Annotated in this window: 39 protein-coding genes and 5 tRNA genes (2 of these 44 cut by a window edge); 22 read left to right on the top strand and 22 right to left on the bottom strand. The window is 66.4% G+C overall.

The genetic code is table 11. The features are described from left to right. The 4 genes from V5F26_RS10795 to V5F26_RS10810 all read left to right on the top strand — a co-directional run. Window positions 1-142, top strand: partial view of an alpha-2-macroglobulin gene (locus V5F26_RS10795; protein WP_394945911.1) — the final stretch only. It extends 5201 nt beyond the left edge of the window; 142 of the gene's 5343 nt are visible here — the last part of the coding sequence; its start codon lies off the left edge, out of view; the stop codon is at window positions 140-142. Further along, window positions 139-2259 carry a penicillin-binding protein 1C gene (pbpC, locus tag V5F26_RS10800; protein ID WP_394945912.1) on the top strand — a complete coding sequence of 707 codons (2121 nt, stop codon included), beginning with the start codon at window positions 139-141 and terminating at the stop codon, window positions 2257-2259. Before V5F26_RS10795 ends, pbpC begins: the two co-directional genes overlap by 4 nt. 48 nt (window positions 2260-2307) lie before the next feature. Continuing rightward, window positions 2308-2664: a hypothetical protein gene (locus tag V5F26_RS10805; RefSeq protein ID WP_394945913.1), complete on the top strand. Its 357-nt coding sequence runs from the start codon at window positions 2308-2310 to the stop codon at window positions 2662-2664. Window positions 2665-2861: 197 nt separating this feature from the next. Then, window positions 2862-2935, top strand: a tRNA-Gln gene (locus tag V5F26_RS10810). Window positions 2936-3429: 494 nt separating this feature from the next. Here V5F26_RS10810 and V5F26_RS10815 read toward each other — a convergent pair. Both V5F26_RS10815 and V5F26_RS10820 read right to left on the bottom strand, forming a co-directional pair. Then, window positions 3430-5544: an ATP-binding protein gene (locus V5F26_RS10815; protein WP_394945914.1), complete on the bottom strand. Its 2115-nt coding sequence runs from the start codon at window positions 5542-5544 to the stop codon at window positions 3430-3432. Then, a complete protein-coding gene (locus V5F26_RS10820) occupies window positions 5531-5911 on the bottom strand; it encodes a response regulator (protein WP_234052015.1) in 381 nt (126 codons plus the stop codon). Before V5F26_RS10820 ends, V5F26_RS10815 begins: the two co-directional genes overlap by 14 nt. Before the next feature lie 570 nt (window positions 5912-6481). Between V5F26_RS10820 and V5F26_RS10825 the strand changes: the two genes are divergently transcribed. From V5F26_RS10825 to V5F26_RS10835, 3 genes are all read left to right on the top strand, one after another. Then, window positions 6482-7744, top strand: coding sequence for an EAL domain-containing response regulator (locus tag V5F26_RS10825; protein ID WP_394057517.1), 1263 nt, complete (start codon window positions 6482-6484; stop codon window positions 7742-7744). Next, window positions 7698-8489, top strand: coding sequence for a response regulator (locus tag V5F26_RS10830; RefSeq protein ID WP_234056060.1), 792 nt, complete (start codon window positions 7698-7700; stop codon window positions 8487-8489). Before V5F26_RS10825 ends, V5F26_RS10830 begins: the two co-directional genes overlap by 47 nt. Window positions 8490-8963: 474 nt before the next feature. Further along, entirely contained in the window at window positions 8964-10760 is a 1797-nt protein-coding gene (locus V5F26_RS10835) for a hypothetical protein (protein ID WP_509210500.1), read from the top strand. A gap of 578 nt (window positions 10761-11338) precedes the next feature. Here the strand turns inward: V5F26_RS10835 and V5F26_RS10840 are convergent. The 6 genes from V5F26_RS10840 to V5F26_RS10865 all read right to left on the bottom strand — a co-directional run bounded on the left by V5F26_RS10840 (window position 11339) and on the right by V5F26_RS10865 (window position 20584). Further along, window positions 11339-11947, bottom strand: coding sequence for a hypothetical protein (locus tag V5F26_RS10840; protein WP_234052011.1), 609 nt, complete (start codon window positions 11945-11947; stop codon window positions 11339-11341). A gap of 349 nt (window positions 11948-12296) precedes the next feature. Next, window positions 12297-13052, bottom strand: coding sequence for a LuxR C-terminal-related transcriptional regulator (locus tag V5F26_RS10845; protein ID WP_394945918.1), 756 nt, complete (start codon window positions 13050-13052; stop codon window positions 12297-12299). Window positions 13053-13488: 436 nt separating this feature from the next. Continuing rightward, the gene (locus V5F26_RS10850; RefSeq protein WP_394057524.1) at window positions 13489-14853 is read right to left on the bottom strand and encodes an HlyD family type I secretion periplasmic adaptor subunit; all 1365 of its coding nucleotides are present in this window, start codon (window positions 14851-14853) and stop codon (window positions 13489-13491) included. A 198-nt stretch (window positions 14854-15051) separates the two neighbouring features. Continuing rightward, on the bottom strand, window positions 15052-16812 hold the full coding sequence (locus V5F26_RS10855; RefSeq protein ID WP_394057526.1) for a type I secretion system permease/ATPase: 1761 nt from the start codon (window positions 16810-16812) through the stop codon (window positions 15052-15054). Window positions 16813-16847: 35 nt separating this feature from the next. Then, a complete protein-coding gene (locus V5F26_RS10860; RefSeq protein ID WP_394945920.1) occupies window positions 16848-19820 on the bottom strand; it encodes a beta strand repeat-containing protein in 2973 nt (990 codons plus the stop codon). 455 nt (window positions 19821-20275) lie between these two features. Further along, window positions 20276-20584: a hypothetical protein gene (locus tag V5F26_RS10865; protein WP_394057529.1), complete on the bottom strand. Its 309-nt coding sequence runs from the start codon at window positions 20582-20584 to the stop codon at window positions 20276-20278. 592 nt (window positions 20585-21176) lie between these two features. Here V5F26_RS10865 and V5F26_RS10870 point away from each other — a divergent pair. Further along, complete coding sequence (locus V5F26_RS10870; protein WP_394945921.1) at window positions 21177-21902, top strand: hypothetical protein; 726 nt, start codon at window positions 21177-21179, stop codon at window positions 21900-21902. Window positions 21903-22765: 863 nt separating this feature from the next. Here the strand turns inward: V5F26_RS10870 and V5F26_RS10875 are convergent. The 3 genes from V5F26_RS10875 to V5F26_RS10885 form a co-directional block, all read right to left on the bottom strand. Then, a tRNA-Glu gene (locus V5F26_RS10875) sits at window positions 22766-22840 on the bottom strand. A gap of 179 nt (window positions 22841-23019) precedes the next feature. Further along, window positions 23020-24435, bottom strand: coding sequence for a type I glutamate--ammonia ligase (gene glnA, locus V5F26_RS10880; protein ID WP_394057551.1), 1416 nt, complete (start codon window positions 24433-24435; stop codon window positions 23020-23022). A gap of 50 nt (window positions 24436-24485) precedes the next feature. Further along, the gene (locus V5F26_RS10885; RefSeq protein WP_234051970.1) at window positions 24486-24824 is read right to left on the bottom strand and encodes a P-II family nitrogen regulator; all 339 of its coding nucleotides are present in this window, start codon (window positions 24822-24824) and stop codon (window positions 24486-24488) included. A gap of 225 nt (window positions 24825-25049) precedes the next feature. Here V5F26_RS10885 and V5F26_RS10890 point away from each other — a divergent pair, with 225 nt between their 5' ends. Next, entirely contained in the window at window positions 25050-26540 is a 1491-nt protein-coding gene (locus V5F26_RS10890) for an NAD(P)H-hydrate dehydratase (protein WP_394945922.1), read from the top strand. A gap of 505 nt (window positions 26541-27045) precedes the next feature. Here V5F26_RS10890 and V5F26_RS10895 read toward each other — a convergent pair. Further along, window positions 27046-28275, bottom strand: coding sequence for a multicopper oxidase family protein (locus tag V5F26_RS10895; RefSeq protein ID WP_394945923.1), 1230 nt, complete (start codon window positions 28273-28275; stop codon window positions 27046-27048). A 413-nt stretch (window positions 28276-28688) separates the two neighbouring features. Here V5F26_RS10895 and V5F26_RS10900 point away from each other — a divergent pair. The 9 genes from V5F26_RS10900 to V5F26_RS10940 all read left to right on the top strand — a co-directional run bounded on the left by V5F26_RS10900 (window position 28689) and on the right by V5F26_RS10940 (window position 38434). Continuing rightward, window positions 28689-28773 (top strand) — tRNA-Leu (locus V5F26_RS10900). Window positions 28774-28985: 212 nt separating this feature from the next. After that, complete coding sequence (gene tig / locus V5F26_RS10905; protein WP_234051968.1) at window positions 28986-30338, top strand: trigger factor; 1353 nt, start codon at window positions 28986-28988, stop codon at window positions 30336-30338. Window positions 30339-30490: 152 nt separating this feature from the next. After that, window positions 30491-31126, top strand: a complete 636-nt coding sequence (locus V5F26_RS10910) for an ATP-dependent Clp protease proteolytic subunit (RefSeq protein ID WP_234051967.1) — start codon at window positions 30491-30493, stop codon at window positions 31124-31126. A 459-nt stretch (window positions 31127-31585) separates the two neighbouring features. Further along, window positions 31586-32854, top strand: a complete 1269-nt coding sequence (gene clpX, locus V5F26_RS10915; RefSeq protein ID WP_234051966.1) for an ATP-dependent Clp protease ATP-binding subunit ClpX — start codon at window positions 31586-31588, stop codon at window positions 32852-32854. 291 nt (window positions 32855-33145) lie between these two features. Continuing rightward, the gene (gene lon, locus V5F26_RS10920) at window positions 33146-35563 is read left to right on the top strand and encodes an endopeptidase La (protein ID WP_394057558.1); all 2418 of its coding nucleotides are present in this window, start codon (window positions 33146-33148) and stop codon (window positions 35561-35563) included. A 315-nt stretch (window positions 35564-35878) separates the two neighbouring features. After that, entirely contained in the window at window positions 35879-36157 is a 279-nt protein-coding gene (locus V5F26_RS10925; protein WP_234052210.1) for an HU family DNA-binding protein, read from the top strand. 675 nt (window positions 36158-36832) lie between these two features. Continuing rightward, window positions 36833-36908, top strand: a tRNA-Val gene (locus V5F26_RS10930). 531 nt (window positions 36909-37439) lie between these two features. Next, window positions 37440-37516, top strand: a tRNA-Asp gene (locus tag V5F26_RS10935). A 45-nt stretch (window positions 37517-37561) separates the two neighbouring features. Then, the gene (locus V5F26_RS10940; protein ID WP_394945924.1) at window positions 37562-38434 is read left to right on the top strand and encodes an SGNH/GDSL hydrolase family protein; all 873 of its coding nucleotides are present in this window, start codon (window positions 37562-37564) and stop codon (window positions 38432-38434) included. A gap of 530 nt (window positions 38435-38964) precedes the next feature. Here the strand turns inward: V5F26_RS10940 and V5F26_RS10945 are convergent. After that, entirely contained in the window at window positions 38965-40581 is a 1617-nt protein-coding gene (locus V5F26_RS10945; protein WP_394057561.1) for a methyl-accepting chemotaxis protein, read from the bottom strand. 323 nt (window positions 40582-40904) lie between these two features. On the opposite strand from V5F26_RS10945, the gene V5F26_RS10950 reads away from it, so the two are divergent. The 4 genes from V5F26_RS10950 to V5F26_RS10965 all read left to right on the top strand — a co-directional run bounded on the left by V5F26_RS10950 (window position 40905) and on the right by V5F26_RS10965 (window position 47036). Then, the gene (locus tag V5F26_RS10950; protein WP_394057563.1) at window positions 40905-41984 is read left to right on the top strand and encodes an endonuclease domain-containing protein; all 1080 of its coding nucleotides are present in this window, start codon (window positions 40905-40907) and stop codon (window positions 41982-41984) included. 1 nt (window position 41985) lies between these two features. Beyond that, entirely contained in the window at window positions 41986-42927 is a 942-nt protein-coding gene (locus tag V5F26_RS10955) for a hypothetical protein (RefSeq protein ID WP_394945925.1), read from the top strand. Then, window positions 42924-46364 (top strand): ATP-binding protein, encoded by a 3441-nt coding sequence (locus V5F26_RS10960; protein ID WP_394945926.1) that lies wholly within the window; start codon window positions 42924-42926, stop codon window positions 46362-46364. Before V5F26_RS10955 ends, V5F26_RS10960 begins: the two co-directional genes overlap by 4 nt. A gap of 162 nt (window positions 46365-46526) precedes the next feature. Then, the gene (locus tag V5F26_RS10965; protein WP_394945927.1) at window positions 46527-47036 is read left to right on the top strand and encodes a peptide deformylase; all 510 of its coding nucleotides are present in this window, start codon (window positions 46527-46529) and stop codon (window positions 47034-47036) included. Between the two features lie 455 nt (window positions 47037-47491). On the opposite strand, the gene V5F26_RS10970 is transcribed toward V5F26_RS10965, so the two are convergent. The 9 genes from V5F26_RS10970 to V5F26_RS11010 form a co-directional block, all read right to left on the bottom strand. Then, complete coding sequence (locus tag V5F26_RS10970; protein ID WP_394057571.1) at window positions 47492-48646, bottom strand: iron-containing alcohol dehydrogenase; 1155 nt, start codon at window positions 48644-48646, stop codon at window positions 47492-47494. Between the two features lie 44 nt (window positions 48647-48690). Further along, on the bottom strand, window positions 48691-50157 hold the full coding sequence (locus V5F26_RS10975) for an NAD-dependent succinate-semialdehyde dehydrogenase (RefSeq protein WP_394945928.1): 1467 nt from the start codon (window positions 50155-50157) through the stop codon (window positions 48691-48693). A gap of 332 nt (window positions 50158-50489) precedes the next feature. Next, window positions 50490-51647, bottom strand: coding sequence for an iron-containing alcohol dehydrogenase (locus tag V5F26_RS10980; protein WP_394945929.1), 1158 nt, complete (start codon window positions 51645-51647; stop codon window positions 50490-50492). A 34-nt stretch (window positions 51648-51681) separates the two neighbouring features. Then, a complete protein-coding gene (locus V5F26_RS10985) occupies window positions 51682-52326 on the bottom strand; it encodes a branched-chain amino acid ABC transporter ATP-binding protein (protein WP_234051955.1) in 645 nt (214 codons plus the stop codon). Continuing rightward, on the bottom strand, window positions 52323-53123 hold the full coding sequence (locus V5F26_RS10990; protein ID WP_394057577.1) for an ABC transporter ATP-binding protein: 801 nt from the start codon (window positions 53121-53123) through the stop codon (window positions 52323-52325). Before V5F26_RS10990 ends, V5F26_RS10985 begins: the two co-directional genes overlap by 4 nt. Continuing rightward, on the bottom strand, window positions 53120-54121 hold the full coding sequence (locus V5F26_RS10995) for a branched-chain amino acid ABC transporter permease (protein ID WP_234051953.1): 1002 nt from the start codon (window positions 54119-54121) through the stop codon (window positions 53120-53122). The genes V5F26_RS10990 and V5F26_RS10995 overlap by 4 nt, the downstream gene beginning before the upstream one ends. A 3-nt stretch (window positions 54122-54124) precedes the next feature. Continuing rightward, window positions 54125-55024, bottom strand: coding sequence for a branched-chain amino acid ABC transporter permease (locus V5F26_RS11000; protein WP_234051952.1), 900 nt, complete (start codon window positions 55022-55024; stop codon window positions 54125-54127). Between the two features lie 160 nt (window positions 55025-55184). Then, window positions 55185-56516, bottom strand: coding sequence for an ABC transporter substrate-binding protein (locus tag V5F26_RS11005; protein ID WP_394057582.1), 1332 nt, complete (start codon window positions 56514-56516; stop codon window positions 55185-55187). 28 nt (window positions 56517-56544) lie between these two features. Further along, window positions 56545-57671, bottom strand: partial view of an ABC transporter substrate-binding protein gene (locus V5F26_RS11010; RefSeq protein WP_394945930.1) — the 3' portion only. The gene runs 229 nt beyond the window's last position; only the last 1127 of its 1356 coding nucleotides appear in the window; its start codon lies off the right edge, out of view; the stop codon is at window positions 56545-56547.

Genomic DNA, 57671 nt, shown 5'->3' on the forward strand with positions numbered 1-57671 from the left:
CCCGTTCGTGGTGGCGTATGTGGTGCGCGCGGTCTCGCCCGGCCGCTATGCCCATCCGCCGGCGGTGGTGGAGGACATGTATCGCCCCGACCGCTTCGCCCGCACCGGCACCGGAACCGTGGAGGTGGCCCCCGCCAAATGAGCCCGCTCCACCCCGAGAGCCGGAAGGGCGTGCCCGGCGCATCGCGCTTTCCATTGGCGGCGCGGCTGGCGGCGGTGACTGCCCTTGCCGCGGCGCTCATCGGTGGCGGCGCGGTGGCGGGGCTCGCGGGCCTGCGCGCGGCGGCCCCACCGGCGCCCCATCCGGCCGTCTCGCGGGAGGTGGTGGATCGGGAGGGGCGCCTGCTGCGCCCCTTCGCGCTGCCCGATGGCCGCTGGCGCCTCGCGGCCACGGTGGACGATGTGGACCCGCGCTTCATCGCCCTCATCGAAGCTTATGAGGACAAGCGCTTCTCCGCCCATGGCGGCATCGATCCGGCGGCCCTGGCGCGGGCGGCCTGGCAGGGGCTGACCTCCGGCCGGGTGGTGTCCGGCGGCTCCACCCTCACCATGCAGGTGGCGCGGCTTCTGGAGCCGCCGCGCCCGCGCACCCTCTCCGCCAAGCTGGCCCAGATGCGCGGGGCGCTGGAGCTGGAAGCTCGGCTCTCCAAGGCGGAGATCCTCTCGCTCTATCTCACGCTCGCGCCCTATGGCGGCAATATCGAGGGGGTGCGGGCGGCCTCGCTCGCTTATTTCGGCAAGGAGCCGCGCCGGCTGACCCTTGGCGAGATGGCGCTGCTGGTGGCGCTGCCCCAGTCTCCGGAAGCCCGCCGCCCCGACCGCGCCCTGGAACGGGCCCGTGCCGCCCGCGCCCGCGTGCTCGACCGGCTTTTGAATGACGGCGTGATTTCCGCCGACGAGGCGCGCGTGGCGAAGGCGGAGCCCATGCCTCGCGGGCGCCGGCCCATGCCGCGCCTCGCGCCCCATCTGGCTGAGGACATGGTGGCCGAGCGGCCGGCCCTGTCCCGCCATCTCCTCACCCTGGACGCCCCCTTGCAGGAGCGTCTGGAAGCCCTGCTGCGCGAGCGCACCGAGGCGCTCGGCCGTGGCCTTTCCGCGGCCCTGGTGGTGGTGGACAATGACGGCGCGGAGGTGCGCGCCTATGTGGGCTCCGCCGATTTCGCCGATCGCGCGCGCGCCGGCGAGGTGGACCTTGCCCGCGCGGTGCGCTCCCCCGGCTCCACCTTGAAGCCTTTCATCTATGCGCTGGCGTTCGATGATGGCATCGCTCATCCGGAAACATTGATCGAGGACCGGCCCGTGCGCTTCGGTGCCTGGCGGCCGGAAAATTTCGATCGAGGATTTCAGGGCACGCTGTCCGTGCGCAAGGCGCTGCAGATGTCGCTCAACGTGCCGGCGGTGCGCCTTCTGGATGCGGTGGGCCCGCAGCGCCTCGCCAGTCGCCTGAAGGATGCGGGCGCGCGGCTGGAATTGCCCGCCGGCGCGGCGCCGGCCTTGCCCATGGGGCTGGGCGGCGTGGGGATCCGCCTGACCGACCTCGCCATGCTCTATTCCGCCCTGGCGCGGGGCGGGGAGGCGCAGCCCCTGGTGTATCGGCGTGCCGACGGTGCGGTCACGACGCCGCGGCCGGCCCACCTCGTGGGAGTGGTGGCGGCCTGGTATGTGGGCCAGTGCCTGCTGGGGACCCCCGCGCCGGAAAATGCTCTGGGCGGGCGCATCGCCTTCAAGACCGGGACGTCTTACGGCTACCGCGATTCGTGGGCGGTGGGCTTCGATGGCCGGCGCACGGTGGCGGTGTGGGTGGGGCGGCCCGACGGGCAGCCGGTGGCTGATCTGACGGGGCGCGCCGCGGCAGCTCCCCTGCTGTTCGACGCCTTTGCCCGCATCGTGCGTCGCCCGGCCTCCCTGGGCGCTGCGCCCCGTGGCGCTCTGGTGGCGGGCAATGGGCGCCTGCCGCCGCCCCAACGGCATTTCGGCGGGGCGCTCGACGGCGCGGCCATGCAGGTCGTCTATCCGCCGGACGGGGCCCGTGTGGTCCGGGACGACAACGGCCTGACGCCCGATGCCGAGGCCTCACCATTCGCGGTGAAGGTGGAAGGGGGCCTTCTTCCGTTGACCTTGCTGGTGGACGGGCAGCCGGTGAGCCATGCGCAGGATCGGCGCGTGCTGTTCTGGAACCCGGCCGGGCGCGGCTTCGCGCGCATCACGGTCATCGATGCGGCCGGCCGGGCCGATAGCGTCACCGTGCGGGTGGAATAGAGCGCTTTCAGGAAACGCGGAAACGCTCGAGCTCCGGGCGGGATTGCGATGCTTGAGCGCAAGACAAGAAAAATCCCGCACATCATGGATGTGCGGGATAAGTCTTGGGAGGAAACGAAACTCGGGAGGAAACGAAACTTCAGAGCCGGCCGGGCCAGCTGGAACTCAGTGGCGGGGATGAAGAACCGCGTGGGGCTCGTCCTCACGGCTCAAACCCATGCGCTCTGCCTCGCTATTGGCAAGGTGGGTGGGGTTTTCGAACCGATCCGCCATGCGGCGCGCATCAGCGACAGACGCGAAGAACTCGGACATCGCGGCGCCCACCCGAGCGATGAAACCATGCCCCTCATGGGCATTCGCGTGAACCGTAGCCATCTTCAACTCCATAAGCTGACGCAGAGATAAGCGGATCCGGTGCATCGCAACAGGTGGCCTGCTGCATGGCACCAATGCGTCGCCTGAATGCGTCTCAGCCTGTGGATTATTCAAAAGGGGGCTGGACCGCCCTCCGCGAATTGCGTAATAAGCGCCCCTGCCTTCGGGCACACACCTCGAACCACCGCTCTTCCAGCCCTCGGGCCTGGCGGCGGCAGGCGAGATGGTGGGGGATAGTTCAACGGTAGAACCGCGGACTCTGACTCCGTTAATCCTGGTTCGAATCCAGGTCCCCCAGCCACTCTCTTCCAAAATTCAATGCCGTGATATGGGTCGCCTCCCAGGCGCCCCTTACGCGCGCGTCGCAGCCGGGCGGCGCTCGCCGTGCAGTGACGCGGACCAGATCCGCCTTGCGCTGTGGCGTTCGGCGTGCCCGGCAGGCTGACGGCGCTTTCAATCCGGGCTCTTCGATTGCGGCGGCCGGCGGGCTGGTGGCTGGGCGGCTGGCGTCTTGGCGCCGAGAGGTGGCTTCACTCGCGAAGGCGACGATGGCCGTGATGGGCCATATTCCCAGTTTCCGATCTCGGCATCGTCCGGGCCGGGCTTCTGGCCCATTGGGGGCGGGTTGGCTTTCACGGTCCGGGATTATCGCAACAGGCCGCGCCCGATCACGCCTTCAGCTGAAGCCGCGGCTGTGAGGTGGCGGCCATGCCGAACCGCCGCGGCGCCGGCTCGGCCTCCGTGAGGCCTCCGAGAAGGCTGCTCTTTTGCCTGTCGCGTGGGGGCGGCAAGGGGCTAGCCCTCCGCCCCCACCTCCTCCTCGGTCGGGGGGCTGTCCGCAGGGCGCCCGGCGAGGGTGGGCAGGGTGATGGTGAAGATCGCCCCGTCTGGCCCGTTGCGCACGCTCAGATTGCCGCCATGATTGCGGATGATGCCGAAGCTCACGGAGAGGCCGAGGCCCGTGCCCTTGCCCGGCGGCTTGGTGGTGAAGAACGGCTGGAAAACGCGCTCCAGGATCGCGGCGGGAATGCCCCCGGCCGTATCGGAAACCTCGATGCGCACCTCCTTGGCCGTGGCGGGCTCGAGATCCCAAGACACATTGATGGTGATCTGCAGCAGCGCGCCCGGCTCGCGCCCCGCACTGCTGTCCAGCAGCGCGTCACGGGCGTTCTGGAGCAGGTTGATGAGCACCTGCTCAAGCTGGTCCTGCCGGCACAGAACCTTGGGCGCGTCCGGCGCGATGTGGGTTTCCATGCGGATGTTGTCGAGCCGGATCTGCGCGCCCACCACCTGCAGCGCGCCAGCCACCGCATCGGCCGGGCTGCAGGGCTGAAGCGCGTCATCGCTCTTGCGGCCGAAGATGCGCATATGGTCGATGATGCGGCTCATCCGCTCGGTCTGCAGGATGATGCGATCCAGCTTGGCGGTGACATAGTCGAGCTTGACCCCCTGCTTCATCGCCGTCAGCGCATTGCTGGCGGCAAGGCGGATGACGCCAAGGGGCTGGTTGATCTCGTGTGCGAGGCCGGTGGCGACCTCGCCCAGGGAGGCGAGCTTCGACATCTGGTAGAGCTTGTTTTCCTCCATCCGGCGGCGGGTCTGATCTACGGCGAAGACGACCACCTCGCGCTTGTCGGGGCTTGTGCGCTCGGTGGTCAGGGTCTTGATGGGCGCCACCACCATCTCCAGTTCCCAATCGCGGGTGCCGTCATTGAGGTGCTCGTTGCGCATCAGGGGCGCCCTGAGGCCCGCGACCAGGGTCCGGAAGCGGCCGCTGCCGGCAAACTTGCGCACGGCGGTGGCCAGGGCTGTGGTGGGCACGGCGCTGACTTCGCTGGGGCCGGTTTCATCCACATGCAGAACGCTGATGCCCGGCACGCGGCTGATGGCGCCGAGCACGTCGGCCTCGCGCTGCCGGGCCTGGGCCTCCAGCTCGCGGGCGTTGAGCCGCTTCTGCATGCTCATGTAGCGATTGGCGAGCAGGACCAGGATCAACAGGGCCGCGGCCAGCCCCACAGCCGTTCCCCAGATGGCGGTTCGGAAATCCCGGGTCTGCTGCTGCACGAAATCGGTCGAATAGGCGACGACCACAGATATGGGGTAACGCTGCGAGTGGATGACGGCGCCGATGCGCTCTACCCCGTCGATCCGGCTCGTGAATTCATAAATTGTCTCCTTCGCGCCCATGATGCTCCGGAAGGCGGGGCTGTTGGAAACGTCTTCACCAAAGCTCGTCTCCTTGGCCGCACGGGCGCGAATGATGCCATCGTCGCCCACGAGCGCGATCAGCATATTGTCCTCAAGCCGTAACTGCTTGAAATATTCGATGAAGTCGGAGATCGCATAGGAAGCGACGACGACACCGCCAAAGCCGCCATTTCCATCATTCAGCGGCCGCGTCAGCTGCACCGTCCACAGGTTCGACACGCGTCCCAGGACAGGCTTGCTGATAAAGAGCTCTCCATGGGCCGAATTGCGCTGCATGTGGACGCGAATATGCTCGCGGTCCTTCAGGTCGACGGGCTTTCCACTGGGCTCGGCGAGGTTGCTGGCAATCAGTATTCCATCCTTGTCCACCACTGCGAGCTGCACAATGGAGGTGGGCAGCTTGACTTCCTTCAGCGCCTCGTATGCTTGAAGTGGAGTCCAGTTGGCGTCGAATGTATTGGCGAAATTCTGAAGCAGGGCATCGATGGGCTCAATGGAGCGTTCGAAGCTGTGCAGCAGAAGCTTGGCCATCTTGGCCGCGCTGTCCGTCGCCCGGTGAACCTCCGTCTGGCTGTGGAGGCTGTAAAGGGTCACTGCGGCTGCGAACGGCAGACAGCCGACCAGGATCAGCAGCGCCGCGAGCAGCAGCGTGACCGGGTTCAGAAAGCCCCGCAGCGGCGGGCTGTCATCACGACCGTCCATCGCGGCCCCCCAGCTTCACGAGCACCTCGCAGAACGGTTCGAGCGCGAACGGCTTGGGGAAGCAGGCGGCGGCCCCGGCGGCCTCGGCGCGGCGAATGTCCTCCTCCGAGGCATGCCCCGTCATCACCACGAATTTCATGTGCCGGTCGGGAAAGGCGATCTTTAGCGCCTCGATCAGGGAGACGCCGTCCATGTCCGGCATGCGGATGTCGGTGATGACGATTGAAATGTCGCGATTGGCGCCAACGGCTTCGACGGCGTCCGCGGCCCGCCGCACGCAGACCGTGGGAAGTCCCCGCAAGGCAAGGGATTCCGCCAGTTCCTCGAGAAAATCGGGCTCGTCGTCCACGACCAGTAGATGGCTCATCGTCTCGACTGCGTCCTGACACGCGGGCGGATTTCATCAGCGCGTATGGAAGAACTGTGCTCGCCGCAGGGTCAACGAGGATTCACTCCGGGAATGAAATGAAAAAATCTGACCGGTCCGGATCTGTGGCGGCGGGTGGTATTATTTTGCATCAATGGGGGCGAATGGTATCGGCGGGACCTTGGCATTCCCTATGATGGTACTTATTTTTGATTGTAGAGCTTGTGCTCTCCTCGCATTGGGCGAAAATCCGGTTCGACAAAAAACAGTGCGGAGAATCCCGTATTTGACTTTTAAGGGGTGGGGATCGAACAGTTTTCCTTCTTGGGGGCGTGGCAATCCATCACAAACCGAAAGTAAGCCTCACCTCGCCTCAAGAGGTTCGGCTCCTCTGGTCAGGAGTTTGTAGAACCCGGCCTAGCATTAGGCTCGGGTCTGCGGCTTTCGCGGGCCAATGGGCGGAGCAGAACCACGCGAGCGTAAGTGGAGGCTCCGATCTGTCGTCCCGATCCGCCGCCCTTGGCTCGATGCAATCCCCTCGCGCCGAAGACAGGAAAGAACACCAAGACCATGAAGAAGCGGGTCCTCATTCTTGATGACGACGAGGCGTTCCGTGAGGATCTCGGTGAGTTGCTGGACATGGCGGGTCATGATGTGGAGGCCATCGGCAGCGTTGCCTCGCTCACTCCGGAAAGGCTTGGGCGATGTGATGTGCTGTTGCTTGATCTTTCCTTGCCGGGCCTTGATGGCACTGAGGCCCTGCGTCGGCTGTCCCGGTTTCCGCGACAGCCCGGGATCGTGCTGATCAGCGGCAGTTGCGAAGATATCATCTGCGCTGTGGCGGATGCGGCGCGGCTGCGGGGCACGCCGATCCTCGGCACCTTCAAGAAGCCGTTCGCGCCGGAGGATCTGCTGCGCCTCATAAATGCGGTTCCCGATCAAGCGGGAAGGTCGCCACGACGTGCGCTTGAGGCCAGCCAGGCGGATATTGCCGAAGCCCTTTCCTGCGCGATCACCCGCGGTGACCTGCCGGTGATGTTCCAGCCGAAGGTGGATGCGCGAACCCTCGCCTTCCATGGCGCGGAACTGTTGCTGGGCGATCACCTGCCGGGCATCGGGCACCTTCCGGTGCTGGAGGTGGTCGCCGCGGCGGCCAGCGTGCCGGGCCTCATGAAACGGCTGTCTCATTACACCCTCGACGCGGGGGCGCGGGGGTGCGCGCGGTGGCGGGCGCTGGGGTGTGAAGGGCCGGTCAGCGTCAATCTGCCAATGGACGTGCTGCTGGCCGCGGATGCGGCGGGGGAGCTCGCCGCGGTTGTGCGGGCGGCGGGCCTGGCGCCCGCGCAGGTGATCTGCGAGCTGACCGAGGATGCGCTTTATGACAGCTCCAGCGAGTGCCTGATGGCGCTGGCGCAGCTCCGGCTTGCGTGCTTCGGCCTTGCCCTCGACGATGTCGGCCAGCGGCAGAGCGGGCTGCTGCAGCTGGCGCGGTTGCCGGTGACGGAGCTGAAGATCGACATGGATCTTCTCCACCGTGCGCGTAGCTCGGCCAAAGCGGGGGAAATCTTCGCTTCGCTCGTGGGGCTTGGACGCCGGCTCGGCATGAGCGTGGTTGCGGAAGGCGTCGAGACGATGGAGGATCTCGCCAGGGTACGTGCCAATAAGGTTGACCTCATCCAGGGCTATCTCGTTGCTCGGAAGATGCCGATCGATGATTTGCTGGCGTGGTTGATGTCGAATCGACAAGATCTGAATGTTCAAGACAATCTCGTCGGGGGGGATGCTCATGAATGCACAGACGCCACAAAATCCTTCCATATTGCTGGTGGATGACGACGCGGACAATTTGAGCGAGCTGCATGAAGGTCTGGAAATGCTTGGCATTCCGACCCTGACGGCCACAAGTGCGTCCGAAGCACTGGATCTGGTGGAGGTACATCCGCATCTTCAGGTCGTGGTGACGGATCTGGAGATGCCGCGCATCGACGGCATCGAGCTCCTTCAGAAGCTTTCCGCACGCCGACGCCGGGCGCCGCTGGCGGCCATCGTGGTCACGGGCCACGCCTCGCTGGACCGCGCGGTGGGGGCGCTGCGGCTGCGCGCGGTTGATTTCCTGCAGAAGCCGGTGACCGCCGACGAGGTGGCCGGCGCCATTGCGCGGGCGTTGGCGCTGGTGGGCGGCGAGACGGCGCGGCCGCGCCCTCCGGCTCCGGCCACGCCGGGGGGCGTCGACTGGGCTGAATATCTGCGTGTGATGCTGGCCGCGCAGGCCGATCGCGCCGCGATCTTCGAGCCCAACCTCTTCGGCGACCCGGCTTGGGAAATGATGCTGGACCTGATGATGTCCGAGGCACACCGACGGGAAATCTCGGTGACGAGCCTGTGCCTGGCCTCAGGCGTTCCGACGACGACCGCCCTGCGCCGCATCGACGAGCTGATGGAGGCCGGGTTCGTCTCCAAGCATCCCGATCCTCATGACCGCCGGCGCATCATGGTGCGGCTGACGCCCCTGGGGCGGGAGCGCATGGAGGCGTTCGTGTTGCGCCAGTCCAAGCGGCTGGGCCTCGAACTCGACTGATGGAAGACCAAAGGCCCGGAGCGGGTTTCGGGGCCTTTCGTCAAACCCACGCGCACCTGAGTTCAAATTATGCTCCTCGCTTCGTCTTGATCTGAAAGTCAAGACGAAGAAGAGGTCGTTGTCTTTCTGCTGGCGTCCGCCTTCCGGCGGCGACGCGTTCGGCGGTGGGCCCATACGCCCCGCCCCATTCGATGCACCTGCAGAAGCATTAGGTCCCTGCCATCGGCACAAGCACCCTTTGCTGCGTTCAGCGCGGCGGGCGGCAGCGCTATGAATATCCCACGACGTCTCATGCAAATGGGTGTCATGATGGAACAGGACCCTGTAACGCACGCGGAGTACGATGACGCGCTTGATTCACCGTTCGGTCTGGATCTTGCTCTCGGAAGCGAATTTGGCGACGTCATCAGTATTTCTTCGATTGAACGCCTCCTGGAAAGCCTCTCATTCATACAGAATCCTAACGACACCGGCATGGTGGTTGGTGTTTCCGCTACAGCCGATGCGGTGGGGACGGATACTTTTACATCCCTGGACCTGTTGGTTCAGTTGCAGAGCTATTCCTGGGGTGCTGTGGCCGTGGGCTACGCGTCATTGGAAGCTTTGGCGACGGGGTGCGAAGGTGATGCCGTGCTGGCGCAGACGGATTGTGCCGTCGACTTCTACGGCGCCGATCTCATCGTGATCATTGACCGTTCGCAATACGGAAGCGGGTTGGCCGATGGCACCGTTTGGACGGCTTCGACCACTGACGTCTTGTTCCTGGCCATCGATATCGCGGGCTACACGCCGGCCAATGGTCCGGTGACACTCGAACTGGATTTCGATTCCGAATTCTGCCAGTTGCCATCACTCATCTCGGGCAACCTTGCGCTCTACAACATTGAAAACGTCGCCGAGGGCGATGATGGGGCCGTGACGGCCGATGTCTCGGTGCTGACCGTGGAAGACCTGCTCTCCAGCTCCTCGGCCACCCTGACGGCCGCAGTGGATTATCAGGACGATTGCGGCTGCGGGGGAGACCCCGGCACTGATCCTGGGACCGATCCCGGGACTGATCCTGGGACCGATCCTGGGACGGATCCTGGGACTGATCCTGGGACCGATCCCGGGACTGATCCTGGGACCGATCCTGGCACTGATCCCGGGACGGATCCTGGGACGGATCCTGGGACTGATCCTGGGACTGATCCCGGCACCGATCCCGGGACGGATCCTGGGACTGATCCTGGGACTGATCCCGGCACCGATCCCGGGACTGATCCCGGCACGGATCCCGGCACTGATCCTGGGACCGATCCCGGGACTGATCCTGGGACCGATCCCGGCACGGATCCTGGCACCGATCCCGGCACCGATCCTGGGACTGATCCCGGGACTGATCCCGGGACCGATCCCGGCACCGATCCTGGGACCGATCCTGGGACCGATCCCGGGACTGATCCCGGGACTGATCCCGGGACCGATCCTGGGACCGATCCCGGGACGGATCCTGGCACTGATCCCGGGACGGATCCTGGCACTGATCCCGGGACGGATCCTGGCACTGATCCCGGGACCGATCCTGGGACTGATCCCGGCACTGATCCCGGCACCGATCCTGGGACCGATCCCGGGACGGATCCTGGCACTGATCCCGGGACCGATCCTGGGACTGATCCCGGCACTGATCCTGGGACTGATCCTGGCACTGATCCCGGCACCGATCCTGGGACTGATCCCGGCACCGATCCCGGGACTGATCCCGGGACCGATCCTGGGACTGATCCCGGCACTGATCCCGGGACGGATCCCGGCACCGATCCTGGGACCGATCCCGGGACTGATCCTGGTACTGATCCCGGGACCGATCCCGGGACTGACCCTGGGACTGATCCTGGGACTGACCCTGGGACCGATCCCGGGACGGATCCTGGGACTGATCCCGGGACCGATCCCGGGACTGACCCTGGGACGGATCCTGGGACTGACCCTGGGACGGATCCTGGGACGGATCCTGGCACGGATCCTGGGACCGATCCCGGGACCGACCCTGGCACCGATCCCGGGACCGACCCCGGGACTGACCCTGGCACTGATCCTGATCCCGAAACGGGAGGTGGCTTTCCGAGTTGTTGGGCTGCGTGCGGGGCGCTTGTGGCAACGTTCCTGGGCGTTTTCTGTGGCTCCGCCGCGGTCGCGCATGGAGTTCCCGCGGACCAAGTGGATGGGCCCTTCGGCTGGACCCCGCAGGGCGGACATGTGGACTTCAACCCCTTCCACTTTTGGTAATTGACGCCGGGCGGAAGACTCGGGCGTCGGGGGGGTGAGGCGCTGCCGCTTGATGGTGGCGCCTCACCGCTTCCCAGGGTTCCGCAAAGGGCCTCCTTCGCCCGCGCGGCAGAAGCGTGGCGGCGGCAGGCGCCGGACGCGCCACAGATCGGCTTCGGTCTGCTTCTTCAGCCTCACGCCTTGGCGCGTGCCGCCGCGGTCGTCGGGCGGCCCTGTTCCAGCCAGCCCCCCTCCAACCCTCCCTCCCAAACTCCTGCCTCCGGGCTGCCTTTCCTTCGTGCCGCGAATGCAATGCGAGGGATCCGTGGGCGTGCCAGCCGCGCCCATGGCGGCACAGGCGAGGCGGGCTTACCCCCCCCTTTGGGCCGGAGTGATGTGCGCGCCCCGAGAGGCCCTTGGGCAGGCGCCGCCGTGGCCGCGCGCTCTCCTCGGGCTCGGGGTTCCGTTGTCATAGATGGGGTACGGCATCGCGGGAGCGCGAACATGCGCGCGCGGAGGGAGGGCAGGGGCGCCGGGCTCACCTTTGGGCTGTCCATGGCGTTCGCCCCGTTGCTGCGAGCGGGGCGCGGCGGTGCGCATCAGCGCAGGAGGGACAGGCGCCGTGGCTTCTGCATGAAGCGCTGGAGGGCACGAAGGCGCATTTCGGCGCCGGGCCAGCGGAGCTTTCCGGCGTGCCAGCCCACGCAGTGCAGGCCGGGCAGGCCGCGGCTCTCTGTGGAGCCTTTCCCGCGGCCGCGTCGGCGGCCGAACAGGCGGCCCGAGAGGCCCGGGCGTGGGGTGCGGGCGATCAGCGCACCGGGCGGGAAAAACGTGCCGCCGCCCATGATGAACGACAGGGCGTTCATGGCGATCTCTGGAGCGATGCCGGTGTGAATGAAGCCCTGGGCGCCCATGCGCAGCGCGCTGACGGCTTCCTCGTCTTCGCTGCGGTCGGAGATGATCACGAGCGGCGCGCCGGCGTAGTGGGAGAGCAGGCCCCCGATCCACCCCGACACGGTGCGATCATTGATCGACTGACCGCCGAGATTGAGGATGCACAAGGCCCAGGCCTGGCTGGGCTCAGGGGTGAATTCCGGGTTCGCCAGCTCCGATGGATCGAAGGGGCGAAGGGCCACGCCATGGGCTTCGGCCCATTCGTGTAAAAGGCGCTGGGTGCCCTCCCGCCTGAGGCAGAGGATATCTGCCACGAGGACCGACCTGGGCTCCGCTGAGACGAGAATGGACAAGGCGGCACCTGAGCATTGGATCCTCCTCGCAACGGCCTCGAACATCACGCCGGACAGACGGTCTATCGGATCGCACTCTCAAGGCCGAAGAGAGTTATTCAAATCATAGTGAAAGCGAATATATCCAACAATTTGTCCTGATGAATGACTCACCTTATCGGTGTAGTTGGTCCCCATTTTCAGCCAATTATAGAGTATTGCTGCGATGTTCTCCCTTCGGGCTTCGCGGCCTCTGATCTTGGCGCGCCATCCCGTCACGGCTGCCCCGCGCGCCGCCGCACACGGGACGAGCCGCATCGAGGTCGCGGGCCTAGAGCAGCAGCGGGGAAGAGACGGTTTCGGCTGCAAGGCTTGTGCGCGGGGCGGCCTCGCTCGCCGTTCCCTGCTCGATGCCGCAGAGCGCGGCCTGGGTGCGGTTAGAGGCGCCCAGCTTTCGCATGATCTGGCGGACATGCACCTTCACGGTGGACTCGCACATGGCGAGCTCCCGCGCGATGTGCTTGTTGGAGTACCCCTTTTGAAGCAGGCGCAGCACCGAGTTTTGCCGCGCGGTAAGGTTGGAGCAGTAACTGGCATCCTTGCCCCCGCGGGATCGGGACCAGTCGTCGCTCCGGTCCGCTTCATTGGCGCGCAACAACGCATTGGCGGGAAAGTAGACGCCTCCGCCCATGATGAAGCGCAGGGCCTGAAATACCACCGCCGGAGCGATGCGGGAGCAGATGAAGCCGCTTGCGCCCGCCTTGAGCACCTCCACCACCTCGCTCACTTCGTCATTGTCGCAGATGATCACGAGCGGCACCCGCGGCAAGTCCTGGCGCAGCGCTTCCACCCGCGTGCGCAGGCCGGGGCTTGAAAGGGACGCCCCGCCGATGTTGAACACGATGAGTTGTGTGTCGGTTTCTACGATCTCGATCTGGCTGTTCTCCGGCTCGATGGTGTCGAGCTGAAGTTCATCTTCTCCTGCCCAATCCTCCAGAAGCCGCCTGATGCTGGCGCGCCGAAGCGGCAAGTCATCGATCAGCATCAAACACAACCGCCCCTGGGACTTTTCGATACCCGTGTGCATGACGACCTCCGTCTCATTGCTCGCGGATGGTGAAAGGTTGGCGGGGTGCGAACCCGCTCCTGCCACCTGCCCACCCTGTCTTCGTTTGAAAGACCACGCGCGGGACTCCCAAAGTCGCCTCAGGATTTGGAGAGGGGATTACGCATCTCTCCGCTACAAAACTAAAACCCTCAGCTATTCCCGCGTGGCACCAATACTGTTTAGACGCTCTGCAGTCATTGGAAGTAAATCAATGCCGGATGATGCCATTCGAAGGAGGTATCGTTACCCAAGTACGCCGCATACCTCTGGCATCTAACGAATTACGTTTCGGCAGATAAGCCATATGTGACGCACTTTGCGACGAAATACAACCCGAATTTATGTCATCCGGCAAATGGAAGGAATGCTTATATATCTATAGTTTATGGGTATTTGTGGTGAAGTAGAATTATTGTCATACCTCCCTGAAGCTTCGTCTCATGGAATCCCGGATCGGCTCCAAGAGATAGTCAACGAATGTCCGTTCTTGGGTAACGATCAAGACCTCCGCCGGCATGCCCGGCAAAAGCTCGACTACATTCTTAAGTCGCTCTAGTTCGCTTCTATCAACCTGGACGCGTGCCAGGAAGTAGGCCTGGCCGGTGCCTTGGTCGACGAGCCGGTCGGCCGACACGGACTTCACGGTGCCGTCGATGCGCGGCAGGGCGCGTTTGGAAAAGGCGGTGAGGTGGACCTGCGCGGGCAGGCCCTGGTGCACCACATCAATGTCCACCGGCGAAACCCGGGCCTCGATGAGAAGCGGTTCGTCGTCGGGCACGATGTCGAGGATGGCTTCGCCCGGACGGATCACGCCGCTCAGGGTCTTGAAGTGGAGGTTCACGATGGTGCCGCTGATGGGCGCCGTCACCACGGTGCGGGCCAGCACGTCCCGGCTCGCCTGAAGCTGCTGCGTCAGGCTGGCGAGTTCCACGCGCACCTTGTCCATCTGCTCGGAGATGTCGTCGCTGCGCTCGGCCTCGAGGGAAAGGAGTTGGACCTGCGTCTCCCCGATCTCCTGCTTGGCGCGGGCAATCATGCCGAGATATTCGCCCCTGCGGCCTTCAATATCCGCGCGCGTGCGTTCCAGGGCCAGCATTTCGGGCTTGCGAATAAGGGCCTTGGCCAGCAGCACGCGCTTGCCCTCCAGCTCCTCGGCGATCAGTTGCAACTGCACCTGCGCGGCCGCCGCCTGGGCTTCCAGGGCCTTGATCTGCTGCAGGGATTGTTCGATCCGCTGTTGCAGGATCTCGCGCCGGCGTTGCAGCGACACGCGCCGGGTCTCGAATACCACGCGCTGACCGCGAACCACCGATACCAGCTCCTTGCTGGCTCTCGGCCCCACGAGCTCGGGCGGGAACTGAATGTCCGGCAGGTCCGCGAGTTCGGCGCGCAGCCGCGCCTGGGTGGCAAGCAGGGTATAGTATTGCCCGAGCTGGGCATTCATGGTGGATTCCGCCTGCACCCGCTCCAGAACGACCAGGGGCTGTCCGGCCTCCACGCGGTCGCCGTCGCGCACCTTCAGCTCGGAGATGATGCCGCCTTCCAGGTGCTGGATGGTGCGGCGGCTGCCGTCGGGGCTGATGACGCCCGATGCCACAGCGCCGCCGGCAAGGGGGGCCGTGAGACCCCACAGCAGGAAGCCGCCGAGAAAGAAGAAAATCAACAGCACGCCGAGGATGGTGGGGGCGTGCAGCGCATGGTGCAGGGCGCCGTCGGCGCCGGGTGGGGGCGAGGATTTCCCGCGCTTTGGCTCGTCGAGCACGGTCAGGGACTGGGCCATTGGATGTCTCCCTTGGGCCACTTCGAGCGAGGCGCATGTCGGCTCGCCTGAAGGGAATGGATGTGCACAAATCATCGGAACGGCGGGCGCGGGTCCGGCTTCCGGCGTCACGATGGGGTGGCGTCGGGGGCGTTGCGGCTGTCGTTCACTGCTTGCGCGGGGCGCGTGCCGGGTCGCGGCCGGGCACGCGTCCGGATCTCAGGATGCCGGGGTCGCTGCGGCGGCTCCGTCCGCCGGGGCGATGCGTTCGGAGGGGGCCGGGCCGGAGGCCACGAACCGGAGGCGCTTCAGCACCTCGTCGCGGGGCCCGAAGGCCTCCACGCGCCCGTCCCGCAGCAGCAGGATCTTGTCCGCCTGCACGATGGTGGAGGGGCGGTGGCCGACGATGAGCAAAGTGGAGCCGCGCCGCTTCATTTCCTCGATGGCGGCCGAGAGCGCGGCCTCGCCCTGCTGGTCGAGGTTGGCATTCGGCTCGTCGAGCACGATGAGCGGCGGCACGCCGTAGACCGCGCGGGCCAGGCCGATGCGCTGACGCTGGCCGCCGGAGAGCCGATGCCCGCCATCGCCCACCGCCGTGTCATAGCCGTTAGGCAGGCGCTGGATCATCTCATGGGCATGGGCCAGCATGGCCGCCTCGATGACGGTATGCTCGTCGCCACCCTTCATGCGGGCGATGTTCTCGCGCACGGTGCCGGGGAACAGCTCGGTGTCCTGCGGCAGGTAGCCGAGGTGGCGGCCCAGCTGCTCGGGGTCCCAATGGGCGAGGTCGGAGCCGTCGAGGCGCACCTCGCCGCTGGATGGCCGCGCCACGCCCACCAGGAGCCGGCACAGGGTGCTCTTGCCGCTGGCGGAAGGCCCGATGATGGCGATCGCCTCGCCGGGCTTGGCCTGGAAGGACACCTGGTGCAGCACCGGGCGCCCGCCCGGCGGTGTGTAGGTGACGGCATTGGCCGAGATGATGCCCGTGGGCGTGGGCAGCGCGAGCCGCCGGCGCTCATGGGGGGCCACCTGGAGGCGGCTCTTCAGGCGGTGGTACGCCACGCGGGCGACCGTGAAGTTCCGCCAGGTGCTCATGGCCAGCTCGACCGGCGCCAGCGCCCGGCCCAGCAGGATGGAGCAGGCGATCATGGCGCCGCCGGAGAGCTCGCCCTTCAGCACCAGATAGGCGCCGAGGCCGAGCGCGGCGGACTGCATGAACAGCCGCGCGAACTTGGTGATGCCGATGATGAGGCCGGCCCGCTCGCCCGCCGCCTGGGCGGCGCTGACGCTGGCATCATTGGCGGCGCGCCAGCGCTCGATCAGGTCCGGTAGCATGCCCATGGCGCGCACCACCTCGGCATTGCGGATCACCGTTTCCGCCTGGAGGGTGGCGCTGATCTGCGCCTGGCTCGCCGCCGCCGTGGCGCCGCGGGTGGTGGCTTCGTTCAGCAGGCCGAGGGCCAGCAGGATGAAGGCCGACGACACCGCCAGGATGCCCAGGGCCGGATGCAGGATCCAGATGAGCCCCAGGAACACCGGCGACCAGGGCGCATCGAAGAACACGCTCAGGCCCGGAGAGGCGACGAAGGACTGGATCTGGGCGATATCCCGCAGCGGCTGCGCGCCCGAGGCGTCGCCCAGCAGGCGTGCGCGGACGCAGTGGGCAAGGTAGACCGGCCCCAGACGATCGGAGAGCCAGGAGCTCATGCGTACCGCGAGCACGGCCCGCAGGGCATCGAGCAGCCCCAGCAGCAGCATCGCCGCCGCCGTCATGATGGTCAGCAGCACCAAGGTGTTGATGCTGCCGGTGACCATCACGCGGTCGTAGATCTGCAGCATGTAGATGGGCGAGGCCAGCATCAGCAGATTGATGGCCAGGCTGAAGAGCAGGAGGGTGCCGGCTGAGCGCCGGCACTGCTCCATGGCGAAGTCGAGCTCCGTCCCGCGCCCACCGGGCGCCTTGCGATCCCGTCGCGACATGACCCCTCTCCTCCCTCGTGCGCGCGTTGCCGGTGTCAGGCGATCAGGTTCGCGTCCACGAACAGGTCGTGCTGGATGAAGTAGGTGGCCGCCGCCTGCGCGGAGGCGACATCGGCGGTCGTGCCCACCACCACGTAGGTGGTATGGGTGGAGCCCACGAGCGACACCGCCACCAGCGATCCCGAGACCACCGTCAGGCCTGGCGACTGGGTGAGGCTGTTCACGTAGACATCCTCGCCCGTCTGGTAATCGACGATGAGGTTGGTTCCACCCAGGATCTTGAAGGTATCGACGCCGGCGGTGCCGCCGTCGGAGATGCCGTCTCCATAGATGGTGTTGGAGCCGGTGCCGGTGGCCACCATCACGTCCGCGCCGGAGCCGCCGCGCATATTGTCGTTGCCCGAGCCGGAAACGATGGTGTTGCTCGCGGTGCTGCCGTAGAGCGTGTCGGAATAATTGGAGCCGATGATGTTCTCGATGGTGTTGAGCACATCACCCGCCGCATCGCCGCCACTGCCGGTGGTCGCCGCCGCCGGGTTGGCCGTGAGCTGAAGGGCCACGGCCGCCGAGGAGGTGGAATAATCCACCGTGTCGATGCCATCGCCGCCAATCAAGGTGTCGGCTCCGGCGCCGCCGCGCAGCAGGTCGTTGCCCGCCCCGCCATCCAGCCGGTTCACGCCATCGCTGCCGATCAGCGTGTCATTGTAGGAAGAGCCCGTCAGGTTCTCGATGCCGGTGAGCTGGTCGCCCTGGGCATCGTTGCCGGTGCCCACCGTGGTGCCGGTGGAGCTGAGCGCCACATAGACGCCGCCAGCGGAGGTGGAATAGCTCGCCGTGTCGATGCCGTCGCCGCCGATGAGCACGTCGGCGCCCGCCCCGCCGCGCAGGGTGTCGTTGCCGGCGCCGCCCTCCAGGCGGTTGTTCTCCGTGCTGCCCACGAGGGTATCGTTGTAGGCGGAGCCGATGAGGTTCTCGATCTGGCTGAGCTGGTCGCCCTGGGCATCGCCGCCGGCGCCGGTGGTGACGATGTTGGGGTCGTCGCTGGCAAAGAGCGCGACGCCCACGGCGCTGGACGAGGTGGAATAATCCGCCGTATCGATGCCATCGCCGCCGATGAGCCGGTCGGCATCGGCCCCGCCGCGCAACAGGTCGTCACCCGCGCCGCCCTCGAGCCGGTTGGCGCCGGCCCCGCCGACGAGCACGTCGCCATAGGCCGAGCCGATGAGGTTCTCGATGCCCGTGAGCTGGTCGCCCTCCGCATCGCCGCCGATGCCGATGGTGGTGGCGAGGGCATCGAGGGTCACAGTGACCCCGGCGCTGGAGGAGGAGTATTCCGCGGTATCGCTGCCGGCATTGCCGATGAGGATGTCAGCCCCCGCGCCACCCATGAAGGTGTCGGCGCCCTCGCTGCCGATGAAGGTGTCATCGAAGGCGCTGCCGATCAGCCGCTCGATGAGAATGAGGACGTCACCCTCGGCATCGCCGCCAAGGCCGGTGCCCGCTGCGGTGGGGTCGGCCGCAGTGGCGTTGAGCTGGATGGTGACGGCGGCATCGGAGGTGGAATAGTCCGCCGTGTCGAACCCGCTCTGGCCCACCAGGGTGTCCGCGCCCTTGCCGCCGGTGAGGGTGTTGTTGTTGGAGTCACCCACCAGCACGTCGTCGGACGCCGAGCCGATGATGTTCTCGATGGAATTGAAGGTGTCGCCGGCGGCCGCGCCGGACGTGGCGTTGGCGCCCAGATCGACGCCGACGGCGCCGCCCGCCGAGTAATCGGCGGTGTCGTTGCCGTCGCCGCCATCCAGCAGGTCCGCTCCCACGCCGCCGTCGAGCTTGTCGTCTCCCGCGCCGCCGTGGAGTTCATCGTCGCCGGCGCCGGCGAGCAGGTAGTCGTTGCCGTCGTCGCCGTTGAGCACGTCGTTGCCGTCGCCGCCGTTCAGGTCATCGTCACCGTCGCCGCCGGAGAGGATGTCGTCTCCGCTCGAGGCGTTCAGCATGTCGTTGCCGGCGCCGCCAATCAGCGTGTCGTTGCCGAAGCCCGCGAGCAACTGGTCGTCGCCATCGCCACCATCCAGCAGGTCGTCGCCGTCACCGCTGCTGAGCAGGTCCGCGCCCATGCCGCCATAGAGCTTGTCGTTGCCGAAGCCGCCGAGCAGCGTGTCGTTACCGCCGCCGCCATAGATCTGGTCGTCGCCGAAGCCGCCGTCGATGGTGTCGTTGCCGCCCTCGGCGGTAGTGTTCACGCCATCGGGGATGCCATCGCCGTCATCGTCATCGGGCACGCCGTTGCCGTCCGCGTCGACGATGGCGTCGCCGATGAGGATGTCGTTGCCGTCATTGCCGCGCAGCACGTCGTTGCCCTGCAGGCCGATGAGCGTGTTGTCGAGGCTGTTGCCCGAGAGAATGTCGTTATAGGCGGAGCCGATGACGTTCTCGACGCGGATGATGGTATCGCCGGTCGCATCTCCGCCGACGCCGCGCGCGCTCTTGGTGGGATCGAGGCTGAGCGTGATGCTGACGTAGGAGGCGGAGGTGGAGTAATCCACCGTATCGATGCCATCGCCACCGTCGAGGGTATCGCTGCCGGCACCACCCCGGAGCAGGTCGTTGCCGGCCCCGCCATAGAGCTTGTCGGTGCCCGCGCCGCCGTCGAGGATATCATCGGTCGCGGCCGCGGTGAGGGTGTCGTTGCCGGCCCCGCCGTCCAGATAGTCGTTCCCCGTGCTGCTCGCGAGCACCGAGATCGTATCATTGCCGCCAAGGCCCTGAATCTTGAAGCTGCCCGAGGCCGTGAGCTGGTAGGTGTCCGCTGACGCCGTCAGCGAGATCAGCTGGTAGGTCGGGACCACCGTGGCCGTCGTGACGGAGAAGGCGCTGATGGTCGCGGCAACGCTCATGCCGTCCAGCAGGGCTGTGTTCTCCGTGGACGAAGTCGTGGTGCTGGTGGGGGTGGTCGAGGAGGACGATGCCGTGGACGTCTTCAGCGCGGCGGACGTGGAGCTCGTGTCCACCGTGGACGTCGTAGCCGATGATCCGAATACCACTCGTGAAATTCGTATAGCTTTCGGCATCTCTCACTCTCCTGTTTTCCGATCCATTGTTCGGATGGAGTGGGAGAAACCTTAAATGCCGTGCCCTACGCCAAACAACAGTCCACATGGGGCGGCCACCGTTTAGGCGGGTGGGGTGTAGAGATCTAATACTTAGGGGCGCTGACCTAGCGCAAACGCATGCGAAATTATGCGAGTATATTGCAATGCAATATTGTTGGTGGTGCCATCGTGACTGTGCATCTTCATATGCGAATGGCATGATGTTGAGCGCGGTAGGCGGGTGGTCGCTTGCTGGTGCGCTGGATGCACCGTGGATGTTGCATGCGGCAAAATAAAAAAAGAGCCCTGGTTGCGGCGGCACCAGGGCTCTCAGGCAACTGGAAACAGAGTCCGTTGCCGCTTCAGTGCGGCATTCAGGCGACCGCGGAGTAGCCCGAAAGGGCGATGCTGGAGTAGTCGTCCGTGGTCACCACGGCGAGGTTCACCTCGGTGGCGCTGTCGTCGCCGACGGCCTGCACGTCGACATTGAAGCCGGCGAAGTTGCCGGAGATGTCGATGCACATGTCGAAGTTCACCGACGGGTCGAAGCTGCTGTCGTAATTGGTGTCGGTGGTGAAGTTGAGGTCGACCGAGGACGTGAAGTCATAGTTGACGTCCAGGTTCCAGTTGAAGTCGGTGGCTCCATCGCCGCAGGGATCGCAGTGCCAGGGATCGTAGGACATGTTCGTCTCCATTGCGAAGATGCCGGCTATCTCGCCGACACCGAGAAAGTAGATTTTCAGTTCTCTCGGGTCAAAAGAGCAACAGGATGACTAAACCAAGGGGGTATATTGCATAGCAGTCCGCTGCCGTATGGATATGGTGGTGGTATGGCGCTGGAGCGGCGATGTGCATGGGGGTATCTCTTGCCTGCATGTGATTGTACTTGTCTCGCGGCGCGCCTGCGGAGTGCCTCGCGTGCGGCTGGGCAGGGGTGGGTGATGGTGTGCCAGGGCGCTGCCTTGAGCGAAGCGGATGCCAGCTTGCGTGAACACAGGGCGCCGATTCATGGAGCGGGCATGTTTCGTCGAAGTTGTGAAAAGGGGAGATGAACCCGCCCTCCGAGGCATGTCCTTTTGGGGGGCGGCTTCGCGGAGGATCGCGCAGCGGTAGCATGCCTCGCCGGTGATGTGCATAAGGCGTAAGCTACAAAATAAGCTTATCTCCTACCGCGTTCGGCTTCGGACTGCTCCTTGGGATAGTAAAGCCTAATCCCCAATTTCCTTCGACAGTGCCTTCGCTACACTGTTTGCGGCTCTATAGCGAGAGACTGCCATGTCAACCGCATATGCTTCGACTTTCAGCCTGAATCTGTCGGTCGCACAGACCGAGACCGTGGCGGACAGCGAAACAACATCGCTCGACACGACATCTCTGTCGCTCGATGTCAATGCTGAGGCGTCGCCCTCTACCTCAGGGGAGAGCATGGCCATCACCCTGGGTGGTGATGCCATCGCCATCGGGGAGGACACTCTGGCCACCGCGCAGGTGGATGTGAGCCTCTCCGGTGACGCGGATATGCAGACGGCCTACGCTTTCGGTGAATTTACCGCCTGGGGCTCTGGCGACGCCTCCAGCTATGCCGCTGCCACGAGCTATGTCGATTTTACCGGTGATGCCGATTACACGTTTGATCTGAATTATACTGCCGTGACCACCAGCTTTGATGGCTCCTCGTCCGAATGGTCCGCCTCAGCTCTCACGGAGGTGTTCGCCCTGGACATCGACGGCATCCCGACCGGAGAGATCGACAGCACTCCCCTGACCGCTGACACGTCGACGGACGCCGACCCGGTTGTGGATATGACGGCAGTGACGCCGGACTGCGGCTGTGGAAATGACGACGGCTGGGACATGACGGTCGACGGCAACCTGGCGCTCTTCGATGTCACGGCAACGGCGGTTGGCGACGATAGCTTTACCCAGGTCGATTTCTCCGCGTTGACCGTAGAGGACCAGCTTTCAACCGTGTCGGTGGTGGTGACGGCTGCAATCGGTTAGGTCCAGCGCCACACGTTGCGCTGTATGATGGTGCGGCTCCGTCGCGCAGGCTGGCCACGATCTGCGTCGGCTGAGCGATCTGCGCCGTCGGCGGCATCGTGTCTCCGGTCCGGCTACGTCCTCTTGCCCACACGACACCGCCGACACGACCAGGGCGGCCGCTGCCCAATCCGATCGGGAGCGGCAGACTTCACGAAACCAGGTGGCAAAGCTCGGCGCCGATCCAGGGTGAATGCTCCGTGCCGATTGACTGCTGATCGGCCGGACCGAGGCCCTCTTGGGGATCATCCCAGCATGAAGGCATGTACGCCGGGGCTTTCGGGGTTGGCATTGCCGTTCTGGCGGACGTGCGCGGGTACGCGTAGCGGTCGCGTTGGGGTGGGCCGTGCGGTTCGACACAGCCCCTTGGGCATCCGCACGATGTGCCGCTGTGTTGGGCAGGGAGGGTGCTGCGGTGGCTCGGGCTCGCCAATCCGAGCGAACCTTCGGTAGCGGACAGCGAGGCGGATGCGCCGCACGGGTGGCCAGGCGGCGGTGGCATCGCGGGCATTTGTGCTGCTTGCATCTTGCTGGGCAGCGAAGCGCTGCGCGGGATCGTCACTACGAGAGGTTCGTGCGGCGGAGGGGCGGTGTCTGAAGCTGCTCACGCGCCTGGCCGGTTGTCCGGACGAGTGGGGCCTGCCAGCCGTTTTGCGGGGGGCGCTTTCCTGCTGCGTTGCTGCGTCTCAGCTACGCCAGATGGCGTGGAAAGCACGACGCGCCGTCGGCTTTTCACCGCTCAGAGCGTTTATCGACCTTCACAGGATGAGAAACTATCTGCATACCGCGAATATGGCGGTTCTGATTTGATCCGCAGACATGCCTGGCGCGCCCTAGGAGAATCGAACTCCTCTCTCCACCGTGAAAGGGTGGCGTCCTAACCGATAGACGAAGGGCGCTCAGGCGAGGGTCCTTATAGGGGGCGGATTCGGGTTCGGCAAGCGCCTTGGGGGAGTTTTCCAAAGGCCCTTTGTCGGCTCCAGGCAAAGAAAAGGGGCGCCTCCCAAGGGGCGCCCCAGTCGCAGAAAACGTGCCGATGAGAGGGAGGCGCGACGCAGGCGCCGAGCCTCCCGATTCATCACACCGAGTAGTACATCTCGAATTCGACCGGGTGAGGGGTCATCTCGAACCGGTGCACTTCCTGCATCTTGAGTTCGATGTAGGACTCGATGAAGTCCTTCTGGAACACATCGCCCTTCAGCAGGAACTCGTGGTCGGCCTCGAGCGAGGCGAGAGCCTCACGCAGCGAGCCGCACACGGTCGGGATCTGCTTCAGCTCGGCCGGGGGCAGGTCGTAGAGATCCTTGTCCATGGCCTGGCCGGGGTCGATGCGGTTCAGGATGCCGTCCATGCCGGCCATGAACAGCGCGGCGAAGGCGAGGTAGGGGTTCGCGCCCGGATCGGGGAAGCGGACCTCGACGCGCTTGGCCTTCGGGTTGTTGGTGTAGGGGATGCGGCAGGACGCCGAGCGGTTACGCGCGGAGTAAGCCAGCAGCACCGGCGCCTCGAAGCCCGGGACCAGACGCTTGTAGGAGTTGGTCAGCGGGTTGGTGAAGGCGTTGATGGCCTTGGCGTGCTTGATGATGCCGCCGATGTACCACAGGCAGTACTCGGACAGGTCAGCATACTTGTCGCCGGCGAACAGGGGCTTGCCGTCCTTCCAGATGGACTGGTGGACGTGCATGCCCGAGCCGTTGTCGCCATAGACCGGCTTCGGCATGAAGGTCGCGGTCTTGCCATAGATGTTGGCAACCTGGTGGATGCAGTACTTGTAGACCTGCAGCTGGTCGCCCATGGTCACCAGGGTGTTGAACTTCATGCCCAGCTCGTGCTGAGCGGAAGCCACCTCGTGGTGGTGCTTCTCGACGGTCACGCCCATCTTGGCCATGGCGGCGAGCATCTCGGAGCGCATGTCCTGGGCGCTGTCGATCGGGGGCACCGGGAAGTAGCCGCCCTTGGTGCGGACGCGGTGGCCGAGGTTGCCGCCCTCATATTCGGTGTCGGCGTTGGTCGGCAGCTCGACGGAGTCAAGCTTGAAGCCCGTGTTGTACGGGTCGGCCTTGAAGCGCACGTCGTCGAAAATGAAGAACTCGGCCTCGGGGCCGAAGAACACGGTGTCGCCGATGCCGGTGGACTTGGCGTAAGCCTCGGCCTTCTTGGCGATGGAGCGCGGGTCGCGGCCGTAGGGCTGGCCGGTGGTCGGCTCCAGCACGTCGCAGACCATGGAGAGCGTGGTCTCCGAGAAGAAGGGGTCGATGTAGCCCGTGCTCAGGTCCGGCATGAGCAGCATGTCGGACTCGTTGATGGCCTTCCAACCGGCGATGGAGGAGCCGTCGAAGGCGGTGCCCTCGGTCAGGAATTCCTCATCCACCATGCAGATGTCGAAGGTGACGTGCTGCCACTTGCCGCGCGGGTCCGTGAAGCGCAGGTCGACGTACTTCACGTCCTCGGCTTTGATCTTCTCGAGGACGTCCTTGGCCGTCATGGTCGTCATGTGGATGTCTACCTTTCTGCGAAAAACTTGGTGGCACCTTGGGGGGGGCGTCAGATGGCATCGAGGCCGGACTCGCCGGTGCGGATGCGGATCGCTTCCTCGACCGGAGATACGAATATCTTGCCGTCTCCAATCCGTCCCGTCTGGGCGGCGCGACGAATCGCGTCAACGGCCTTGTCCACCATCTCGTCGGCGAGCACGATCTCGATCTTCACCTTAGGGAGGAAGTCCACCACGTACTCGGCACCGCGATAAAGCTCCGTGTGGCCCTTCTGGCGCCCAAAGCCCTTCGCCTCGGTGACGGTGATGCCCTGCAGGCCCACGTCCTGCAGCGCCTCTTTCACCTCATCGAGCTTGAAGGGCTTTATGATTGCCTCGATCTTCTTCATGCGCTCCGTCTCCCCGTGGCCCGACCCGCCGCCGCATGGTCGAGCCGGCGACAGTTAAGCAGGATGTGTGCCATACGTCCGGCCACGGTTGGATGCCATCGAAAGCCGGCGAATGGGAGTCTAAATGAGTAACAAGTAATCACTATGACCAAGAAATGGGCGGCAGATGCCCTCGGGGCCAGCTGCGGGTGTGCACGAACTAGGCATAGCGGAGAGGATACCGGAGTGGATGCGCTTCTCGACCCCCAGGAAATGAGTCGGGCGGACCGCGGCGCCGTCGAAATGGGCGTTCCTTCGCTGGATCTGATGGAAAAGGCGGGCCGTGCGGTGGCCGATGTGGTCGCGCGCTGGCCGCAGTCCACGCGGGTGACGGTTCTGTGCGGCCCCGGCAATAATGGCGGCGACGGCTTCGTGGCGGCCCGCGTGCTGGTGCAGCGCGGCTTTCGGGTGCGGCTGGCCCTGCTGGGCGATCGCGTCCGACTTGCGGGCGATGCCGCGGCCATGGCCGCCTTGTGGACGGGGCCCGTGGAGGCTGCGGACGCGGCGGCGGTGGATGAGGCGGATCTGCTCGTCGATGCCCTGTTCGGGGCCGGCCTGGCGCGCGATCTCGACGGGGCAGCGCGGGCGCTGGTGGAGCGCATGGCGGCCTCGGGGCGGCCGATCGTGGCGGTTGACCTGCCCTCGGGCCTGGATGGCGCCACGGGGCAGGTGCGGGGAGCCGTGGCCCCGGCCCTGGAGACGGTGACCTTCTTCCGCCGCAAGCCCGGCCATCTGCTCGAGCCGGGCCGCAGCCTGTGCGGTCGCGTGCGGGTTGCTGACATCGGTATTCCCGACGCCGTGCTGGACATGGTGAAGCCACTGGCGGCGGTGAACAATCCGGCGCTGTGGCGCGGGCTTTTCCCGGTGCCGCGGCGCAACGGGCACAAATATGATCGCGGCCACGCGGTGGTGGTGAGCGGCGGGGCCTGGACCTCGGGTGCGGCACGGCTTTCGGCCCGCGGCGCCTTGAGGGCCGGTGCCGGGCTCGTCACGGTGGCCTGTCCGGCGCTCGCTCTGCCGCTTCATGCGGGGTCTTATGCGGCCATCATGGCGCGTCCCCTGGAGCGGCCGACCGATCTGGCGGCGCTGCTGGCCGATGCGCGGCTCCACTCGGTATTGCTCGGGCCGGGCCTGGGGGTGGGGGCCACCACGCGGGAATTGGTGGCCCTGGCGGCGCCGGGCCGGCGGCTGGTGCTCGATGCCGACGCGCTGACCTCTCACGCGGGGGATGCTGCGGCTGTGGCGGACCTTGCCCGGCAGGCCGAAGCCCTTGTGATTACCCCCCATGACGGGGAGTTCGCGCGCCTGTTCCAAGGCGTGGCGGACGTGCTGGACGCGCCGGGCAAGATGGAGCGGGCCCGCGCAGCGGCGCGCCATCTCGGGTGCGTAGTGATTCTGAAGGGGGCGGACACGGTCGTGGCCGCGCCTGACGGTCGGGCCGCCATTGCGGAGAACGCGCCGCCCTGGCTGGCGACGGCGGGGGCAGGGGATGTGCTGGCCGGCTTTGTCCTGGGCCTGCTGTCGCAGGGCATGCCCGCATATGAGGCTGCCGCGGCCGCCGTGTGGGTGCATGGTGAGGCCGCGTGTGTGGGCGGGCCGGGGCTCGTCGCGGATGATCTGCCGGAAGCGCTGCGCACGGTGTACGGACGGCTTTTCGAGGCGCTGGGCGCCGAGTGACGGTGTGCGCTGCGGCGCACACGGGCAGGAGGGACCCTGCGCAGGATGTGGAGCGCGTTCTCCCCAGGGCGTTTCCGGGGCCGTTGGGCGCGGGTTTGCGGGAAGGAAAAAGCGCCCCGGTGAAACGACAGGCTGCTTCGGCGTTGCCATGAAACACTGGCGCGCCTTGCCCGGCGAAAGGCGCGCCGCCCGTGGGGCCGATGGGGCCGCGTCCGGAATTGATGTACACTTCGCGCCGGATCTTCGGGGGAGAGGTGGCTGCGCGGCCGCTTGGGCCTTGAAGCGTGGGTCTTCCGAAACGTCGCGCCTCAGGCCGGGCTGAGGGGGGTCGGGGCGGCGTCAATGCCGCGGCCGCCCGCATTCCCTCGCGTCGCCGACGAGCGGACAGTGCCGCATGGATCGAAAGCGCGCCCCCGTGCGCTCGGGCGCGGGGACAGGCTGTCTTGATGCGGGGCTCGGCGAGGGGCCCCTTGGCGGGGCTTGAGCCCTCGTCGCGCGCGGCCGCTCAGGCCGTGACCTGATAAGTCTGCGCCGCCACCAACGCGCCATCGCCGCCGCGCTGGGCAACGACGGACCACTTTCCGGGTGTTTCGGCCTTGAAGGCCACCCGCGCGGTGCCCTTGGCGGGCACGGGCACGGTGTCGTGCCACCAGGGGCTCCAGCCGTCATACTTGGCATCGAGAAGGCGCGAGGGGTGGCCATCGATGCGTACCGTGACCGGCGTATCCAGCGGATTTTCCAGCGTCAGCACCACCACGCGCCCCACCTTCACTCTGCCCAGGGAGGGGACGGCTGCGCCCGCTGGGGCCTGATCGAGCCTGAACGTGAAGCGGGCGGCGTCCGCCAGCGGCAGCTCGGCCGGCAGTCCATTGCTGGGCAGGGGGGCGGGCGGCCCGCTGGGCGCCGTGCCGCCGGGCCCCACCGGGGTAACGATGGCCAGCTGGACCGGCTCCTGGCTGTTCTCAATGGACAGAATGGCGGGGTCCGCCCCATCCAATGTCACCGCAAGGTCGATGCGTCCGCCGGGCGCGATCTGCACGCGCGAATCCTTCGGCGCGAAGGGCTCGGCCGGCTGGCCATCCACCGCGATCACATAGGTGGCCGGCGCGCTGACCTTGATTCGCAGGAAAAGAGGCGTCGCATTGACGAGGCGCAGGCGCGTGCGGCCGCTCGCCGGTCCCTGGAAAGTGGGAGAAATGGAGCCATTCACGGGAAACAGCGGAAGGCCGGTTTCCGGTGGGAAGCTCTGGATGAACAGAACGTGGTCCGAATCATAGGCCGGCGCGCCGTCTTCCTCCACCACCAGGGCACCGGCGAGGGCGCGCCGGGCCAGCGCCGGATCGGCGGCATGGTACCAGTAGGTGCCTGCGTCACGCGGGGACAGGCGAATGTCGGAATGGCCCCCGGCCGCCACGGGCTGCGACACATCGGTGCCGCTCGCGGTCCGCACCCCATGCCAGACCAGCGAGAGATTCTGCTGCAGCCCATTGTTCAGGGAAACCGCAAGCTCAGCGCCCTTCTTCACGCGCAGAAGTGGGCCGGGTAGCGCCTGGTTGAACAGGGCGATGGACCCTTGGCCGGCAATCTCCGGCAGGCTGCCTTCCGCTGCGTTCAGCGCAATGGGGCCAGACTGGCCCTGCGCCAGCGCCGGAAGCGACGGCAGCACGAAGGACGAGCAGGAGAGGGCAGCGGCCCCCTTCAAGACGGTACGCCGAGAGAAGGTGTGCGTGCTCACGCGAGGCTCTCCAAAGGGCAATGCCGCGCCCCCGGCGCCCCCTTCGGGCCGGTGCGACGGGCCGCTTGCGGGACCTTCTTACGTCGCGCCCAAAAGGGCAAGCGCCATTGCTTGGCCGCGCCGGGTCCATTGGCATGGCGTGTCGGGGTGCGCGGGGATGGCAGGGCTGCGGCAGCCTTGCGCCGGCGGGGGAGGGCCACCATTTTCTTGCTGCGCCCCGTAAAGAGCATGATATAAGCCGCGACCCGACCGGCGTTCGCGCGCCGGGTCGAGCCTCCCATGGTGCGCCGCCCTCCGGGGCGCGGCAATGGTACGCGGCAACGGTGATTGGCGCATCGGGCGGCGGCGCGGGCCTTCCAGTCTGCATCCGGCGGCCGAGGCCGAAGGGTGAAGCCGGGAGCCGGCTGCGGCACGCGGGCGTGGCGGAACTGGTAGACGCGCGGGATTTAGGTTCCCGTGACGCAAGTCGTGGGGGTTCGAAACCCTCCGCCCGCACCACGGTGCCGGTTTCATCCAGGTCGCAACCGATCGTGCCGCTGCTTTGTCGTGGCGCTCAGCCCCGGTCGCGGGCTGCATGGGGCTCGTAAGGCTGTTTTTGCGCCCCCCTTCAAGGGGTGCGCTTTGTCGCGTGGCGGCGGCCCGGGCCGTGGCTGCCACCGGATTTTCAAGTTCCCGCCCCTGTGCGGCGGCAAGGATGTGAAGGCAAGACGATGCAGGTGACCGAGACCAAAGCCGAAGGCCTCAAGCGTGCGTTCCGCGTGGTGGTTCCCGCCGCGGACCTGGATGCCAAGGCCGACGCGCGCCTGAACGAGATCAAGGGCCAGGTGAAGCTCAACGGCTTCCGCCCCGGCAAGGTGCCGGTCGCGCATCTCAAGCGCGTCTATGGCAAGTCGGTCATGAGCGAGGTGATCGAGCAGACCGTCAATGACACCAACGGCCAGATCGTCGAAGAGCGCGGCTTCCGCCTGGCGCTCCAGCCGAAGGTGACCCTCCCGCAGGAGGATCCCCAGGGTCAGGGCCTGCTGGATGGCGGCAAGGACCTCGCCTACGATCTCGAAATCGAGATCCTGCCGAAGATCGAGCTGGGCGACTTCAAGACCATCGCGGTCGAGAAGCCGGTGCTGGACGTGACCGACGCCGAGGTGGACGAGACCGTTCAGCGCATTGCTGATTCCAACCGTCCGTTCGCCGCAAAGGAAGGCCCGGCCGCCGATGGCGACCGCGTGACCATCGACTTCACCGGCTATGTGGACGGCGTGAAGTTCCCCGGCGGCGAGGGGCAGGACATCGACCTGCTGCTCGGCTCCAAGAGCTTCATCCCCGGCTTCGAGGAGCAGCTGGTGGGCATCGCAACCGGTGAGAGCCGCACCATCTCCGTGACCTTCCCGGAGGATTACGGTGCGGCCGAGCTGGCCGGCAAGGCGGCCACCTTCGAGGTGACCTGCAAGGCCGTTGCCGCTCCGGGCGAGGTCGCCCTGGACGACGAGTTCGCCAAGACCCTTGGCATGGAGAGCCTGGAGAAGCTCAAGGGCATGGTGCGCGAGCGCATCGGTGCCGAGCATGCCGGCGTCGCCCGCCAGAAGGTGAAGCGCGCGCTGCTCGACGCCCTCGACACCATGCACAAGTTCGATGTGCCCGAAGGCCTGCTGACGCAGGAGTTCGAGGGCGTGTGGAACCAGGTGCAGCAGGACCTCGCCGCCCAGAAGCGCAGCTTCGCGGAGGAGGGCACCACCGAGGAGGAGGCGCGCGCCGACTATCGCAAGATCGCCGAGCGCCGCGTGCGCCTGGGTCTGGTCCTTGCGGAAATCGGGGAGCGCAACAATATCCAGGTGTCTGACGACGAGGTGACGCGCGCGGTCGTCGAGCGGGCGCGTCAGTTCCCCGGCCAGGAACAGCAGGTTTGGGAGTTCTATCGCAGCAATCCGCAGGCGCTGGCTTCCGTGCGTGCCCCCCTGTTCGAGGAGAAGGTCGTGGACTTCCTCCTGGAGCTCGCCAACGTCACCGAGAAGCCGGTGACCAAGGAAGAGCTCTATAAGGTGGAAGAAGAGGACGCGGCGGCCTGACGAATCGGGTCGCTTTCGTCCAGCATGAGCCCCGGGTGGCGCGCTTCGGCGTGCCACCACTTGCGCCGTAGACACGACAGCGCGCCGGGATTGCAGACTGGGGCCCCCCTCCTGGGTCGCCGATCTGGACCGCAAGCGCCCGAGGACCAAAGATGCGTGATCCCATTGATACTTATATGAATTACCTCGTTCCCATGGTGGTCGAGCAGACCAACCGCGGCGAGCGTGCCTATGACATTTACTCGCGCCTTCTGAAGGAGCGCATCATCTTCCTCACCGGTCCGGTGGAAGATGGCATGTCCACCCTGGCGGTGGCGCAGCTTCTGTTCCTGGAAGCGGACAATCCGAAGAAGGAAATCTCGATGTACATCAACTCCCCGGGGGGAGTGGTGACGTCGGGTCTCGCCATCTACGACACCATGCAGTTCATCAAGCCCGCGGTGTCGACCCTGTGCATCGGCCAGGCTGCGTCCATGGGCTCGCTGCTGCTGACCGCCGGCGAGAAGGACATGCGCTTCGCCCTGCCGAACGCGCGAATCATGGTCCATCAGCCGTCCGGCGGCTTCCAGGGCCAGGTGACGGACATCATGCTGCACGCTCAGGAAATTCTGAACCTGAAGAAGCGGCTGAATGAAATCTATGTGAAGCACACCGGGCGCGACCTCAGCGTGATCGAGGATGCGCTGGAGCGCGACAACTTCATGACCTCCGAGGCCGCCAAGGAGTTCGGGCTCATCGATTCCGTGATCGAGAAGCGCCCGACCGACGAGGCCCCCAAGAGCGCGTGATCAACGCCGGGAAGGCGGTTGCGCCTGTTGGTGGAGGCGCCTTCTCGACCAGTTTGGGGATGATCGCTGTTTGTCCCCCTTGCGTGCGGTGCGAGATCGCGCTTGCATGTCGTTAAGCCGGCATCGGATGCCGCGTGTCGGCCCTCGCCACCGTTGGCGGGGGCCGCTGCGTTTCAAGGTCCAAGCCGCAATTGGCAAGGACCGGCGCTGACGAGACCGGGCGACGACGCGAACGAGCGGCGGCCGTGGTCTGCTTTAACCAGCTCCCACAATGCCGCAGGGAAAGCTCCCGAACTGCCTTGATCGCGCCGTTGGAGGGTGATTGGCTGACGGAAGGCCAAGAACTCGAAAGAGACCAAACGGGATTGGCGAGCTTCTTGCTTGGTTCAATCCCCCACTGGTGATCTGTACGACACAGGCGCGTTTTGTGTCCGTATCGATAGATCGTAGGAGACGAAGATGAGCAAGACCGGCGGCAGCGACAGCAAGAACACGCTTTATTGCTCGTTCTGCGGCAAAAGCCAGCATGAGGTCAGGAAGCTCATCGCCGGACCGACCGTGTTCATCTGCGACGAGTGCGTCGAGCTGTGCATGGACATCATCCGGGAAGAGTCCAAGTCCTCTCTGGTGAAGTCGCGGGATGGGATCCCGACCCCGAAGGAGATCCGCAAGGTTCTCGATGACTACGTCATCGGCCAGGACCATGCGAAGAAGGTCCTCTCGGTGGCCGTGCACAACCACTACAAGCGCCTCAATCACGCCACCAAGCACGGGGACGTGGAGCTCGCCAAGTCCAACATCCTGCTCATCGGCCCCACGGGCTCGGGCAAGACCCTGTTGGCGCAGACCCTGGCGCGCATCCTCGATGTGCCGTTCACCATGGCCGATGCCACGACCCTCACCGAAGCGGGTTATGTGGGCGAGGACGTGGAGAACATCATCCTCAAGCTGCTCCAGGCGGCCGACTATAATGTCGAGCGGGCCCAGCGCGGCATCGTCTACATCGACGAGATCGACAAGATCAGTCGCAAATCCGACAATCCCTCCATCACCCGCGACGTGTCGGGCGAGGGCGTGCAGCAGGCGCTGCTGAAGATCATGGAAGGCACGGTGGCCTCCGTTCCGCCCCAGGGTGGCCGGAAGCATCCCCAGCAGGAGTTCCTGCAGGTGGATACCACCAACATTCTTTTCATCTGTGGCGGCGCCTTCGCGGGCCTCGACAAGATCATCTCGTCGCGTTCCAAGGGCTCCACCTCCATTGGCTTCTCCGCCAAGGTGGCCCCGCCCGAGGATCGCCGCCCCGGCGAGCTCTTCCGCGAGGTGGAGCCGGAGGATTTGCTGAAGTACGGTCTCATCCCGGAATTCATCGGCCGTCTGCCCGTGCTGGCGACGCTCGGCGACCTGGATGAGGAAGCCCTGAAGAAGATCCTGGCCGAGCCGAAGAACGCGCTGGTGAAGCAGTACCAGCGGCTGTTCGAGATGGAGAATGTGGATCTCACCATCCACGAGGAGGCGCTGGGCGCCATCGCCCGCAAGGCCATCGAGCGCAAGACCGGCGCCCGCGGCCTGCGCTCCATCATGGAAGGCATCCTGCTCGACACCATGTTCGACCTGCCGGGTCTGGAAGGCGTCGAGGAGGTTGTGATCTCCCGTGAGGTGGTCGAGCAGAATGCGCGCCCCCTCTACATCTATGCGGACCGCGTCGGTGACGCGGGCGCCAGTGCCTGAGGGCGCGGTTCCGACACTTTGCCCCCGCGCCGCGTGCGCGGGGGACCCTGAGCTTTTTTACCGATTGGCCGTTTATCGCTCACCCCGTGTTGTTCTTCTGGGGTGCTCGCACCAGCCCTTGAAACGGGGTGGTGGCGTATCCATGTTCTTCCCGAAAGATCCGGTCTCCGTGCTCGGACCTCATGCCTCCCGCGGTGTTCACCGCTTCAGCATTGAAAAGCCGTTCCGGTAACCCGGCTGCGTGCACGCGCGGCAGCGCCTTCGCGTGTGCACCAAAGAAAGGATTGGGTCATGACGAGCCAGAAGCCGCGCCCCCCGCTCGTTGCCGGTGTGTCGCAAACTTACCCTGTGCTCCCGCTTCGGGACATTGTGGTTTTCCCTCATATGATTGTTCCCCTGTTCGTGGGTCGCGAGAAGTCTATCCGCGCCCTTGAAGAGGTGATGCGCGGCGATACTTACATCCTGCTCGCGACCCAGGAGAATGCGTCCGACGATGATCCGGCGCCCGAGGCCATTTATGGCGTGGGCACGCTGGCGACGGTCCTGCAGCTCCTGAAGCTTCCCGACGGCACCGTGAAGGTGCTGGTGGAGGGTGTCTCGCGCGCCCACGTCTCCCGCTACACCGATCGCACCGACCTCTATGAGGCCGAGGCCCTCATGCTTGAGGACGATGCCGGCGACCAGGTCGAGGCGGAAGCGCTCGCGCGCTCGGTGGTGACCGAGTTCGAGAATTATGTGAAGCTCAACAAGAAGGTGTCGCCGGAAGTGGTGGGCGTCGTCGGCCAGATCGACGACCACTCCAAGCTTGCCGACACCATCGCCTCGCACCTTGCCGTGAAGATCCCGGAGAAGCAGGCGGTGCTGGAGACCGTGAAGGTCTCCGACCGGCTGGAGAAGGTTCTGGGCCTCATGGAGAGCGAGATCTCCGTGCTCCAGGTGGAAAAGCGCATCCGGTCCCGCGTGAAGCGGCAGATGGAGAAGACCCAGCGCGAGTACTACCTCAACGAGCAGATGAAGGCGATCCAGAAGGAACTGGGCGACGAGGACGGCAAGGACGACCTCCAGGAGCTGGAGGACCGCATCAAGCGGACCAAGCTCTCCAAGGAGGCGCGTGAAAAGGCTACGCACGAGCTGAAGAAGCTGCGCCAGATGTCGCCCATGTCGGCGGAAGCCACCGTGGTGCGCAACTATCTGGATTGGCTCCTGTCGATCCCGTGGGGCGTGAAGAGCAAGATCAAGAAGGATCTCAACTACGCCCAGGAGATTCTGGACGGCGAGCACTATGGCCTCGACAAGGTCAAGGAGCGCATCGTCGAGTATCTCGCGGTGCAAAGCCGCGCCAACAAGCTCACGGGTCCCATCCTGTGCCTCGTCGGCCCGCCCGGCGTCGGCAAGACCTCGCTCGGCAAGTCCATCGCCAAGGCGACGGGACGTGAGTTCGTGCGCGTGGCCCTTGGCGGCGTGCGCGACGAGGCGGAAATCCGTGGCCACCGGCGGACCTATATCGGCTCCATGCCGGGCAAGGTCATCCAGTCCATGCGCAAGGCCAAGAAGGCCAACCCGCTGTTCCTGCTGGACGAGATCGACAAGATGGGCGCGGATTTCCGCGGCGATCCTTCCTCGGCCCTGCTGGAGGTGCTGGACCCCGAGCAGAACAAGACCTTCGCGGACCACTATCTGGAGGTCGACTATGACCTCTCGAACGTGATGTTCGTGACCACGGCGAACACGATGAACATCCCGCCGGCCCTTCTGGACCGTATGGAGGTGATCCGCATCGCCGGCTACACCGAGGACGAGAAGGTGGAGATCGCGCGCAAGCACCTGATCCCCAATGCCTTGCAGAAGCACGGTCTGTCGACGAAGGAATGGTCCATCGACGACGCGGCGCTGCAGACCCTCGTCCGGCGCTACACCCGCGAAGCTGGTGTGCGCTCCCTGGAACGCGAAATCTCCACCCTCGCCCGCAAGGCGGTGAAGGAGCTGATGCTGTCCAAGAAGAAGTCGGTGAAGGTCACGGCCAAGAATCTCGAGGATTTCCTCGGGGTGCCGCGCTATCGCTACGGCCAGATGGAGAGCGAGGATCAGGTGGGTGTCGTCACCGGCCTGGCCTGGACCGAGGTGGGCGGCGAGCTGCTGACCATCGAGGGCCTCATGATGCCCGGCAAGGGCAAGATGACGGTCACCGGCAACCTGAAGGATGTGATGAAGGAATCGATCTCGGCGGCGGCATCCTATGTTCGCTCGCGGGCGGTGGATTTCGGCATTGAGCCGCCTCTGTTCGAGCGTCGGGACATCCACGTGCACGTTCCCGAAGGGGCGACTCCGAAGGACGGGCCCTCCGCGGGCGTGGCCATGGCTACCGCCATCGTTTCGGTGATGACGGGCATTCCCGTGCGCCGCGACGTGGCCATGACGGGTGAGATCACCCTGCGTGGCCGGGTGCTGCCCATCGGCGGCCTCAAGGAGAAGCTCCTGGCGGCTCTGCGCGGCGGCATCAAGAAGGTGCTGATCCCCGAGGAGAACGCCAAGGACCTCGCCGATATTCCGGCCAACGTGAAGAACGCGCTGGAGATCGTGCCCGTGTCGCGGATGGACGAGGTGCTGAGCAACGCCCTGGTGCGTCCGCCGGAGCCCATCGTTTGGGAAGAGAAGCCGGTGAATGCGCCGGTGGCAGGCGATGATGCCTCGGGAGTCGTTGCGCACTGAGGCTTTGCGCCGGATGGGAATACCCTGTCCGGCCCCCTCACCCGCAAGGGAGTAGGGGCGGGCGCAAGCTTGGTGTCGGCTCTTTCTCGGAAGGAGCCAAGTTTAGCGATTTCAAGGGCTTAGAGAATGAGGACGGGCGGCTCGAAACTCGAGTCGCCCGTCTTTTTTTCGCTATTGCAATGCTGGAAATCGTGCATTGGTGCGGGTTTGAAGCGGATGGTGCTTGCAAATGCCGTATTTTCCGTGATGCTCGCGGCGATCGTCGGGGCCCTGCCCCTCACGATTCGCGTTTTGACAACGGAAGGGAATGGTCAGATGACCACCAAGAACGAACTGATCGCCGCGGTGGCTGAGGAGGCCAAGCTGACGAAGACGGCTGCTGCGGCTGCCGTGGACGCCACCTTCGACATCATCGCCAAGGCGCTCAAGCAGGGCGAGGAAGTCAAGCTGATCGGTTTCGGCAGCTTCTCGGTGGTGACCCGCGCCGCCCGCGAGGGCCGTAATCCTCGCACGGGCAAGCCGGTGAAGATCAGCGCCTCCAAGGCGCCGAAGTTCACTCCCGGCAAGGGCCTCAAGGAAGCCGTCAACGAGTGATCCCGCGGTTCGGACGTCGCGATAGAAGCGCGACGTCCGAACAAGGCAGGGCGTTCGAATTCCGTTCTCGCGCGGCCTCTCATTCGCAATCGAAAGAGCAGGGCGCCGAGGCGGGGTCGCGGGGCGCCGCCATCGGGGCGGCGTCCATATAGATGGCTGCGGTGCGCTCCGCGCGGCAGCGACCGGGGCTGCCGGCGGCGGGGCATCCAAGGTGAAATCCGCCTGAGTAGGGCCATTCGTGTGCATGCGCGCATGTCGCTGGAGCGTGTTCGAGTCGCGCCTGGCCTAGGCTGTGATCGGTGGTCGCCTCCGTCTGACGCATGGGTGCGCGACAGGCGGGCATGCGGCCTCCGCTGCGCGCCGTTCTCCGCGATATTTCCTCTAAGCGTATCGCCTCATGTCGGGAGGTGGGGGCGGCCTGATTGCCCGCCTCGGCTTCTGGCTTTGGGGTGCAGGGGCTGCGTGGGCGTCGCTTGTGGGCCGCCCCTGTCGGCGGGCCCTGTCGTCCCGGCGAGCTTGTGAAGGCGTTGTGCCGGCCGGTGGCAGCCTCACTGGGCTTTCGGTGCCGTGCGCGGGTGGGGCCCCGTGCATCAGCGTGGCAAGGCAGGTGTGGAAGGCGATCTATGGCCTTGCTGGCGCGCGCCGGTGATGATTAAAGGGCGCATGCCGCAGGTGGGGCGGTTAGCTCAGTTGGTAGAGCATCTCGTTTACACCGAGAGGGTCGGCGGTTCGAGCCCGTCACCGCCCACCAGTGTTTTCAAGCACCTGCAATCTTGGCCTCCGCATGGGAATGGCGGGGGACGAAAAAGCCACTGTTGGTTTTGGTTCGCGATTCTGGCTTTGCCGGGAGTGGATTCTGCGCGCCGGTGCGCCGTCCGGGCGGCGGTCGCAGCGGGTTGCACCCCACTTGCGCGTGGCCACGGGCAAAGATGTGGCGGCCCCGGTGCACCGGGGCGATGCTGCACCATTTGCGTCTCGCCGGTGTCGTGGCGATTGGTGAAGCCGGCTTGCGCCCGCCATCGCGCACCGGCCATGCCGAATCTCCACCGTTCGGAATTTTCGGGCGCGGCTTCCTTTTTTGTCCGCTCGAAGTTGGAGCACCTGAGAGTGGGCTCAATTTCCCTTCGCTGCGAGAATGATGAGCTGGCGCGGCTTTGCGCGGTATCCTGGGAAAGCTATCCACACCCTTGTCATAAAATCGTTCGGGCTCGCTTGACGGAGAAGGGCGAGGTGCCCTATCAGAGCGCTCTCGACGGCGCAACGCACTAGCGCAGCGCCGGTTGGGGGTGTAGCTCAGTTGGTTAGAGCGCCGGCCTGTCACGCCGGAGGTCGCGGGTTCGAGCCCCGTCACTCCCGCCATTTAACTGGGCAGTCCCTGGATCAGAGCAGATCCCTAAAGTGCCCTTGAAATCCAAAATTTATTGTCTCGTCAACGTCATCGCCGATGCTGCGGCTTTGCGCGCGAGCGTCGTTCGAAGAGCGTGGTGTGCTTCCTCGGGGTTCGCGGGGGCGGCGCTGATTTGCGTGCTCGGATTGGCCTTGCCGGCTGCCGCGTGCCCGGTGGATGTTCGACCCAGTCCGGCGCTCGTACTGGCGGCGCCCGCTGTTCAGAGCCTGCGTGAAGGCGGCCCGCTGCGCATCCTCGCCATTGGTTCATCGAGCACCACAGGTGTGGGCGCTTCGCGGCCGGAGGCCACCTATCCCGCCCAGCTCGCCCACCGTCTTGTGGAAATGCTGGGGGAGGGCAGCGTCGAGGTCACGAATGCTGGTGTCTCTGGCGAGAGCGCGCCGTCTACCCTGAAGCGCCTGGAAGCGTTCCTGACCCACGGGGAGCGGCCGGATCTGGTGATCTGGCAGGTGGGGACCAATGACGTGATCTTCGGCGGCAATCCGGAGCGTCTGACGGCACTGGTGCGGCGCGGTCTGGAGGCGACCGCCGCAGCGGATGTGGCGACGATTGTCGTCGACCAGCAATACTTTCCGCTGATCCTGGATGTGGGGCGCTACGAGCGGTTTGTGTCGGCGGTCGATGACACCGCCACCGAGCGAAACGTGCCGCTGCTGCGGCGCTACGCGATGATGAAGCAATGGGCGGCGGAAGATCCAGCCGGCTTCAAGGGGCTGTTTGCCTGGGACCATTTCCATATGAATGACAAGGGCTATGCGTGCCTCGCCCAGCAGCTGGCGGATGCGATCGCGCAGGCGGTGAGCGCGGCGAAAGCGCCCCCGCCGCCGGCCGGTGCCCTGCGCCGGCCCGATGCTGCGCTGGCGCGTTGAGGCCAGCGGAGGCCTCAGAAAGGTGGCCGCATCCCCATTGCGGGGCGGCCGAGCCTAAGGCCGGGACGCTTGGGGTTCAGGTGAAGACAGTTGGCGCGCCACGCGCATCAAGCCCGCGCAGGGGAAATGCCCGCGCTTCCGTGAAGCTGTAGCGCTGCTCCGAAGGCGGCGCCACGGCCGGAAGCGCGGTGCAATTCGGCCTCTCGCGCCGGGTGTGCTCACCTGCGCGCGCCTCGGCCCGCCCTTCACGGAAACGCGGGGGCAATTTCAAAAATGCGGGTGGAAGTATGGCGCGTTTGATGCGCTGCTCCACGCGCGTCACGGACGCGGTGAGGATGGCGGAGGACTGCGCTGGCCGTCCCGCCCGTCGGAGCGGCCCCGCGCCTGTAGGGGGCGGTCCTCTGGGATCGGAGCGCTGCGGGGCAGGCAGAGGAGTGGGGGCGCGTCCGCACGTCCCCAGTGCATGGCAGGAGGGGCCAATAGGGCGGCGCCGCCGGTCTCTCCGGCAACGCCGCAGGGCAATGGCGAGCTTACTGCAGGGTCGAGGCCGCGCGGGCCTTTTCCGGATCTTCGCAGGCCCGCAGGTCCTCGGCCAGCTTTTCCAGAATGCGCTGCACCTCGTGGCTCGCGGTGTTGAGCGTGGCGAGCGCCTCGAGGGCTTCCTGCGGGCGGTTGGCCTCGTGATGCTGAAGCACAAGCTGCGCCGCGACGTGGACCTTGCGGTGCGGTTCCACCAGGGAGGCGAAGGTCGGCAGACGCCGGATCTCCGGGATGTTCACCGATTCATACCACTTGCCGAGGCGGCAGTGCTGATGATCGGGCACCTCGTGGGCATGCCACTCGCACCGGCCCATCAGCACATCCACCACGTGCTTCTTGAACAGCACATGGTCGATCTTCGCCATCTCGCAGAGGGCGACGGGCGAATCGGCATTGAACCAGTCGTGGGCGGAGCTGGAGAAGCGATCGTTGCTGTTCTGCAGGCTGGTGGCCATGCGCATCAGCATCTGCTCGTTCTCGGTGGAGAGGCCGGCGCTCTGGCACACGCGCTCGCCGATCTCCTCGCTGGCGATCTTCTGCTGCGACAGCACGGTGGCGATGGCGTCCATGCTGCGGGCGACGGTGTTCACCGTGCCATCGATGGCGGTGACGGCGGCGGACACCTGCTCGATGTCGTCCATGCTGGCGGCCACGGCCTCCTCAGAGCGCGCCATGGCTTCGCCCATGCGGGTGATCACGAAGCGCATGCCTTCCACCCGCTTGCCGATTTCCTCGGTGGCGGCGCCGGTCTGGTTGGCGAGGGCCTTCACTTCCTGCGCGACGATGGCGAAGCCCTTGCCGGCCTCGCCGGCCCGGGCGGCCTCGATGGTGGCGTTGAGGGCCAGCAGATTGGTCTGCTTGGCGATGGTGTCGATCACCTTCAGCACGTCGGCGATCTGGTCGAAGGCGTTCACAAGCTCGGTGGAGCGCTTGCGGGTCTCGTCCGTGGCGTCGCTGATGGCGGTGGTGGTGGTGCGTAGATTGTCCACCGCTCCGGTGGCGCGGGTGGAGGCCTGACTCGCATTCTGCGCGTCGGTCAGCGCATCGTTGCTGGAGCGCGAGATGTCCTCGATGCTGGTGATGAGCTCGCTCACCGCCGAGGCCACGCTCTGCGAGCCTTCCGTCGCGCGATGGGTGTTGCGCGTCAGGTAGGCCAGCTCGATGGACACCTCGTTCACGTTGGAAACGGTGTCGGCCAGATTCTTCAGGTTCCGCAGGTCGCGCTGGTGGGCTTCGTCAATGATCTGGCGGGTGAGGGCGCGCACGGCCACGGTGCTTTCCACGGCCGCCACCGCGGAGGCGAAGCGGCGACCCACTTCCTTCAGGCCCGCCGCGCGGCCCGGCAGGAACACCTGCCGGGACATGCGCACGCAGGTGGTCTCCATGGCCGTGTCCAGGGCCTGCAGCAGGGTGGCGGAGGGCAGTCCCTCATTGAGCATGCGCTCGACCGCGGCATTGGAAGGGGCATCATAAAGCTCGCTGATCGCGTCGCCGATTCGCTTGGCAAGGCCGAGCTCCAGCCCGGCCGTCGCCGCGGCGATGCCCATGGCGATCTCGGCGTGTGCTTGCTGGTTGTGAACGTCGGCGGCGTACGAGACGGCGGACATGGGCGCTCCCGTTATCAGTGCGTTGGCCGGCAGCACCCTGACTTGCGAATGCGGCTCACGGCGGTTTGGACGAGTTTCCTGCCGCTCTTGTATCCCTTCACGGCCCCGTGAAACCCTCCGGAATTTCCCTAACCCGCTACGGCAGCTGCGCCAATGGCGGTTCTGCTCCCTGATGACAATTTTGTTTGCGCTCCCATGAACGGGGAAAGGCACGGCGCGCGCGTGCGCCCCGGTGTGGCGCACGCAATCTAAGCTTGAAGTTGGCCTTGGCGTAGCGTTATGCACGCACGTCGAGATTGGAAGGGCCGGGGGGCGCAACTTCGGTGGATGACGCTCGCACGTCTGTTTCTGTTCCCCTGCGCGCGCTGCCCGAACATCTGCTCGGGGCGCCGTCGGGAGAGATTCTGGCCGTCGATGGCGTCGACCTGTCCGCTGTGCGCGAGGCGGCCGAGCTAATCGCTCCGGCTGTTGGCGGGCGGCGTCTGCTGTTCGCCGGCCTGCCTGCGTGCGCGTCCGCATCGCAGCTGGTGGAAGCATGGCTCGGGCAGCTCGCCCGCGCGGCCCTGGGCCTGTGGCCACGCTGGCTTGAGGACGAGACCTTTCCTGCCGTCGGCCGCGATACCCTTGCGCGCCTTGCCGTGTCCGCGACCGCGCGGGAAATGGCGGGCGCCCGGCCCGAGCTGCTCGCCCCCTGGCTTGAGAAAGCGGGCCTGCTGGCGCTGGACGGCGTCGCGCCCCGCGTGCCCGGCACGCCGGCGCAGACGGAGCTGTCCCAGCTCGCCCGCGTGGTGTGCCCGGCCGGCCTCGTGCTGGTGACGCAGGTGGCGGATGCGGCCGCGCCGCAGGCGGCGGCTTATGTCCATGGTCTGGAGTGGATCGCCCGCCACATGCCGGGCGCCGTGGTGGTGCTGTTTCGCGAGCCGCCGCCGCCCGGCACGCCGCTGGAGCGGATCCGCCATGGCGTGGTCTCGGTCACATTGGAAGAGCCGCTGAGCCCGCCGGTTCCGCTGCCGGATGATGCCATCTGGCTGGAGCCCTGGCGCGGCGCGCCCCATCCGCTGAGCGAGATCGAGCAGCGAATTTGGCGCCTGGTGATGGCGGACAGCGAGCTGGCGCCGCTCTTCACCTTCAACCAGCCCGTGGAGACGGTCCGCGGCTCGCGCCCCCGTGTCGATCTGCTGTGGCGGGAGGGCCGGCTTGTGGTGGAGCTGGACGGCTATGCCGACCACGGCACCCGCAGCGCATTCCTGCGCGATCGCCAGCGGGATTTTGAGCTCGCGCTGAGCGGCTACACCGTGTTGCGCCTCGCCAATGAGGAAGTGCAGCAGGATTGCGGGCTCGCCGTGCAGAAGATCCGTGATCTCGTCAATCATCGCCGGCGTGTGGGCCGGCAGGAGGGGTGAAATGGCTGCAAGGACCAAGGCGGAGGATCGGCAGGCGGCGCTGTTGCTGCGCGCTTTGCTTGCCTGCGAAGCCGGTGGCGCGTTCCAGAAGGACCTTTCGCCAGAACCCTCGCCTAAGCTGCGCCAGCCGCTGGAGGATGAGGGGCTGATCCGCATCAGCAAGAAGAACCGCTCCAACTGGATCGAGCTGACCGAGAAGGGGCGCGAGCACGCCCAGCTCCTGCCGCCCCCCGAGGTGACGGCAGCCGCCAAGGGGACTTCCAAGGGCACCCGGACCAGCGAGGATGCGGAGCGGGAGAAGGAAGCCCTGGTGCTGCTCGGCCTGATCGCGTGCGAGGAAGGGGCCGCATGGCAGCATGAGCTATCGCCCCAGCCCACCCCCAAGCTGCGCGCGGCGCTGCAGGCCAAGGGGCTCATCCACATCACCAAGAAGGGCCGCTCCAACTGGATCGAGGCCACCGACAAAGGCTGGCACTGGGCCGGCACCCACCTTTCCGAGCTGCTGCCGGAGACGGCTTCCGGCGCCGCTGGCGTGTTGCGGCAGTGGCTTGCGCGCCTGGACACCTTCGTGAAGGTGAAGGGCCTCGTGCTCGCCGATGTGATGGCGCCCGTCGAAACCGCCGCCGTGAGTGCGGCACCGCTGGCCAGTGCCACCAATGCCGCGCCCGCGGTGCCGGTCGGGGACCTGCCGGCGCGCATCCGTTCCGCCTATCTCGCCGTCACCGGCGGCCGCCTCGCCACCCGCGTTCTGCTGCGCGATATCCGCGCGCGCTTGCCCGACGTTCCGCGCGAGGCGCTGGATGACATGCTGAAGCGGATGCAGCGCGACCAGGTCGCCCTTCTCTACCGGCTGGACAATTCCCTGGAGCTCACCGCGGCCGACCACGCCGCCGCCCTCCATATTGCCGGCGAGCCCCGCCACATTCTCTGGATCAAGGCATGAACGCGACCGCAAAGGCAGCCGCCTCCCAGCTGGCGGCATTTCAGTCGGTGGATTTCAACCCCACCCGGCAACTGAAGAGCGTATGGCGCGAGTCCCCCTACGAGGTGGCCGCGATCCATGCCCAGACCACCCGCGAAATCCTCGACTACTTCGACCGCGAAACCGAGGATATCGAGCCCGACAACGAGCCGCGCGGCTGCGTGGTGCTGGGCCCCGCCGGGCATGGCAAGACCCATCTCATGGGCCGGCTGCGCCATGCGGTGTGGGCGCGGGCGGGCTGGTTCGTGCTGCTCGACCTGGTGGGGGTGAAGGACTTCTGGTCGTCGGTGGCCCTCGGCTTCGTCAATTCGCTGCAGGTGAAATTGCCGGATGGGCAGACCCAATATAACAGGCTGATCCTGGTGCTGGCGGAGCTGCTCGGCATCAAGGGCAAGGCCGGCGACATCGTGGGCGCGCGCGGGCAGGCGGCGGGCGAGCGCATGCCTGAGCTGGCCAAGCTGTTCCGCGACGCCCTCGCCAGGCGTTACCGGGCCGAGATCATCAACCATCGTGATGTGGTGACGGCGTTGATCCTGCTGGCGTCGGACGATCTCGACCAGCAGTCCATTGCCCATGCCTGGCTCCAGGGCATGAGCCTGGACCCGCAGGAGCTGCGCGCCCTGGGCTTTATCGGCGTCAGCGATCCCATGAGCGTGGTGAAGGGGCTCTCCTGGCTGATGAGCCTCGTGGGGCCGACCCTGATCGCGGTGGACCAGATCGACGCCATCGTCTCGGCGGCCAACATCGAGACGGCAGCCGTCAGCGGGGGGCAGGAGGTCACCGAGGCGGTCGCCGTGGTGGAGCAACTGGCCCAGGGGCTGATGGATCTGCACGAGGTCAAGCGCCGGGCGGTGGTGGTCATCTCCTGCCTGGAGGCGACCTGGGCGGTCATCAAGCAGCGCTTCACGGCGGCCGTCACTGCTCGCTTCCAAGCGCCGCTGGAGCTTCAGCCGATCCCGGACAGCAGCCGCGCGGCCTCGCTGGTGGAGATGCGCCTGGCGGCGGCTTACGCGGCCGTGCACTTCAAGCCACCTTATGCCACCTGGCCCTTCCGGGGCGAGGCTTTCGACGAGGTGGTGGGGCTTTCGCCGCGTGAGCTGTTGCAGAAGTGCGAGCAGCACCGCCTGACTTGCATGCGCAACGGACGCGTCAGCGAGCTCACGAGCTTCGGTGGCTCTAAGCCGCCCGTTGAGCCGGTGCCCGTCTCCTCCGACCTCGACGGTCTTTATGCCGAGGCCTATGCCGCCGCGAACGTGGCCGACCTGTTCGCTCCGGAGCGCGAGGACGAGCTGCGCGAGCTGTTCGCCGACGCGCTCCAGTTCTTCTCCCGGCAGCTCACCATGCCGGAGGACGTGGATTGCGCGCTTCAGGCTGACCCCGACCAGAAGCGCCCCTCGCTGCACGGGCGCCTGACATTCACCTTTCGCGCCAAGGGGGATCGCGAGGAGCATTATTGCTTCCGCGTGCTGACACACATCAACGGACCCGCCTACCTGTCGCGCATCAAGGCGGCCATGACGGCATCCGGCATCGGCCGCGGTCTGGCGGGACGCCATCTGTTCCTGTTACGGACGGGGGCGCCGCCGAGCGGGCCAAAATCCCAGCAGCTCACGGCCGAGTTCCTTTCCGCGGGAGGCCGCTTCATCGCGCCCGTGGAGGCGGATCTCAGGGCTTTCGCCGCGCTGCGGAGCCTTGCCGGAAAGCCGCATTTCTCCGATTGGCTGCGGCAGAGGAAGCCTCTGTTCGAGACGCCCTTGTTCCAGGCTGCGGGCTTGTGCCCGCCGCCGTTCCTGCCGCGCGAGACGCCGCCAACGCACCGCACCGAGACCTTGGATCCGCCGATGGACGGGCAGGGCGCAGGGCCGGGAACGGGGCAGACGCTGCCGACGGATATCGGCGGCACCGGTACGGGTCCTCGCGTATGGGGTCGGGACCAGGATGAAGGCCAGGGGGCTGGCCGCGTCAATGGAGGCCAGGGTATCTCCTCGACCCGCCAGGGTATCTCCTCGACCCGCCAGGGCATGCCCTCGACCCGCCAGGGCATCCCCTCGACCCGCCAGGGGAATGGCGAGGACGAGCCGGTGGCCCTGTCCGATGAAATCCTCATCGGCCATCGCATCAGCTATCAGGGGCCGGGCGAGCCGGTGGGGCTCAAGCCTGCCCTGCTCAACCGCCATGTGGCGATCTTCGCCGGCAGCGGATCGGGCAAAACGGTGCTGCTGCGGCGGCTGGTGGAGGAGGCCGCGCTGGCCGGCATCCCCTCTATCGTGCTCGACATCAACAACGACCTCGCGCGCCTGGGCGACCCCTGGCCCACCATTCCGGACGCCTTTTCGCCGGAGGACGCGGCCAAGGCGGAGCGCTACCAGAGCCGGGCGGAGGTGGTGGTGTGGACGCCGGGCCTCGCGCGCGGCAACCCACTGGTGCTGAACCTGCTGCCCGACTTCGCCGCCATCGGCGACGGCCGTGATGCGGAGAGCGAGGACGAGCGCGCCCAGGCGGTGGACATGGCGCTCTCGACGCTGGAGCCCTACACCATCGGCCGCGGCCAGAAGGCGAACGAGCGCCGGGGCGTGCTGGCCGACGCGCTGCGGCTGTTCGCGCGGCAGGGCGGGGGCAGCCTGCGCGATCTCGTCGGCCTCCTCGGCGAGCTGCCCGACGGCTGCACGGAGATCAGCCAGGCCGAAAAGCACGGCCGGGCGATGGCCGACCAGCTCTTGTCCGCCATCGCCACCAATCCGCTCCTGCGCTCCGAGGGGCAGCAGCTGGATCCGCAGCTGCTGTTCCACGGGCGCGACCCACGGCGCACTCGGATTTCGGTCATCAACCTGTCCGGCCTGCCGTCGGAGAGCGCGCGAGAGGCCTTCGTCAACCAACTGCAGATGACGCTCTTCACCTGGCTGAAGCAGCATCCAAGCCCCACCGGCCGGCTCTATGTGCTGGACGAGGCGCAGAATTTCGCGCCCTCGCAGACGGCGACGGCCTGCCGCGCCAGCACCCGCTCGCTGGCGGCGCAGGCCCGCAAATATGGGCTGGGCATGGTGTTCGCCACACAGCTGCCGCGCGGGCTCGACAATGGCATCGTTTCCAATTGCACCACCCATTTCTATGGCCGCATGAGTTCTTCGGCCACGCTCGCCGCGACGCGTGAGCTCATGGACGCCAAGGGTGGGGCGGCGGACGATCTGGGCAAGCTGGAAAAGGGCATGTTCTACTTCTCCACCGAGGGCTTCCCCCGTCCGGTGAAGATCCGCACGCCCCTGTGCCTCTCCTTCCATCCGGCGAACCCGCCCGGCGTGGACGAGGTGGTGCGGCGCGCGCAGGCCTCCGCGAGGGTGGGGGCGGGCGATGCGGATCGTGCGCCGCGTGAGGAAGTCGCAGCCACTCAGGAGACCTGAGCAGTCCCCCACGTCGGGGCAGCGGGGCTGGTGCGCGCGGCCGGCTTGCGGTTGCGTCTGGACCTGAAGTCGTGACATGGCTGGCGCGCGCGGGGACCCCGCCGCGCCGCATCACGCGCGGTGGGCGCACGCCTGCGCCGGCATCGGGGGTGGAGCAGCATCATGTCCGTTCGGCCGATCGTGAAGTTTCCGGATCCGAGCCTGCGCGCCGTGGCCGAGCCGGTGACCGTCTTCGACGATGCGTTGCGCCAGCTCGCCACGGACCTGCTGGACACCATGCGGGCGGCGCCGGGCATCGGCATCACCGCGCCGCATATCGGGGTGGCCAAGCGGGTCGTGGTGCTGGAGCTCTCGGCCGAGGATGGGGTGCGGACCTACGTCAATCCGCGGATCCTCTGGGCCTCGGACGAGCGGGCGCGGCATCCGGAGGGCAGCGTTTCCATGCCGGGCGTGGTGGACGAGGTGGCGCGCGCGGCGCGGGTGCGCGTCGCCTATCAGGATTTGGACGGGGTGGAGCAGGAGGAGGAGGCCGACGGTCTGCTCGCCGTCTGTCACCAGCATGAGATCGACCAGCTCGACGGCATCTTCTGGCTCCAGCGCCTGTCGCGCCTGAAGAGGGAGCGCGTCATTCGCCGGGCCGAGAAGCTACGGCGTACGGCGGCGTCCGCATAGGGCGCGGCTTCCGAAGGGGGGGCGTCGGCGTTCAGAAGGCAGGGGTGCCAGGGGCAGGGGCACCGATGGGCTCGCTCCCTCTTCCGCCTGCGGGGGAGGACGAGGGAGGGCAGGTGCGTTCCCGCAAGTGCGGGGGGCATTGAAAGCGCGGTGGTCGAGGCCACCTTCTTTCGCCTTGCAGCGTCCTTCCCCCTCTCTTGTCCCCTCCTGCGCCTCTGGTCTTTTGCCGCGTCTCTTGCCGCGTCTCTTGCCCCTTCCCCCGCAAACGGGAGAGGGAGCGAGGAGGGCATAGGGCGGGCGCGCGTTGCTTGTGCCCCTTGCCAAAGCTGAATGTGCAAACGGCGCGGCCCCTGACTGGAGCCGCGCCGTTTGCGATGATGTCCTGTGCCACTGCGCTCACGCCGATGCCGGCGGGCTTGAACGCCCTCGGAGCGGGGCGCAGGGCTCTTCGGGCGTCAGTAGACGCTTTCGTAGATGCCCTGGATGTCGGCGCGGGTCATGTCGCGGGCATTGCAGGCGATGAGCCGGCGGATGCCCACATCCACTTCCTCCGCCATGGAGGGAATGGCGTCGCGCGGCACGCCCAGGTCGCGCATGCGGATTTCAAGACCCGTGGACGGCACCAGGGCTTCGATGTCCGCCACCAGCGCCTCGGCCGCCTCGGCGTCGGAAGCGAAGGTGCGGCCCGGCAGGGTCTGGCGGGCCAGCTCGGCATAGAGCGGGGTCGCCACCGGCAGGTTGAAGCGCATGATGGGCGCCATGACGATGGCGTTGGAATGCCCGTGCGGCACGTGATAGCGCGCGCCCAGGGGATAGGCCATGGCATGGATGGCGGCCACCGAGGCGTTCACGAACGCCATGCCCGCCAAAAGCGAGCCCTGGAGCATGGCGGCGCGGGCCTCCACGTTCTTGCCGTCCTTCACCGCGGTGCGGATATTGCCGGAGAGCAACTGCAGCGCCTTCACCGCCAGCGCGTCCGCCAGCAGGTTCTTGGAAGTGCGGCTGGTGAAGGCCTCGATGGCGTGCACCATGGCGTCTAGGCCGGTGGCAGCGGTGATGCGCGGCGGCAGGCCGAGCGTCAGCTCGGGGTCGAGCAGGGCCACGTCGGGCAGCAGCTGCGGCGCGTAGATCGCCTTCTTGCGGCCCTCCGCGTCGGTCACCACCGACACCCAGGTGACTTCCGAGCCTGTGCCCGCGGTGGTGGGCACCTGGATCAGCGGCACCCGCGCGCCCTTGGCGAGGTTGGTGCCGTACATCTCCTCGATGGGCTGGGTGGAGTTGATCATCAACGCCACCAGCTTCGCCGTGTCGAGCGAGGATCCGCCGCCGATGCCGATCACGCCATCGGCCTTGAATGCCCGCGCCCGCTCCACGGCCGCCAGCACCACCGACACCGGCGGATCGGCCGCCACGTCGGAGAACACATCCACGGCGATGCCCATTTCGGCGAGCGACGCCTTGGCGGTGTCGGCAAAGCCCAGCGTGACGATGCCGGGATCGCACACGATGAGCACGCGGCTGGCGTTAAGGTCCTTCATCAGCGCGCCGAGCTTCAGGAGGCCGCCGGCCTCGCAGACGATGTGGCGCACACTTCTGAACGTATAGTTCATGGCACTATCCAGATTAGCTGAATTCGGATCGATGGAATGTGCACTCAGCGAATGCCGCCGAGGCACATATACTTGATCTCGACGAAGTCATCGACACCGTACTTGGAGCCCTCGCGGCCGATGCCGGATTCCTTCACGCCGCCGAAGGGGGCCACTTCGGTGGAGATGATGCCCTCATTGATGCCGAGAATGCCGTATTCCAGCGCCTCCGCCACCCGCCAGATGCGGCCGATGTCGCGGGCATAGAAGTAGCCCGCAAGACCATATTGGGTGGCGTTGGCCATGGCGATGGCCTCTTCCTCGGTCTCGAACTTGAAGAGCGGGGCCACCGGGCCAAAGATTTCTTCCGAGAACAATTCCATGTCCTTCGAAACCTCGGTGAGGATGGTCGGCTCGTAGAAGTTGCCGCCCAGCGCGTGGGGCTTGCCGCCGGCCAGAACCTTGGCGCCCTTGGCCACGGCGTCCTTCACCAGCCGGTCCACCTTGGTGAAGCCCTTCTGGTTGATGAGCGGGCCGGTAGTGACGCCCGCCTCATCGCCCGCGCCCACCTTCATGGCGGAAACGGCCTTGGCCAGCTTCTCCGCGAAAGCGTCATAGACGCCGGCCTGAACCAGCAGGCGGTTGGCGCACACGCAGGTCTGGCCCGCATTGCGATACTTGGACATCATGGCCCCGGCCACGGCGGCGTCGAGGTCGGCATCGTCGAACACGATGAAGGGCGCGTTGCCGCCCAGCTCCAGGCTCACCTTCTTCACGGTGCCGGCGCACTGGGACATCAGCAGCTTGCCGATGGGGGTGGAGCCGGTGAAGGAAAGCTTGCGCACGATGGGGTTGGCGGTCATCTCGCCACCCACGGCGGCGGCCTGCATGGTGGTCACCACATTGAACACGCCGGCGGGAATGCCCGCGCGCTCGGCCAGCTCCGCCAGAGCGAGGGCGGAAAGGGGCGTGTCCTCCCCGGGCTTCACCACGGCGGTGCAGCCGGCGGCCAAGGCCGGGGCCACCTTGCGGGTGATCATGGCATTGGGGAAGTTCCAGGGGGTGATGGCCGCCACCACGCCGATGGGCTGCTTGATGACGATGATGCGCTTGTCGGCGCCGTGGCTGGGGATCACGTCGCCATAGATGCGCCGGCCCTCTTCCGCGAACCACTCGATGAAGGAGGCGCCGTAGGAGACCTCTCCGCGCGCTTCCGTCAGCGGCTTGCCCTGCTCGGCCGTCATGATCTGCGCCAGGTCCTCCTGGGCGGCCATGATGAGCTCGTACCACTTGCGCAGGATGACGGCGCGCTCCTTGGCGGTCTTGGCGCGCCAGGCGGGGAGGGCGCGGTCGGCGGCCTCGATTGCACGGCGGGTCTCATCGGCGCCCATGTCCGGCACCTGGGCCAGCTCGGAGCCATTGGCCGGATTGGTCACGGCGAAGGTCTTGCCCGTGTCGGCGGCGGTCCAGGCGCCGTCGATATAGGCCTTGTCGCGCAGCAGCGCGGTATCGGTGAGGGTAAGAAGGGCCATGGCTTGATGCCTCCTCGGCAGGAATTCGGGTAACCGGTGATGGCGGCGCACGGGTCGCCATGCTTCTCACGCGGCACAGGCATGGACGCCCCCGCTCGGCGGCGCAACGCACAGGTCGCTGATGTCCACGGGATGCGGAACCGGCAGGGCATGGGCTGGTGCCGGTTCGTACGTGGACGGGGGGAGGGGCGGGCGCAGGAACTGGCCGTGTCCTTCCGGACACTTGGCCCCGGAGCCGTGCGCGTTATCGGGCCGGTCTTGCCCAAACGCCGCGCGAGCTCGGGCAATGGCCCGCGAGGCGCGCTGGGAAGCGCGCCCCCGGGCCGCCAGCCTTACAGCACCGACTGGTAGATGGCGAAGGCGTCATCCTTGGAGATGGGGCGCGGATTGTTCATCAACAGCCGCTCCACCTTCATGGCGTCCACCGCGAGGCGCTCCAGGTCCTCCTCGGCCACGCCCACCTCGGTGAGGCGCTGTGCGAAGGGCATGCGCGCCACCATCTCCTGCATGAAGCCGATGAAGGCATCGGCCGCCGCATATTCGCTGGAGAAGCGCTGGCCCGGCAGCACCACCCCCGCCAGCTCCGCATAGAGCGCGGTGGCGGAGGGCTTATTGAAATGCAGCACCGGAGTGAGCACCAAAGCGTTGGACAGGCCGTGGGGCACATGGAAGTGACCGCCGAGCGGATAGGCCAGCGCGTGCACCGCTGCCACCGGGGCATTGGCGAAAGCCATGCCCGCCAGCATGGAGCCCTGCAGCATGGCGGAGCGGGCTTCCACGTCGGCTCCGTCGGCGATCACGCGATCCATGTTGGCCGTGAGCAGGCTCAGGGCCTTCACCGCCAGCGCGTCGGAAACGGCATTCTTCTTGTGCTTGCTGGTGTAGGCCTCGATGGCGTGCACCATGGCGTCGATGCCGGTGGCGGCGGTGACGGCCGGCGGCAGGCCGGTGGTCAAGGTCGCGTCCAGCACCGCGATGTCGGGATAGAGCAGGGGGCTCACCACGCCCTTTTTCTCATGGGTCGGGGTGGTGACGATGGAAATGGGCGTCACCTCCGACCCGGTGCCGGCGGTGGTGGGCACCTGGATCAGCGGCAGGCGTGGCCCGCGGGCGAGGCCGATGCCATAGATCTCGGGCAAAGCCTGTTCCGCGCCCAGCAGCAGGGCGACGAGCTTGGCCGTATCCATGGAGCTGCCGCCACCAATGCCGATGATGGTGTCGGCCCCGGCCGCCTTGGCCGCCGCGACGGTGGCGAGCACCACCTCTTCCGGCGGATCGGCCTGGACGTCGGTGAACACCTCCACCGGCTGGCCGGCGGCGGCGAAAGCCTCAAGAACGGGCGCGATCACGCCGAACTTCACGAGGCCGGCATCGGTCACGATCATCGGCCTCTTCGCGCCGAGCTCCGCCGCGAGGGCGGGCAAGCGCGTGGCGCCGCCGATCTCCTGGATGACGTAAGGGGTGGTTTCGAAGGAGAAGTTCAGGTTCATCGCGAATGCTCTGGAAACGAGGACGGGGGCGGGGTCAGTTGGTGGTGACCACGCCGCGCTCGATGTTGAACACCTGGTCGACGAGATCGGACGAGTGGGTGGCGTCCGACTCCGAAAGGAGCACGCACAGTCCCTCGCTGCGCAGCTTGCCGATCACCTCGGTGAGGCGGCGGGAGAGCACCGGCGCCACGCCCTCGAACGGCTCGTCGAGCAGCAGCAGGCGCCGGGCGGGCATGAGCGCGCGGCCCAGCGCCACCAGCTTCTGCTGGCCGCCGGAAAGCTGCAGCGCCTTGCGGTCGCGATACTGGGCGATCTCCGGCATCAGCGAATAGATCCACTCCAGCCGGGCGGGGGCATCCTTCAGCTTGTTGGCCCAGGCTGGCATCAGGATGTTCTCTTCCACCGTCAGCGAGGGGATGAGGCGGCGGTCCTCCGGCAGGTAGCTGATGCCCATGCCGGCGCGGGTATGGGCCTCCTTGTCGCCGATGGAGGTGCCGTCGAACACGATGTTCCCGGAAATGGCGGTGAGGCCCATGATGGAGCGGATCAAGGTGGTCTTGCCCGCGCCATTGCGGCCGATGAGGCCGACCATCTTGCCCGAGGGGATTTCCATCGTCACGCCGCGCAGGATCGGGATGCCGGCGATGGAGACGTCGAGATTGGAGATGGCGAGCGTCATGCCACGGAACTCCCCTGCTGCGCGGCGCCCTTCTGGCTGGCGCTCTTGTGGTCGGTGTGCCCGGTGACGAGCTCGCGCACGCGCTCATTCGCCAGCACCGCGTCGGGCGGACCGTCGGCGATGATCTCCCCGCTGTAGAAAGCGAGGATGCGCGAGACGTAGCGGCGCACCACCTCCATGTCGTGCTCCACGAACAGCACGGTGAGGCCGTGATGGCGCACCGCGGCCATCACAGTGTCCATCAGGTCGCCCTTCTCGTCTACGCTCACGCCGGAGGTGGGCTCGTCGAGCAGCAGCATCTTCGGGTTGCCGATCATCGCCATGGCGATGTCGATGAGCTTGCGCGAGCCCTGGGGCACGGCGGTCACGCGGGCATCGCGATAGCTCGCCACCTTGAACTCGGCGAGGATCTCCTCGGCCTTGGCCACCCGCGCCTTGGTGTGCAGGGGCTTCAGGAAGGAGGGGTGCGGGCTCTCGGCGGCGGCGAGCGCGATCACGAGATTGTCCAGCACCGTCAGTTCCGGGAAGAGCTGCGCCACCTGGAACGAGCGGGCAAGGCCCGAACGGGTGATGGCGCGCGGGGCGAGGCCCAAAATGGCCTTGCCGTCCATGAAGATCTCGCCGGAGGTGGGCGGCAGATAGCCGGTGACCATGTTGATGAACGTGGTCTTGCCCGCGCCATTGGCGCCGATGACGCCGACGATCTCGCCCTTATCGATCTTGACGTTGAGGTCCTTGGCGGCGGTGACCGCCCCGAACGACTTGTTCAGCTTGCGGGTTTCGAGGATCGGGCTCATGCGCGGGCGCCTCCCGTGCGGGTGTTCGAGGTGGAGGAGGGGGCGGCGGAAACCGGGGCATCCACCCGCGCGCGGGTGAACAGGCTCCACAGGCCCTTGGGCAGGAACACAACGATGCCGAGCAGGGTGAAGCCGAGGATCATCTGCCAGGCATTGGGCAGGAACTCGATGGCATAGGTGCGCACCAGCGAGAACACGATGGCCGCGAGGAACGGCGCGAACACGCTGCCCGTGCCGCCCAGGAGGGCGATGAAGACGAATTCGCCGGAGGTGGTCCAATAGGCCATGTCGGGGTCCACATGGCCGGTGGCCAGCGCCGTGAGGCCGCCGCCCAGGGCCGAGACCGCCGCCGCCGCCACATAGTTCGCGTAATTGATCCAGCGCGGGGACAGGCCGAGATATTCGACGCGCACCTCGTTCTCGCGGATCGCCTCGCAGGTCATGCCCACGGAGGAACGGTAGTAGCGGTTGAGGAAGAAGGCGACCGCCGCCGCCGCGATGACGGTAAGCACGAACACCGCGTGGGTGGCCTGCTCGCCGCCGGAAATGGTCTGGCCGAGCAGGGTCCAGCTGTTGACGTTGAAGCCGTCGGTGGAGCCGAGCTCCTGGCTCTTCACCAGCACGCCATAGAGGATCATGGAAAAGGCCAGTGACAGCATCGCGAAATAGATCTCGCGATAGCGGGTCATCAGCAGGCCCAGGATCATGGCGAGCACCACCGCCGCCACCACGCCGATGGCGAGCAGGACGAGGCCGGCGGAGATGCCCAGGAACTGGCCACCCATGCCGACCGCATAGCCGCCCACGCAGTAGAACAGGCCCTGGCCGAAGGAGACGAGGCCGGCTTTCATCTGCATCACCACGCCCTGGACGACGAGAGCCTTGGCGAGGGCGACGGTGAGAAGGAAGATCAGCCAGCCGGGGGCCGCGAACAGCCCGCCCAGGAGCAGGACGACCGCAAGGCCGATCAATGCGAGTTCAGTCTTGTCGAGGCGCATGGGTCAGATCTTCCTTGCGAGCGTGCGGCCGAACAGGCCCTGCGGCCGGATGGCCAGCACCAGGGACATGACGCCGTAAATCACGAACAGCTCGAACTGGGGGGCGAAGTGCACGGCGGCGGCGCGGGACAGGCCCAACAGCAGCGCGCCAACGGCGGCGCCCTCGATGGAGCCCATGCCGCCCACGACCACCACGGCGAAGGCGAGGACGATCACTTCCACGCCGATGCCCGGCACCACCGAGATGGACGGCGCGGTAAGCGCACCGGCCAGGGCGCCGAGCGTGGTGCCGATGAGAAAGGTGAGGGTGAACATGCGCCGCACGTTCACGCCCATGGCCCGGGCCACTTCCCGGTCATGGATGACGGCGCGCAGGATCTTGCCCAGATTGGTGCGCTCCAGCCACGCCCACAGGGCAACGCCCACGGTGATGGCGATGCCGATCAGCACCAGGTCGTAATTGGAGACCTTCAGCCCGGCGATGGTGGAGCGGCCGAGCGCGGTATAGGGCTGGTAGGCGAAATACGGGTTCACGCCGAACACCAGCTTCATGCCGTCCTCGAGGATCAGCAGCAGGGCGTAGGTGATGATCACCATCAGGATCTCATCGCGCCCATACATGAACTGGAGCAGCCCGCGTTCCACCGCGAGGCCGACCACGAGGCCGGCCACCAGCGCGGCGCCGATGAGGATCAGGAAGCTCATGCCGGCCGATCCCGACCCGTCGGCGAAATACCAGCCGATGGCGGACGCGGCCGTGTAGGCGCCGATGGCATAGAAGGAGCCATGGGCCATGTTGAGAATGCGCATGACGCCGTAGATCACCGTCAGGCCGGCGGCGACCAGGAACAGCCAGGACGCATAGATGGTGCCGTCGATCAACACGGCGAAAAAGCTCAGCATAGGACCGCATCCGTCTTGGGGGACGTCGTCTTGGGAGCGTCGTCTCGGGGGCGAACGGGCCGGCGGCGGAGGAGCCGCCGGCCCTCGGGTCACGGGATCAGTGCCGGTCAGGCGATCCCGATCTGGGAACGGCACGCCGGGCGGCGCGCCGTCGCCCGGGTCAGTTGCACTTGGCGCCGGGGAAGCCGGCCTTGATCCAGGCGTCGGAGGTGGTGCCGTCCGGCGGGGTCACGCAGTCACCCGAGAAGGTCATGACGTTCTCGATGGTGGCCTTGCCGGTCTTCGGATCATACTTGTAGGTGCCGTAGGAGATGGGCTGCACGGCCTGGTGGCCATCGGCGCGATCCATCTTCACGGTGCCGGCGACGGACTCGAAGGTGGAGCCCTTGAAGGCGTCGGAGATGGCCTCGGCGGTGGGCACGGTGCCGTTGCCGCCACCGGCCTTCTCGGCCGCCGCCTTCAGGCCGAGAATGGCCTGGGCCATCTTGGTGGCCGGGTAGGTGGGGGCCATGGAATAGGTGTCGGTGTAAGACTTCACGAACCAGTCGTTCAGGGCGTTCTTGGGCGCGAAGGCGCCGAACGGGCCGCGGGCGCCGATGATGGAGCCGTTGGGGGCCTGGTCCTTGAAGCGGTCGAGGGCGGACTCACCGCAGGTCAGCACCACGGTGGCGTCGTCCAGCAGGCCGCGGGCATTGGCCTGGAGCACGAAGGCTTCCATGTCGCCGCCCCAGAAGGAGGAGTGCACCACCTCAGGCTTCTTCACCGAGAGCGCCGAGATTTCAGCGCCATACTGGCCCTGGAACACCTTCGGCATCTGGTTCTCGACCACCTTCACCTTCGGCATGGTCTGGGCGATGGCGAGGGTGAAATCGTGCCAGCTGTCCTGGCCCCAGGCATAGTTCTGCTGAATGCCGGCGATCTTGGTGATGTCGGGCTTGGTGGCCGCGAGGTAGCGGGCCGCGCCGATATTGTCGACGGCGGCGTCGAGGCCGGTGCGGAAGCTGTACTTGGGCTTCGTGTCCTCCGAGAACAGGCGCGAGGTCCCGCAATCATAGAACACGGTGAGCGCCTTCAGCTCTTCCGCGACCGGGGCGATGGCAAGGCAGTCGCCCGAGGAGATGTAGCCCACCACGGCGTCCACCTTCTGGCGCTGCACCAGGTTGCGGAACTCTTCCACCTGCTTGGTGGCGCCGCCGGCTTCGTCGATGATGACGGCCTCGATCTCGGCGCCGTTGATGCCCTTGGAGGCGTAGGGGGCGGGCAGGGCACCCTTGTTCAGGCCTTCCACGATGACCTTGGCGGCATTGGCGGAGGGAATGCCGAACGGGCCGGCGGCCGGGCCGGACAGGAAGGTGACGATGCCGACGCGGAACTTGCCGTTCTCAGCCGCCTGGGCGACGCCCGCCAGCATGGTGGAGGCGAGGGCGGCGGCGGCGACACCCGCCGCGATGCGACCGGCGACGCGCGTGGTCGTGGATTGGGCGTTCTTCACTTGAGGTTCTCCCTTTTGAACCGGATTGTCATTGGGTGGGGCTGTCGGCCCCATGGCGAGCGGCGGCGCGGCGGGCGCGCACGAGGTCGGGCGGCGGGCGCAGGTCCTGCGCCGAATAGGCGCGGATGTTGCCCAGCATGGCCTTGGCGGGGGGGAAGTGGTCGTTGGGAACAGGGGTGCCCACGGCCTGCGCCTGCAGGATCTGGTGGGTGAGCGGATCGATGGCGGAGGCGTAGCCCTCCGGATCTTCCGGCAGCTTCAGGCGCATGCCTTCGAGCGCCTTGATCAGGGCGGTGTCGTCCGTGGCGTTGCCCACCTCGGCCACTGCCTTCGCGATCGCCACCATGCCGGTGTATGCCCCCTCCGCCGCATAGGTGGGATAGCGCCCCACCATGGACCGGAAGCCCTCCACAAAATGGCGGTTCTCTTCCGTTTCCGGCCAGTTGTTGTGGTGGCGGGCGGAGAGGATGAGGCCGGGCGGCGGCTGGGCGCCCAGCTGCACCAGCACGTCGTAATTGGCGCCGGTGTCGAAGTTGGCGACCCGCATCTGGGAGAACAGGTCGGTGGCCTGCGCCTGCTTCAGGAAGGCCAGGAAGTCGCCGCCCCACAGCGCCGTCACCACGATATCCGGCTTCAGGTCCTTCAGGGCCTGGATGTAGGAGGAGTAATCGGGCTCGTAGAGCTTGGGCCACAGCTCCGCCACCACCTCGTATTTCATGCCCAGCCGGTCCATGGACGCCAAAAGGTCGTCGCGGGAGACGTGGCCGTATTCGTAGTCGGGATTGAGGATGGCGATGCGCTGCCACGGCTCCTTGGCGCGGATGTCGCGCAGATAGCGCGCGCCGGCCGCGTTGGAGGTCCAGCTGTCGTTGGAGACGCGGAAATAATGGGGATGCTCCGCCTCGATGGTGAGGCGGGAGGAGGCGTGGTCGGTGCCGATGAGGATGATGTTGCGCCGCCGCGCCACATCGCTCACCGCTTGCGCCACGCCGGAAGAGACCATGCCGCACAGGAAGTTCACATGGTCCTTGTCGATGAAGTTCTCAGCCAGGCGCAGGCCGTAGGAGGCCTTCGAAAGCGCATCGTCGACGATCACGCGCAGGCGCGGGCCGGGCTTTCCCGTCACCCGCCCATCGGCGATGTCCTTCAGGGCGA

It is taken from the genome of Xanthobacter variabilis (assembly GCF_043831965.2).
In the GTDB taxonomy this organism is placed as follows: Bacteria; Pseudomonadota; Alphaproteobacteria; order Rhizobiales; family Xanthobacteraceae; genus Xanthobacter.

What these genes read in the sequence shown, in the direction of transcription:
- pbpC (WP_394945912.1), top strand. Translation starts at nt 139, where the DNA reads ATGAGCCCGCTCCACCCCGAGAGCCGGAAGGGCGTGCCCGGCGCATCG.
- V5F26_RS10805 (WP_394945913.1), top strand. Translation starts at nt 2,308, where the DNA reads ATGCTTGAGCGCAAGACAAGAAAAATCCCGCACATCATGGATGTGCGG.
- V5F26_RS10815 (WP_394945914.1), bottom strand. Translation starts at nt 5,544, where the DNA reads ATGGACGGTCGTGATGACAGCCCGCCGCTGCGGGGCTTTCTGAACCCG.
- V5F26_RS10820 (WP_234052015.1), bottom strand. Translation starts at nt 5,911, where the DNA reads ATGAGCCATCTACTGGTCGTGGACGACGAGCCCGATTTTCTCGAGGAA.
- V5F26_RS10825 (WP_394057517.1), top strand. Translation starts at nt 6,482, where the DNA reads ATGAAGAAGCGGGTCCTCATTCTTGATGACGACGAGGCGTTCCGTGAG.
- V5F26_RS10830 (WP_234056060.1), top strand. Translation starts at nt 7,698, where the DNA reads ATGAATGCACAGACGCCACAAAATCCTTCCATATTGCTGGTGGATGAC.
- V5F26_RS10835 (WP_509210500.1), top strand. Translation starts at nt 8,964, where the DNA reads ATGGTGGTTGGTGTTTCCGCTACAGCCGATGCGGTGGGGACGGATACT.
- V5F26_RS10845 (WP_394945918.1), bottom strand. Translation starts at nt 13,052, where the DNA reads ATGCACACGGGTATCGAAAAGTCCCAGGGGCGGTTGTGTTTGATGCTG.
- V5F26_RS10850 (WP_394057524.1), bottom strand. Translation starts at nt 14,853, where the DNA reads ATGGCCCAGTCCCTGACCGTGCTCGACGAGCCAAAGCGCGGGAAATCC.
- V5F26_RS10855 (WP_394057526.1), bottom strand. Translation starts at nt 16,812, where the DNA reads ATGTCGCGACGGGATCGCAAGGCGCCCGGTGGGCGCGGGACGGAGCTC.
- V5F26_RS10865 (WP_394057529.1), bottom strand. Translation starts at nt 20,584, where the DNA reads ATGTCCTACGATCCCTGGCACTGCGATCCCTGCGGCGATGGAGCCACC.
- V5F26_RS10870 (WP_394945921.1), top strand. Translation starts at nt 21,177, where the DNA reads ATGTCAACCGCATATGCTTCGACTTTCAGCCTGAATCTGTCGGTCGCA.
- glnA (WP_394057551.1), bottom strand. Translation starts at nt 24,435, where the DNA reads ATGACGACCATGACGGCCAAGGACGTCCTCGAGAAGATCAAAGCCGAG.
- V5F26_RS10885 (WP_234051970.1), bottom strand. Translation starts at nt 24,824, where the DNA reads ATGAAGAAGATCGAGGCAATCATAAAGCCCTTCAAGCTCGATGAGGTG.
- tig (WP_234051968.1), top strand. Translation starts at nt 28,986, where the DNA reads ATGCAGGTGACCGAGACCAAAGCCGAAGGCCTCAAGCGTGCGTTCCGC.
- V5F26_RS10910 (WP_234051967.1), top strand. Translation starts at nt 30,491, where the DNA reads ATGCGTGATCCCATTGATACTTATATGAATTACCTCGTTCCCATGGTG.
- clpX (WP_234051966.1), top strand. Translation starts at nt 31,586, where the DNA reads ATGAGCAAGACCGGCGGCAGCGACAGCAAGAACACGCTTTATTGCTCG.
- lon (WP_394057558.1), top strand. Translation starts at nt 33,146, where the DNA reads ATGACGAGCCAGAAGCCGCGCCCCCCGCTCGTTGCCGGTGTGTCGCAA.
- V5F26_RS10925 (WP_234052210.1), top strand. Translation starts at nt 35,879, where the DNA reads ATGACCACCAAGAACGAACTGATCGCCGCGGTGGCTGAGGAGGCCAAG.
- V5F26_RS10945 (WP_394057561.1), bottom strand. Translation starts at nt 40,581, where the DNA reads ATGTCCGCCGTCTCGTACGCCGCCGACGTTCACAACCAGCAAGCACAC.
- V5F26_RS10955 (WP_394945925.1), top strand. Translation starts at nt 41,986, where the DNA reads ATGGCTGCAAGGACCAAGGCGGAGGATCGGCAGGCGGCGCTGTTGCTG.
- V5F26_RS10960 (WP_394945926.1), top strand. Translation starts at nt 42,924, where the DNA reads ATGAACGCGACCGCAAAGGCAGCCGCCTCCCAGCTGGCGGCATTTCAG.
- V5F26_RS10965 (WP_394945927.1), top strand. Translation starts at nt 46,527, where the DNA reads ATGTCCGTTCGGCCGATCGTGAAGTTTCCGGATCCGAGCCTGCGCGCC.
- V5F26_RS10970 (WP_394057571.1), bottom strand. Translation starts at nt 48,646, where the DNA reads ATGAACTATACGTTCAGAAGTGTGCGCCACATCGTCTGCGAGGCCGGC.
- V5F26_RS10975 (WP_394945928.1), bottom strand. Translation starts at nt 50,157, where the DNA reads ATGGCCCTTCTTACCCTCACCGATACCGCGCTGCTGCGCGACAAGGCC.
- V5F26_RS10980 (WP_394945929.1), bottom strand. Translation starts at nt 51,647, where the DNA reads ATGAACCTGAACTTCTCCTTCGAAACCACCCCTTACGTCATCCAGGAG.
- V5F26_RS10985 (WP_234051955.1), bottom strand. Translation starts at nt 52,326, where the DNA reads ATGACGCTCGCCATCTCCAATCTCGACGTCTCCATCGCCGGCATCCCG.
- V5F26_RS10990 (WP_394057577.1), bottom strand. Translation starts at nt 53,123, where the DNA reads ATGAGCCCGATCCTCGAAACCCGCAAGCTGAACAAGTCGTTCGGGGCG.
- V5F26_RS10995 (WP_234051953.1), bottom strand. Translation starts at nt 54,121, where the DNA reads ATGCGCCTCGACAAGACTGAACTCGCATTGATCGGCCTTGCGGTCGTC.
- V5F26_RS11000 (WP_234051952.1), bottom strand. Translation starts at nt 55,024, where the DNA reads ATGCTGAGCTTTTTCGCCGTGTTGATCGACGGCACCATCTATGCGTCC.